The sequence below is a fragment of the Cupriavidus sp. KB_39 genome (genome assembly GCF_052114485.1).
In the GTDB taxonomy this organism is placed as follows: domain Bacteria; phylum Pseudomonadota; class Gammaproteobacteria; order Burkholderiales; family Burkholderiaceae; genus Cupriavidus.
Genome location: NZ_JBFREV010000036.1, coordinates 1 through 57,671 on the forward strand (window position 1 = coordinate 1; position 57,671 = coordinate 57,671).

Consider the following 57,671-nt stretch of genomic DNA (forward strand, 5'->3'; position numbering starts at 1 on the left):
CGCGGCACGCCGGCCCCGCCCATCCGCCTGCTACACTCCCGCCATTCCTAGTCACACACCGCACACCTCCATGGCACAGTACGTTTTCACCATGAATCGCGTGGGCAAGATCGTTCCGCCCAAGCGTCACATTCTCAAGGACATTTCGCTGTCCTTCTTCCCCGGCGCCAAGATTGGCGTGCTGGGCCTGAACGGCTCGGGCAAGTCCACGGTGCTGAAGATCATGGCTGGCCTGGACAAGGAGATCGAGGGCGARGCCACGCCGATGCCGAACCTGAACATCGGCTACCTGCCGCAGGAACCGCAGCTCGACCCYGAGCAGACCGTGCGCGAGTCCGTGGAAGAGGCGCTCGGCGGCGTGTTCGAGGCGCGCAAGAAGCTCGACGAGATCTACGCGGCCTATGCCGAGCCGGACGCCGATTTCGACGCCCTGGCCGYCGATCAGGCGAAATACGAGGCCATCCTGGCCGCCAGCGACGGCAACAACGTCGACCTCCAGCTCGATATCGCCGCCGATGCGCTGCGCCTGCCGCCGTGGGAAGCCAAGGTCGGCCATCTGTCCGGTGGCGAGAAGCGCCGCGTGGCGCTGTGCCGCCTGCTGCTGTCGCGCCCGGACATGCTGCTGCTCGACGAACCGACCAACCACCTGGACGCCGAGTCCGTGGACTGGCTCGAACAGTTCCTCACGCGCTTCCCGGGCACCGTGGTGGCCGTGACCCACGATCGCTACTTCCTCGACAACGCCGCCGAATGGATCCTGGAGCTGGAYCGCGGACACGGCATTCCGTGGAAGGGCAACTACAGCTCGTGGCTGGACCAGAAGGAGCAGCGCCTGAAGCAGGAAGAGTCGACCGAGTCGGCGCGCCAGAAGGCACTGAACAAGGAACTGGAGTGGGTGCGCCAGAACCCGAAGGGCCGGCAGGCCAAGTCGAAGGCGCGTCTGGCGCGGTTCGACGAACTGAACAGCCAGGAATACCAGAAGCGCAACGAAACCCAGGAGATTTTCATCCCCGTGGGCGAGCGCCTCGGCAACGAGGTCATCGAGTTCGACGGCGTGAGCAAGGGCTATGGCGACCGCCTGCTGATCGACAACCTGAGCTTCAAGGTGCCGCCGGGCGCGATCGTCGGCATCATCGGGCCGAACGGCGCCGGCAAGTCCACCTTCTTCCGCATGCTGACCGGCAAGGAGCAGCCGGATAGCGGCGAGATCAAGATCGGGCCGACCGTGAAGATGGCGTTCGTCGACCAGAGCCGCGACGCGCTGGATCCGAACAAGACCGTGTTCGAGGAAATCTCGGGCGGTTCGGACGTGCTGACCGTGGGCCGCTACGAAACGCCGTCGCGCGCCTACATCGGCCGCTTCAACTTCAAGGGCGGCGACCAGCAGAAGCATGTGGGCACGCTCTCCGGCGGCGAGCGCGGCCGGCTGCACATGGCCAAGACGCTGATCGCGGGTGGCAACGTGCTGCTGCTCGATGAACCGTCGAACGATCTCGACGTGGAAACGCTGCGCGCGCTGGAAGATGCGCTGCTGGAATTCGCGGGCTGCGTGATGGTGATCTCGCATGATCGCTGGTTCCTGGACCGCATCGCCACGCACATCCTGGCGTTCGAGGGCGATTCCCACGTGGAATTCTTCCCCGGCAACTACCAGGAATACGAGGCGGACAAGAAGCGCCGTCTCGGCGAGGAAGGCGCCAAGCCGAAGCGCATCCGCTACAAGCCGATCGTACGTTGATCGTGGGATTCCCCTCTCCCGCGCGGGGGAGGGGAATCCGCAGGCATCACCCCCGCATCACCCCCGCACCAGCCTCACCTTCGTGATCTCCGAAGGCGCCCCGAAGCGTTTCGGTGGCCCCCAGTAGCCCGTTCCGCGGCTCACATACACCCACAGGTTTTCATGCCGGTTCAGCCCATGCACGTAGGGCTGCTGCATCGGCACGAACAGGTTCCACGGCCAGAACTGCCCGCCATGGGTATGTCCGGACAATTGCAGATGGAAGCCGGCCGCCGCTGCCGCCGGTGCGGTACGTGGCTGGTGGGCCAGCAGCACCCGCACCGCCGCGTGCGCCGGCGCGCCGGCCAGCGCCTGCACCGGGTCGCTGCGATGGCTATCGATGAAGTGGCCTGCCGAATAGTCGGTCACGCCGCCCAGCACCAGCGCTGCGCCGTCCCGCTCCACCACCACATGCTCGTTCATCAGCACGCGCAGGCCCAATCGGCGTAGTTCAACGATCCACGCTTCGGCGCCCGAGTAGTACTCATGGTTGCCGGTCACGACGAAGGCCCCGTGTTTGGCCGATAGCCGGCCCAGCGGTGCGGTGTGGTCGGCCAGCTCGCGCACGGTGCCGTCCACGAGGTCGCCGGTCACGGCCACCGCATCGGCCTGCAGCTGGTTCACGCGGTCCACGATGCGGTCCAGGTAGGGCTTCTTGATCGTCGGGCCGACGTGGATGTCGCTGATCTGGGCGATCGTGAAGCCGTGCAGCGCCTCGGGCAGGTTGGGAATCGGCACATCCACCTCGACCACCCGGGCCAGCCCGCGCGCATTGAAATAGCCGATCACGCTGACCAGCAGCGCCAGCCCCACCACGGCGGCCGCGCTGTCGGGCAGCAGGGCGGGCGGATGCCAGCCCACGGCCAGCGTCCCGAGCAGGAACAGGTCGCGCGCCGCGGTCAGGATCAGCAGCGTTGAGAAAAATCCCATCGCCAGCATGCCGAGCCAGGAAACCCGGTCCGCCCAGGGCGGCGTCAGGCGCCGTGCCAGCAGCGCGGTGGGCAGCAGCAGGGCCGAGATGACGAGCCAGAGCGCGCCCAGGCAGGCCACGGCCATCGGCACGGGCAGGTCCGGCAACAGCCGCACGCCGATATAGCCATGCAGCAGCGCCGTGATGGAGGCGGCAAAGAGAATCGAACGGCGGGGCGGCAGGGCGCTCATCGGATGGCCTTAGGCATCGTAGTTATCCGAGGAAGGTGAGGCTGGCATAACGCGGCTTCAAGGGCAGGGTGCCAGATTCAGAGGATTCTCAAGCGAAGCAAGATGCACACCTGGCCTCAGGCCGGGCGGTCCAAACCGTACCCAGTGCTGCGGTGATCTGCGCGGATTCAACGTACGAAATGAATGTTTTCGACAGGGATTGTCCCGTCTGAGCGCCTCCATTAGATTCCTCTCAGCAGCCCGCTTGTGCCGGATGCTGCGCAATTCGACGGAGTCGCCATGTCGTTCCGCTTCATGCGTGGGTTGTCCTGCCGGGCGATGGTCGCCCTGGCCTTGCTGGGCGCYACCGCGCCAATCCTGGCTGCACAGCCGCCGGCGCGCTCGCCGCTCACGCCACTCACGTGGCCGCGCAACTTTGATACCGCCGGCGACCACATCGAGCTCTATCAGCCAGAAATCGAGAAATGGGATGGCACCCGCATGTCGGGCCGCGCCGCCGTGGCGGTGGGCCCGCGCGACGGCACGCCGACCTACGGCGTGGTGCATTTCTCCGCGACGGCCGACATCGACAAGCCCTCGGCGCTGGTCCAGCTCTCCCAGATCGAGATCGAAAGCGTGGAGGTCCCCACCCGCCCCGACGCGGCCGACACGGTGCGCCAGGCGGTCATCGCGCGGCTGCCGGCCAAGGGGCTGACGGTGCCGCTGGATCAACTGCAGGCCAGCTACGCGGTGTCCCAGCAACTGGGCCGCGCGGTGCGCGTGCCGGTGAAGAACGACGTGCCGCAGATCCTGTTCGCCACCACGCCGACCTTGCTGGTGCATGTCGATGGTGAACCCGCGTGGCGCGCCGTGGGCGGCACGTCGCTGGAGCGGGCGATCAACAGCCGCGCCCTGCTGTTGCGCGAAGCGGGCGGGGAGCTTTGGCTCAACGCCGCCGGTTACTGGTACAAGTCCGAGTCGGCGGGCGGCGCGTGGGCCGTGGTGCCGTCGCCGCCGGCGGCCCTGCTCGGCGCGGCCAGCAAGATCCAGGCAAACAAGGCCGAGCCGAAGCCCGATCCGATGTTGCCGGCCAGCGGCAAGCCGCCCGCGCAGGCGCCGGCCGTGCTGCTGGCCACGCAGCCGGCCGAACTGATCGTCACCAGCGGCGAGCCGAAGATGACCCCGGTGGGCGGCACCAGCCTGCTCACGGTGTCCAACGCCGATCACGCGGTCTTCGTCGATCCATCCACCAACCAGTCTTACGTGCTGCTCTCGGGCCGCTGGTTCCGCGCGCCAATGCTGACCGGGCCGTGGACGCACGTGGCTGGCAATCAGCTACCGGCCGACTTCGCCAAGATCTCCCCGCAGGATCCCAAGGCCAACGTGCTGGTCTCGGTGCCGGGCACGCCGMAGGCGCGCGAGGCCGAGATCGCCGCCACGATTCCGCAGACGGCATCGGTGGCGCGGGCCAAGGCCACGGTGGCCGTGGTCTATGACGGCACGCCGAAGTTCGTGCCGATCACCGGCACCTCGCTGCAATACGCGGTGAACACGGGCACGCCGGTGATCGAGGTGGATAGCAACCATTACTACGCCGTGGCCAACGGCGTCTGGTTCACGGCGAGCGTGCCGGGCGGACCGTGGCATGTGGCCACCGAGGTGCCGTCCGCCATCTACACCATCCCGCCGAGTTCGCCGATCTACTACGTCACCTACGTGCGGGTCTACTCGGTCACGCCTGAGGCGGTGGTGGTCGGCTACACCCCGGGCTACATGGGCGTGGTGGTCAACCCSGACGGCACCGTGGTCTACGGCACCGGCTATGTCTATCCGCCCTATGTGGGCGCCTACTACTACGGTTACCCCGCCACCTACGGCTATGGCGCCGGGTTTGCCGTGGGCGTGACCGAGGGCTTCGCGTTCGGCTTCGCGGCCGGCGCCATCTGGGGCGCGGCGTCGCCGTACTGGGGCCCGTACTGGTGGGGCGGCGGCTACGGCTGGAACTACGTCAACGTGAATCAGGCGAATTTCTATGGCCGATGGGGCCAGGGCACGGTCACGCACGCCCAGGGCTGGAACGCGTGGACCGGCACCCAGTGGCGCGGCACGGCGGGGTCCGGCTACAACCCGGCCACCGGCGCGCGCTACCAGGGCAGCCGGGGCGCCGCATTCAATCCGTATTCGGGCGACTACGCCGCCGGGCGGCAGGGCTCGTTCTCGAATCCATCCACCGGGCGCGAAGGCGCCGGGCGCGGCGGCGTGGTCGGCAACGAGTACACGGGCAACTACGCGGGCGGCCGGCAGGTGGCGGGCTACAACGCGCAAACCGGCCGGGCTGGCGCCGCCGAGTTCGGCGTGGCCGGCAACACCCAGACCGGCGACCACACCGCCGGCAGCCGCGGTGTGGTGGTCAATCCGAACAAGAACAACGCCGTGGCGTGGAACAACGGCAACGTCTACGCCGGCCACGACGGCAACGTCTACCAGCGCACCGACGATGGCTGGCAGCAGCACACCCCCAACGGCTGGCAGCCGGTGCAGCCAAACAGCGACGTGCAGAACCGGCTCGACCAGCAGCGCCAGGCGCGCGATGTCGGCCAGCAACGCTTCGGCAATTCCGCGCAGCAGTGGCAGGGCCGCGGGGGCGGCTTCCAGGGCGGGGGCGGGCGCTTCGGTGGCGGCGGATTCGGCGGCGGAGGCGGTCGCTTCCACGGCTTCCGGCGCTGATCGCGCGCAGTCTCGAACCCGCCTGTCCGCAGAGACTGCATCGAACGATTTTGTTGAAGGCGGCGACGAAAAGWTTGAATGGTGGCGCCGCCGACRCCGCTTTAACCTGCCCACACGCACGTTGTGCGGCACGCCGCCGCGCAGCGAGACCCAACCGCAGCGGAGCGGCACATGAAACTGGTTTTCCCCATCGTCCTGGCCGTTGCCGCGCTCGGCCTGGGTGCCTGCAAGAAATCCGAACCCCCGCCGGCAGCCCAGCAGGCCGTGCCGGTGCAGGTGGTCAAGACGGCGGCGCAGGACCTGCCCGTGACCTTCGATTTCGTCGGCCAGACCGAGAGCGACCAGGCCGTCGATATCCGCGCCCGCGTGGCCGGCTTCCTGATCAAGCGCAACTACACCGAAGGCGCGGTGGTCAAGGAAAACCAGCTGCTGTTCGAGATCGACCACAAGCCGTTCCAGGTCCAGCTSGACGCCGCCCGGGCGCAGCTGGCCCAGCAGAAGGCCCGGTTCGAGGTGGCCCGCGCCAACCTCGCCCGYGTGAAGCCGCTGGCGGCGCGCAACGCGCTCTCGCAGAAGGATCTCGACGAYGCCAACGGCAACTTCCACGAGGCCGCCGCCGGCGTGGAGCAGGCCCAGGCCGAGGTGAAGACCCAGGAACTGAACCTGTCCTACACCTACGTGCGCTCGCCCGTGGATGGCGTGTCCAGCTTCGCCGTGCTGCCGGTGGGTGCCTATGTCAGCACGTCCAACAGCCTGCTGACCACGGTCTCCACGCTCCAGCCGATGCGGATCAACTTCAGCATCTCCGAGCCCCAGACGCTCGAGTTCCGCGCCCAGCGCGAGGCGAAGTCGCTGGTGGTGCCGCACGACGATCAATACACGGTGACCGTGATCATGGCCGATGGCAGCGAGTACCCACAAAAGGGCCGCATCACCTTCGCCGATGCCACGTACAACCAGAACACTGGCACCTACCTCGTGCGCGCGCTGATGCCGAACCCGGGCGGCCAGCTGCGGCCCGGCCAGTTCGTGCGCGTGCTGGTCAGYGGCGCGAGCCGGCCCGGCGCCATCGTCGTGCCGCAGCGCGCGGTCATGCATGGCCCCAAGGGCGATCTGGTCTACGTGGTGGACAAGGACAACAAGGCCCAGCCGCGGCCGGTGATGGTGGGCGAGCTGTCCGGCTCGATGTGGCGCATCGCCAAGGGGCTCGAGCCGAACGAGACCGTGGTGGTGGACGGCGCCGGCAAGCTGGCGGCCGGCGCACCGGTGCGCGTGACCGGCGAGGCCCCGCCGGCGGCGGTCGGCGAGGGCAGCCGCCCCGTCAGTGCCCCGGCCAGTGCCCCCCCGGCCCCGGCCAAGACCTGAACCGGAGCGCCCCATGATTTCCGCCTTCTGCGTCAAGCGGCCGATCTTCGCGGTGGTGATGTCGATGATCATCGTCATCGGCGGCGGCGTGGCGATGTTCGCGCTGCCGATCGCCCAGTACCCGGACATCACCCCGCCCCAGGTCACGGTCAGCGCCACCTATGCGGGCGCCGACTCGGACACCGTCGCCCAGACCGTGGCCGCGCCCATCGAGACCCAGGTGAACGGTGCGGACAACATGATCTACATGCAGTCCACGTCATCGCCCACCGGCTCGATGACGCTCAACGTCTACTTCGACATCGGCACCGACCCGGACACCGCCCAGGTGCAGGTGCAGAACCGRGTGAACCTGGCGCTGCCGCAGCTGCCCGAGGCGGTGCAGAAGACCGGCATCAACGTGGAGAAGCGCTCCACCAGCTTCCTGCTGCTGATCGGGATCTATTCGCCGGATGGCCGCTTCGACCAGCAGTACATCAACAACTACGCGAACCTGTACGTGCTGGACGCCATCAAGCGCGTCAACGGCGCCAACCAGGCGCAGATCATGGGCTCGGCGGACCTCGCCATGCGCATCTGGCTGCGGCCGGACCGCATGGCGGCGCTCGGCATCACCAGCAAGGACGTGCAGAACGCGGTGCAGAGCCAGAACGAGCAGTTCGGCGCCGGCAGCGTCGGCCAGTCGCCGAACGCCAACCCGGTGGAGCTGTCGTTCCCGCTGGTGACACCGGGCCGGCTGACCACGCCCGAGCAGTTCGAGAACATCATCCTGCGCGCCGATGCCACGGGCGCCGCCATCGTGCGGCTGCGGGACGTGGGCCGCGCCGAGATCGGCCAGCAGCAGTACATGCTGCGCTCGGCCCTGAACGGCAAGCCGGCGACGATCATCGCGGTCTACCAGCAGCCCGGCTCCAACGCGCTCCAGGTGGCCAACGACGTGCGCAAGACGCTCGACGAGATGGCCAAGACCTTCCCGGCCGGCGTGGCGTACAAGGTCTCGCTGGACACCACCGAGTTCGTCAGCGCCTCCATCGAGGAAGTGGTCCATACGCTGGTCGAGGCCGTGATCCTGGTCGTGCTGGTGGTCTTCATCTTCCTGCAGAACATCCGGGCGACGGTGATCCCGGTGCTGGCCGTGTTCGTGTCGATCATCGGCACCTTTGCCGGCCTGCTGGCGCTGGGCTTCTCGATCAACCTGCTGACGCTGTTCGCGCTGGTGCTGGCCATCGGCATCGTGGTGGATGACGCCATCGTGGTGGTRGAGAACGTCGAGCGGAACATGGCCGAGTTCAAGCTCTCCCCGCGCGAGGCCACCCTGCGGGCGATGGAGGAGGTCACCGGGCCGGTCATCGCCATCGTGCTGGTGCTCTCGGCGGTGTTCATCCCGGTGGCCTTCGTCTCGGGCACGACCGGCCAGCTCTACCGGCAGTTCGCGCTGACCATCGTCATCTCGGTGGTCATCTCGGGCTTCTGCGCGCTCACGCTCTCGCCGGCGCTGGCGGCGCTGATCCTGAAGCCAGGGCACCACACGCCGTGGCGCGGCTTCGTCTGGTTCAACGAGCGGTTCGACCGCCTGGTGCACCACTACGGCGGCTGGGTGCGCACGATCATGCGGCGCGCGGTGGTCGCGCTGGCGATCTTCGGGGCGATGCTGCTGGCTACGTGGCAGCTGTTCGCGCACATCCCCACGGCCTTCGTGCCGTCCGAGGACCAGGGCTACATCCTCGTGGCGGTGATCATGCCGGACTCCGCGAGCCTGGACCGCAGCGAAAAGGTCACCTCGCAGGTGGCCGAGATGTTCCGCAAGCACCCGGCCGTGGAGGATGCCTCCGCGCTGACCGGCTACAGCTTCATCGACAGCCAGTACAAGACCAACGCCGGCACGGTGTTCGTCGGCATGAAGAGCTTCAAGGAYCGCGGTTCCGCCGATCTGGGCGTGCCGGCGATGCTGGCCGAGATGACGCCCAAGCTGCGCGCGATTCCCGAGGCGGTGATCATTCCGGTCAATCCGCCGTCGATTCCCGGGCTGGGCTCGCAGGGCGGCTTCGAGTTCTGGATCCAGAACCGGGGCACCGGCAACACGGCCGAGCTGGAAGGCGTGACGCGCCGCTTCATCCAGGCAGCGGCCGCGCACAAGGAACTGGGCCGGTTGACCAGCACGATCCAGTCGGCCTCGCGCCAGATGCGGGTGGAGGTGGACAAGGAAAAGGCCGAGACCATGGGCGTGCCGATTGCCGATGTCTACGGCACGCTGCAGACGCAATTCGGCTCGCTCTACGTCAGCCAGTTCACGCAGTACAGCCGCGTCTGGCAGGTGATCCTGCAGGCCGAGCCGCAGTACCGGGCCACGCCGACGAATCTCGAATACCTGTACGTGCGCGGGCGGGACGGCAAGATGGCGCCAGTCTCCGGGCTGCTGAAGACCTACTACTCCAGCGGGCCGGACCTGCTCTCGCGCTTCAACAACTTCCCGGCGGCCAAGATCACCGGCGATGCCGCGCCCGGCCACAGTTCGGGCCAGGCGCTGGCGGCCATGGAGGCGGTGGCGCGGGAGGTGCTGCCCGCCGGCTACAGCTTCGCCTGGAGCGGCGAGGCCTTCGAGCAGAAGAAATCCGGCAATACCACCACCATCGTCTTCGTGTTCGGCATCGTCATGGTGTTCCTGATCCTGGCGGCACAGTACGAGTCGTGGTCCTTGCCGCTGTCGATCCTGACCGCCGTGCCGTTCGGCATCTTCGGCGCCCTGATGGCGATCCTGTTGCGGGGCTTGTCGAACGACGTGTACTTCCAGATCGGCATGGTGACGCTGATCGGGCTGGCGGCGAAGAACGCCATCCTGATCGTGGAATTCGCGGTGATGAAGCACAAGGAAGGGCTTTCCCACGCCGATGCCGCCGTGGAGGCCGCCAAGCTGCGGCTGCGGCCGATCGTGATGACCTCGCTCGCCTTCATTCTTGGCGCGGTGCCGCTGTTCATCGCCTCGGGGGCGGGGTCGAATTCGCGGCATTCCATCGGCACCGGCATCATCGGCGGGATGATCGCGGCCACTTCGCTCGCGCTGCTGTTCGTGCCGCTGTTCTCGTGGCTGGTGGGCACGGCCGCCGACAAGTGGGCGGCGCGCCGCCCGCGCAAGGTCGCGGCGCCATCCACTTCGCATCCTTCACCGAGCGCCGGGGAGCCATCATGAATGCCGTACTGCGTAGCACTGCGATGTCGGCCGCCTGTCTGGCGATCCTGGGCGGCTGCGCCATCGGCCCGGACTACGCGCGGCCGGAGGCGGCCGAGCCGCCCAACTACCGGATCGACAGCGGCGTGCTGACCGTGGCCGCCGACAGCGACTGGTGGAACAGCTTCAACGACCCGGTGCTGACCGCGATGGTCGAGGCGGCGCTGCGCAGCAACTACGACGCGCGCATCGCGGCGGCCCGCATCGACGAATTCCGGGGCCAGCTGATGGTGGCGCGCTCGGGCTTCTATCCGCAGCTGAACGCCACCGCCTCGGCGGCGCGGCAGAAAAGCGGCTCGTTCAACGGCACGCCGTTCGCGGCGCTGGGCGGCCCGCGCAACAGCTACGAGGCGCTGCTGAACGCCAGCTGGGAGATCGACCTCTGGGGCCGYATCCGCCGGCAGGCCGAGTCGGCCGAAGCCAGCCTGTGGAATGCCGAGTACACCCGGCGCGGCGTGGTGCTGGCGCTGGCGGCCTCGGTGGTGCAGGGCTACGCCACGCTGCGCGGGCTCGATGCGCAGCTCGAGGTGGCGCGCGCCACGCTCGACGCACGCGGCCGCGCACTCGACATCTTCCAGCAACGCTATCAGGGCGGCGTGATCTCGCAGGTGGAGTTGTCCCAGGCCGAGAACGACTTCTATTCGACCGAGGCGACCATCCCGCCGCTGCGCACGTCGATCGCCCAGACCGAGAACGCGTTGTCCGTGCTGCTGGGCCGCGAGCCGGGGCCGGTGGAGCGCGGCAAGCCGGTGAACGAGCTGACGGCGCCGGCCATCGGCGCCGACCTGCCTGCCGCGCTGCTGGCGCGCCGGCCGGACGTCCTGCAGGCCGAGCAAACCGCCGTGGCCGCCAACGCGCAGGTGGGCGCCGCGCTGGCGCTGTTCCTGCCGTCGGTCAATTTGTCGGGGTTCTTCGGCGCGCTGGCCACCTCGCCGGCGGGCCTGTGGCAGAGCGCCTCGCAGATCTGGGGCTTTGGCGCCAACCTCGCCCAGCCGGTGTTTCAGGGCGGGGCGATCCGGGGGCAGGTGAATACGGCCGAAGCGGTGCGCGACCAGGCCATGCTCGGCTATCAGTTCAGCGTGCTCAATGCGCTGGCCGATGTGAACAACCAGCTGTCCAACGGCATCGAGACCCGTAACCGGCTCGGCAGCCTGCGCCGGCAGGAGCAGAGCCTGCTGATCTACGCGGACCAGTCCAGCGCGCGCTACGAGGGCGGCTATTCCAGCTATCTCGAAGTGACGGACGCCCAGGAGAAGCTGTTCACGGTGCAGTTGGCGGCGATCCAGGGGCAGGTCGATGTCCTGACCGGCACCGCCTCGCTGTACAAGGCGCTTGGTGGCGGCTGGCCCGCCATCCCGAGCGATGTGCGGGACGCCGGCCTGACCGGCGACGCCCGCGCTACTGTGCCGCCTCCGCCCCCTCCCGCTAAATAGAAGTCCCTTCCCTCAGCGCGGCGACCACTCGCCGCGCCGCACGCCCAGTGCCGTCACCAGCCCGTAGGCCGTGATGCCGAGCGCCACGCCGAGGAAATGGCCGTCGATGCCCATCCCCGCCACATTGGCGAGCAGCCAGCCGCCACCGGCCGCCAGCGCGATGCGGCACAGCCCGGCGGCGATGGGGCCGCGCATCCGCCCGGCGCCCAGCGAGGCGAAGTAGAGCGCCATGCCCAGCCCGAAGCCGCCGAAGGCCGGCCCCACCCAGGACAGCGCCCGCGCGGCAATCTCGCGGACTTCGACATCGTCGGTGAACAGCGACGCGAACGACATCGGCGCCAGTCCCACGGCGGCGCCCACGGCCCCCGCGATGACCAGTGCGATCAGCGCGCCCACCCACGCCGTGCGGCGCGCGGTATGCCAGTCCCCGGCGCCTACGGCACGGCCGACCAGCGCGGTCAGCGCCGAGCCCACGCCGAACGCGAGCGGAATCATCAGGAATTCCAGGCGCGCCGAAATGCCATACGCGGCCACCACCGAGGTGCCGTAGTGGCGCAGCTGCGCGGTGACGAGGATGGTCGTCAGGTTGGCCACCGAGGCCAGCGCGCACGCCACCAGCCCGACCGACAGGATGCGATGGAACAGCGCGCCCGAGGGCCGCACGCGCAGCGTCGGCACAAAGCCGGCGCCCCCGCGCATCACCACCCAGGCCATGGCGAGCGAGGCCGCCCAGGACACCGCCGCCAGCGCCGCGCCGATGCCGGCGAGACCCATGCCCATACGCTCGGCGAAATACCACGACAGCACCGGGAACACGATCCACATCACGCACAGCACGCGCGCGGCCAGCGCGTGGCGCCCGCCGCCGCGCAGCACCGAGGCCAGCGTGTTGGTCAGCCAGGCGGGAATCGCCCCCACGCCGAACAGCCAGATCGCGTAGGTCGCGGCGGCCTCGGCGGCGGTGGGGCCGGCCACGGCGCCGAACACGGCATGCGGGAAGCCGGCCAGCGCCACGGCGAAGGCCAGGCCGGCCACCACGGCGATGATCACCGCGTGCATGACCAGCGACGAGGCGTCCTCGCGCTTGCCGGCCCCGAGCGCGCGGGCGATGGCGGACACCACGCCGCCGCCCATCGCGCCGGCGGACATCTGCTGGAGCAGCAGCGCAAAGGGCAGTACCACGGCCCAGCCGGCCAGCGAGGCGGTGCCCTGGCGCGCGGCCAGCCAGGTTTCGATCAACTGCGCGCCGGCCTGGAGGAAGGCCACCAGGCTGGTCGGCGCGGCCAGCACGGCGATGCGGCGGGCGAGTTCGGAGGCGGGAACGGGGTCGGCAGGGGCCTGGGCGCTCGCGCCGAGGGTGAGGGCATCGGGCTTATTCATGGTCGATGGCCTCGGTGCCGGCGCCGGCTTCGACGCTGGCTTCCCCTTCGCCGAAGCGCGCGCGGATGTAGCGGCCCGCGCCGGGGCCGGGCCGCACGCGCAGGTCGTCCGCGGTGATCGTGCTGCCATCGGGCCGGGTCAGGCCGCCGGCGACGATCTCGCCGCCGTCGCGCTTGTCCTCGAAGATCGTCGGCGGCCCTTTCTCATCGGCCAGCCAGCGCTCCGCCCACTGCTTGAGCGACACGTACACGGGGAAGAAGTCGCGGCCCATCTGGGTCAGCGTATAGATATGGCGCGCGCCGCCGCCCGGCGCCGGTGACTTCTCCAGCAGGCCATGGCTGACCAGCGTCTTGAGCCGCGCGCTGAGAATGTTCGGCGCAATGCCGAGGTGCCGTTCGAATTCGTCGAAGCGCGTGCTGCCGTAGTAGGCCTCGCGCATCAGCAGGATCGCCCAGCGCTCGCCGAGCATCGCCATCGAGCGCGCCACGGGGCAGGSCATGTTGGAAAAATCGGTGGGGGCCATGTCTCCTCTTTTACTTTTGATCTGCAAGTTGAGGAGAGAATAGCTTGCAAATTGAAAGTTCGCCAGCCCGTTTTCTAGGAGGTGCGGAAGACGTCGAGCCCGGCCACCGCCTCCCGCAGGAACGAAATCAGCGCCCGCGTGGCCATCGACGGATGCGGATTCGGCGTGGTGATGATGTAGAGCCGATTGCCCAGCCCTTCGGGCTTCCAGTCTGGCAGCACCGGCACCAGTGAGCCGCGCCGCACATCCTCCCAGCCGGCGTAGACCGGCAGCAGGCTGATGCCATGGCCCTCGCGCACGGCCCGGATCAGGAAAGGAAAGTGTTCCGATTGCAGGTAGGGGGTGATCTCGACGCTACATCGTTCCGGCCCATTGCAGCTATCGCGGCCCAAGGTCAATGAGAATCGTCTGGTTGTGTAGGGCGGACAGAGAAATCGGCATGCGGCGAGATCGGCCGGCTCCCGCACGGGCGGCACCTGGGCGAGGTAGCCCGGCGAGGCGCACAACTGCCAGCGGATGGCGCAGACCTCGCGCGCCACGGTGTCCAGCGGCGGCTCGGACGTGACGCGCAGTGCCACGTCGATCTCGGCGGCAATCAGGTCCGTCACGCGGTTGGCGAAGAACACGCGCAGCGAGATGCCCGGGTGCCGCTCGGCAAACTGCAGCAGCAGCGGGGCGATAAAGGCGTCCCCCAGCCCGGTGGGCACGCTGACCCGCACATGGCCGCGCAGGGTCTTGCCCAGGCTGTCGATCTCGGCCTGCGCCGCCGCCACCTCCTGCAGGATGCGCAGGCCGTGCTCGTAGAGGGACTGGCCCGAGTCCGTCATCTCCAGCCGCCGCGTGGTTCGCCGCAGCAGTTGCGTGCCGGCCTGATCCTCGAGCTGCCCGAGCTGCCGGCTGATCTGCGAGCGCGTGACGCCGCGCCGCCGGCCCGCCTCGGCGAGGTTGCCGGCTTCCACGATATCGACGAAGGCCTGAATCAGGTTGAGGTCCATGCGAGGTGTCTGAAAGATTGTAAAGTCTGGCGCAACATTGTGATTCCGAACTACCGGATTGTCGATCTCAGGGATGGGCTTTACGATGGACCGCTTGTCGAATGTTGAGATGGAGACCGCATGCCCGCAGACCTTTGGTTCGAATCGCTGCACCGACCCGGCACGGAGGTACTGGCACGCGGCACGCACCTCGCGGGCGGCTTGCGACGGCTGGGTTTGCAGGAGGGCGACGTGGTGGCCGTGCTGCTGCGCAACGACCCGGTCTTCGCCGATGTGATCTTTGCGTGTCGTACCGCCGGCACCTATTACTGCCCGATCAACTGGCACTTCACGGCCGAGGAAGTGCGCTTCCTGCTCGAAGACAGCGGCGCGCGCGTGCTGATCGCCCATGCGGACCTGCTGCCTGCCCTCAACGCGGTGATCCCCGCCGGGGTGGCCGTGCTGGCGGTGGGTGGCACGCATCCCGGCACCTCCGCTGATGCCATCGAATACGAACCCTGGCTTGCCAGCCAGACCCCGTACGACGGCCCACGTGTGGCCCCGCGCGGCCATCTGGCCTACACCTCCGGCACCACCGGCCGCCCCAAGGGCGTGTTGCGCGAAGCCGTGCCGCTGGACCAACTCGACGACCAGCTCACCCGCATGCGCTCGGTGGTGGCCAAGGCCATCGGCGTGGTGCCCGGCTGCCGCGCGCTGATGTCCGCGCCGCTCTATCACAGCGCGCCGGGCGTGTTCATCCAGAACGCCCTGCAGATGGCCGAGCGGCTGGTGCTGACGCCGCGCTTCGACGCCGAGCAGGTGCTGGCGCTGGTGGAGGAACACCGCATCGACGTGCTCTACCTCGTGCCGATCATGTACGTGCGGCTGCTGAAGCTGCCGGCCGAGGTGCGCGCGCGCTACGACCTGTCGTCGATCCGCTTCGTGGCGTCCACCGGCTCGCCGTGCTCGCCCGAGGTCAAGCGGGCGATGATCGAATGGTTCGGGCCGGTGATCCACGAGACCTATGCGTCGAGCGAGGCCGGCATGATTACCGTCGCCACGCCCGAGGACGCCGCGCAGCGCCCCGGCACGGCGGGCCGGCCTGTCGATGCCGCCAGCGTGCGCATCCTCGACGAAGCCGGCCAGCCGTGCGCGCCCGGCGAAACCGGCCTGGTCTACGTGCGCCAGCCGGCCTACCCGGACTTCACCTACCTGAACAACGACGCCGCGCGCCGGGCCATCGACCGAGAAGGCCGGGTCACGCTGGGCGACCTCGGCTACCTCGATGCCGATGGCTACCTGTTCATCTGCGACCGCGCSTCGGACATGGTSATCTCGGGCGGCGTGAACATCTACCCGGCCGAGATCGAGCATGAACTGGTGCGCTATCCGGGCGTGGCCGACTGCGTGGTGTTCGGCGTGCCGGACGACGAATACGGCGAGCGGCTCCACGGCGTGATCGAGCCGATGCCGGGCGCGGAGATCGTGCCGGCGGCCGTGATCGACTGGCTCAAGGCGCGGCTGTCGGGCTTCAAGGTGCCCCGGACGATCGAGATCACCGCGCGCCTGCCGCGCGACGAGACCGGCAAGCTGGCCAAGCGCCGGCTGCGCGACCAGCACTGGGCGGGGCGCCAGCGGCGGGTCTGAACCCCGGCCCGGCGCACCCGCCCTCTATATAAATACAAACAGGAGACAACCATGCATCGCACATTCGCCCAACTGGCGGCGGGGGCGTTCGGCCTTGCGCTGGCCATCGGCCACGCACCGGCGACCTTGGCGGCCTGGCCCGAGCGGCCGGTCAAGCTGGTGGTGCCCTACACCCCGGGCGGCTCCACGGACCAGTTCGGCCGGGCGCTGGCCGAAGGCATGGCGCGCGACCTGAAGCAGCCCGTGGTGGTGGAGAACCGCCCCGGCGCCAACACCATGGTSGGCACGCAAAGCGTGGCGCGCGCGCAGCCGGACGGCTACACCATGCTGATGGGGACCAGCGCGAGCATGGTGCTCAATCCCATGCTGTACAAGAAGACCGGCTATGACCCGAAGGACTTCAAGGTMATCGCCATCGGCATCGAGGTGCCGCTGGTAGTCGTCACCAACACGCAGGTGCCGGCGGCCAATATCCGGGACTTCGCGGCCTACGCCAAGGCGGCCGGCGGCAAGCTCAACTACTCGTCCGTGGGGCTCGGCAACCCGCTGCAGCTGGCCACCGAGATGCTGAAGTCCGAGCTGGGCATCGACATGACCCACGTGCCTTACAACGGCAGCGCGCCGGCGTTGTCGGCGCTGCTGGCCAATGACACCCAGTTGATGGTCGATGTGGTCAGCACCTCGCTGCCCCATATCAAGGCTGGCAAGCTCAAGGCGCTGGCCGTGACCAGCAACGCGCGACTGGACGTGCTGCCCAACGTGCCGACGGTGGCCGAAAGCGGCTATCCGGGCTTCCACGCCGCCACGTGGTTCGGGCTCGCCGTGCCGGCGCAGACCCCGCCCGAGGCCGTGGCCCGGCTCCAGGCCGCCGCCGCGCGCGTGCTGGTCGATCCGCAGTTCCGCAGCACCTTCGGCGCGCTGGGGCTGGTCGTGCAGGCGCCGCGCACGCAGGCCGAGATCGACCGCTACGTGGCCGCCGACCGCGACAACTGGGGCAAGGTCATCCGGGCCAACCACATCAGCCTGGACTGAGCCAACGGGGCGATCGGGGGCAGCTTGGGGGAGGGTGGGGGCGTATAGTACGGGGACGTTTCGATCCTCACCGCCCCCGCCATGACCGATTCCGCCGAGCCGCCAGATCCGTCCGCTTCGTCCGATTCGCCTGCATCGCCGCCTTCGTCCGCTTCGCCTCCCTCGTCAGATTCCCCGACGTCCCCCCCGYCCGCCGATTCCCGCGCCGCCGCCGAGACCGGCCGCCTGCGCGCGCTGCACCTGCAGGCCCGCCACGCGGCCCGGCGCAAGACCCGCCAGGTCAGCCGCATCTCGCGCACGTCGCTGCGCTACGGCGTGTTYATGTGCGGCGCCGGCTGCGTCGCGCTGTTCTCCATCGTCTTCGCCTATATCGCCGAACTGGCGTTGCGCTGGAACGCGCAGGTGACCACGGCCACGCCGTGGCTGGCGTTCGTGCTGCTGCCGTTCGGGCTGGCCGCGCTGCGCTGGCTGACCATCCGCCTCGCCCCGCAGGCGCGCGGCAGCGGCATTCCGCAGGTGATTGCCGCCGTCACGCTGCCGCCCGATGGGGTGGCGCAGGGCGTGCTGGTGTCGTTCCGCCAGTCGATGTGGAAGGTGCTGCTGACCACTGGCGCGCTGATGGCCGGCGCCTCGGTGGGCCGCGAGGGGCCCTCGGTGCAGGTCGGCGCGGCGGCGATGCTGGCCTGGGGCCGCTGGTGCCAGGACAAGTTCCGCTTCCGGATCGGCTTTCATCCCAATGCGCTGATCGCCGCCGGCGCGGCGGGCGGGCTGGCCGCCGCGTTCAATACSCCGCTGGCCGGTGTGGTGTTCGCCATCGAGGAACTCGGACGCGGTACCGCCGTGCGCTGGGACCGCCTGGTGCTGTCCGGCGTGCTGACGGCCGGGTTCCTGTCGCTGGCCGTGCTCGGCAACAACCCGTATTTCAACGTGAAGGTGCCGATGCTGGTGCTCCACGACGCCTGGGGCCCGGTGCTGCTCTGCGCCGTGGTCAACGGCGTGTTCGGCGGGCTGTTCGCCAAGGTGTTGATTGCGGGCGTGCCGGGGCTCACGCCGTCGCGCTGGCGCGCGTGGGTGGTCGACCATCCCATCTGGGTGGCATTCGGCTGCGGGCTGGTGGTGGCGGCGCTAGGCTGGGCCACGGCCGGCGCTACTTTCGGCACTGGCTACGAGCAGGCGTCCGCGCTGATCAATGGCGAATCCCACCACACGCTGTGGTTCGGGCTGGCCAAGCTGGGGGCCACGGTGGTGTCGTACTTCGCCGGCATTCCGGGCGGGATCTTCACGCCGGCGCTGGCCATCGGGGCGGGCATCGGGGAGACCGTGTCGCACTTCCTCTCGGGCATGACCGAGCCGCGCGTGCTGGCGCTGGTGTCGATGGCCGCCTTCCTGGCCGCCGCCACGCAGGCGCCGATCACCGCCAGCGTGATCGTCATGGAGATGACGCGGACGCAGGACCTGACGCTGTTCCTGCTGGCGTCGTCGCTGCTGGCGTCGTTCCTGTCGCGCCAGTTCAACCCGCATCCGTTCTATCACCACATGGGTCACGCGTTCCGGCGCGAGGCCATGGCGATCGGCCGCAAGGCCGCCCCGGGCTGACCTCCTGGCGGGCGCGTTTCCGCGGGGGTGTCTCAGTTTCGCATCGCCCCCCTTGGCCGTTGTGGCGTGGGGGCTGGCGATGGCATACCATGTGCCGCGCGCGGACCGGCAGCAGCAGACTTCCCGGCCGCGCTGTGTACCGGCGGCACACCGCGATGCGTCGGGAATCTTCTGAGGGGGAGCTGGAATGGGATCGCAACGACCGGCCGGCACGCGCCCGGCCACCAAGCCGACGACATCGACCGCCACACATCGTCCGATCGTGCAGGATCTGGGCGCCGACACGGCGATCTGGCACACGCGCGGGCTGCAAACCAATTCCCGCATGCGCACGCCGCTGGTCCAGCGCACGCCGTCGACGCAACTGCCGCCGAGCATCGTGCCGCGCCTGATGCTCTGGGCCGTGGTCATCGGCATCGCCCTGGTCGGCTGCCATTACCTGAAACAAGTGCTCTATTAAGTGCGTTATTAAGCGCTCTTGCGCGCCGTGGTAAGGTCGCGGCTGGAACCCCTGCCACGGGGTGGGCTCCAATGCGGAGCCGATTTCAGGAGTCAGTTTTGAGAGTTTCCCTCGCCGGGCTGGCCGCCGCCGCCCTGCTGGCGGCCACGGCCGCCCATGCCGCACCGAAGGCCGCTGCGTCGCAGCCTGCCGCCACCCCCGCCGCCCCCGCCGCTCCGTCCACATCCGCCACGCCGTCCGCCAATGACTTGCTGGCGCCGATGCTCCACGTGCTGGAGATCGGCAATCCGCTGCCCACACTGCCCGATTGCGCCGACCATCGCACCCCCGATGGCCGCGACGTGACCGCGTTCTGCGTGGAATTGCGCGGCGACGGCGTGATGCGCCAGGTGGGCGTGCCGCGCGACAAGCGTCCCGCGTTCATGGATGGTGCGCGCCTGGTGGCGTTCGTCGATGGCAACGCGCTGGTCGGCGTAATCGTGCCGACCGACGGCATCCGCTCGCAGGACGCCGCGGTCCAGTCGCTGACCGCGCGCTATGGCAAGCCGTTCCGGCAGGAACAGGAAGACATGAAGGACAAGGCCGGCAAGCCCGTGAAGGCGATCCACGCCGGCTGGATGCGTCGCCCGCTCACCGTGGAGCTGTACGCGATTCCCGAGAATCCGAACGAGGGCACCATCGAGCTGATGCTGCCGCAGGCGCGTGCGTTGATGGCGAACCGCGATGCCGAGGTGGACAAGGCGCTCGCCCCGCCGGCTTCGGCGCCGGSYGCCAAGAAGSCGGAAAAGTCCGAGAAGTCCGACAAGTCGAAGAAGGAACCGGCCAAGCCGGTGAAYCCGGGTTCCTGGTGATTGGGGKGTRRTMGGGTAGCGGGCGCCGGCCCTCTCCCCCGACCCCTCTCCCAAAGGGAGAGGGGAGGAACACCGCCGGTTTGCTCCCCTCGCCCGCTTGCGGGAGAGGGGCCGGGGGARAGGGGCGGCGCATCCAATTCGCGCCGGCCTCCCCGGTGCCTACAGCCCYTCCATCACCTTATCCAGCCCCCGCACCAGCCCGCGCAGGCCGCGCACCTTGCGGATGGCCAGCAGCGCGCCGGACACATACGGCTTCGAGCCATCGCCCGCCTCGTGCTTGAGGTGCAGGCGCTGGCCGTCCGCACCGAAGATCACTTCGACCCCCAACTGGTACCCGGGCAGCCGCACSGCATGGACCTGCGAGCCGGACATCGTCGCGCCGCGCGTTTCCTTCGGCCCGTTGACCTGATCCACCGGCACSACCTGCGTGGCGGCCTTGATCTCGCCGAGCCGGAAGGCCAGTTCGCGCACCGTGCCGGACGGCACATCGACCTTGCCCGCCTTGGCGTAGTCGATGATTTCCCAGTGGTCGAGGTGGCGCGCCGCCATCTCGGCGAACTTCTGCAACAGCACCACCGTGATCGCGAAATTGCCGCAGGCGAGCACGCCRCGSTCGGCCTGSCGCGCGGCGGCGTCGATCTCGGCGTAGTCGTCGTCGGTCAGCCCGGACGTGCCCACCACCACGTGCGCGCCATGCGCCAGCGCCTGCAGGATGTTGTGCTTGGCGATGTTYGGCTTGGTGTACTCGACGTAGACATCGTAGGGCGTGGCGCCCAGCGCCTCGATGCTGGCGGCGGCCACGCCGGGGGTGTCCGCATGGCCGGTCACCTGCGCCAGCGGCTGCCCGGCGGCGCCGCGCGAGAGGCCGGCCACCAGCGTCATGTCCGGCGCGTGCGCCACGCCGCGCGCCAGTTCRCCGCCSGCCCAGCCGGTGACGCCGCCCACGGCAACGCGAATCCGATCGCTCATCGTCATCTCCTTAGTGTTGGCCAAAGCGCCTGACCAAAGCGCCCAAGCATAGCGCGCTATCCGGCCGCGCGCCGGCGGTCGATCTTGCGCGCCAGCACGATCGACGTGGTGGTGTGATTCACCCCATCGAGCATGCCGATCTCGTCTAGCAGTTTGTCGAGGCGGGCGTGGGTATCGCAGCGGATCACGGCCATGTAGTCCACCGGGCCGCTGACCGAGTTCAGTTCCTCGATCTCCGGAAAGCGCTGCAGCGCCCGGACCACCGTGGGCGCGGCCTTCGGCTGCACGGACAGGCCGCAGAAGGCCAGGATCGCGTTGTCCTCCATCCGCCCGCCCAGCCGCACGCCAAAGCCGGCGATCACGCCGGACTTTTCAAGCCGGGCGATGCGCGCCACCACTGTGGTCCGGGCGATGCCCAGCACGCGGGCGAGATTGGCTGCGCTCTCGCGCGCGTTGCCCTGCAGCAGGGACAGCAGGTGCCGGTCGGTCTGGTCGAGGTCTGCCATGGTGTTCGCTCGGGGTGACGTTTCGTCAGGATGGATCGTCGATACGTCCGATTATGGGGCGTTTTCGTCGATCTTGCAGCTACAAAACGTGCGCGCCGCTGCCCATACTTCCCTCACGGATTCACGCATTTTTGACGGGGGAGCCATCATGCAACCATCCAACCTCGGTCCCGGCGCAGCACGGGACCTGACCCAGTCGCCCCGGCCGCTGTCGGTCGTCGTGCTCGGCGCCGGCAAGATCGGCCGTGTGATCGCGACGATGCTCGCCGACACCGGCGACTACCGCGTCTGTCTGGTCGACCATGACCCSCACCGGCTGGACGGCCTGCCGCGCCAGATCGCCGTGCGCGCCGGGGACCCGACCGAGCCCGGCACTTGCGCCGCCTTGCTGGCTGGCGCCGATGCCGTGCTCAACGCGCTGCCGTTCCACGCGGCCATCCACGTGGCCACCGTGGCCGCGCGGCTCGGCGTGCATTACTTCGATCTGACCGAGGACGTGGCGGCCACCCACGCCATCCGCCAACTGGCCCAAGGCGCGCGCTCGGTGCTGATGCCGCAGTGCGGCCTGGCGCCGGGATTTATCGGCGTGGTGGGCAATGATCTGGCGCGGCGCTTCCTGCGGGACGGCGGCGACCTGCTCGACCTGCGCATGCGCGTGGGCGCGCTGCCGCGCTACCCGAGCAACGCGCTCAAGTACAACCTCACCTGGAGCACGGAAGGGCTGATCAACGAGTACTGCAACCCGTGCGAAGCCATTGTCGATGGCCGCCGCGTGGAGTTGGCGGCGCTGGAGGGCCATGAATCCTTCGCGCTGGACGGCATCGAGTACGAAGCCTTTAATACCTCAGGGGGCCTGGGCACGCTGCCGGATACCCTGGCGGGCCGCGCGCGCCATGTCGATTACAAGTCGATCCGCTACCCGGGGCACTGCGCCCAGATGAAGCTGCTGCTGAACGACCTGCGGCTGCGCGAGCGCCGGAGCTGGCTGCGCGAGATCTTCGAGCACGCCATTCCGGTGACCGARCAGGATGTGGTGATCGTGTTCGCGAGCGCCACGGGGCATCCCGGCGCCAAAGCCGGGCAGGGTGGCCATGGCGGACAGGGTGGGCGGGGGCCGCTGACGCAGGCGTCCTTCTCGGCGCGGATCGGCGGGATGGAGGATTTTGGCGGCATCGGGCACGTCAACGCCATCCAGCTCACCACGGCCGCTGGCATCTGCACCGCGCTGGACCTCGTGGCGACGGGCGTGCTGCCCCAGTCCGGCTTCGTGCCGCAGGAAGCCATGCCGCTCGATCGCTTCCTGGCCAACCGGTTCGGCCAGCATTACAGCCACCACCCGCTACAGGAGACGCTCGCATGAAAGCGCAGGACATAGCCGCATGCTGGCAGGCCATGGGCCTGCGCCAGCCTTGGGACGATTCGCATGGCGCGGGCGAGGCCCTTGCGCTGCGCTCGCCCGTCGATGGGGAAATCTTCGGCCACCTGCCGGCCTGCMCCGTGGCCGACGCCGATGCCCGCATCGCCCGCGCGCACGCGGCGCAGACCACCTGGGCGCTGACCCCGGCCCCGGCGCGTGGCGAGGTGGTGCGGCGCTTCGGCGAGGCGCTGCGCATGCACAAGGCCGCGCTGGGGCGGCTGGTGGCGCTGGAGTCCGGCAAGATCCTCCAGGAAGGACTCGGCGAAGTGCAGGAGATGATCGATATCTGCGACTTTGCCGTCGGACTCTCACGCCAGCTTCACGGCCTGACGATTGCYTCGGAGCGCCCCGCGCACGCGATGCGCGAGACCTGGCATCCGTTCGGGCTGTGCGGGGTGATTTCGGCGTTCAACTTCCCGGTGGCGGTGTGGGCGTGGAACGCGGCGCTGGCGCTGGTCTGCGGCAACGGCGTGGTCTGGAAGCCGTCGGAGAAGACGCCGCTGTGCGCGCTGGCCGCGCAGGCGCTGCTCGATCGGGTATTCGATGAGGCGGCGCCCCAGCACGCCGGCCTCTGCGTAGTGCTGCCGGGCGGGCGCACGCTCGGCGCGCAGCTCGTGCAGCATCCGGCCGTGCGGCTGATCAGCGCCACCGGTTCCACGCGCATGGGCCGCGAGGTGGGCATGGCCTGCGCCGGGCGGTTCAAGCGCACCATCCTCGAGTTGGGCGGCAACAACGCGGCCATCGTCGCGCCATCGGCCAACCTGGAACTGACCATCCGCGCGATGACCTTTTCGGCAGCCGGCACCGCCGGCCAGCGCTGCACCACGCTGCGACGCGCCTTTGTCCACGTCGACCTGATCGAGACCGTGACCAACCGGCTGCGCCAGGTCTACGCGCGGCTGCCGGTGGGTGATCCGCTGCAGGCGGGCACGCTGGTCGGCCCGCTGATCGACATGGCCGCCGGCGACACCATGGCCAACGCGCTGGCCGCCTGCCGCGCGCAGGGCAACGTCGTGCACGGCGGCGAACGGCTGCTGGCGGACCGCTATCCGCACGCCTGCTACGTGCGGCCCGCACTGGTGCTGACCGACACCCAGCACGACACCATGCTGACGGAGACCTTCGCGCCCATCCTCTACCTGATGCCGTACACCTCGCTCGACGAGGCCATCGCGCTGAACAACGCGGCGTCGCACGGGCTGTCGTCCTGCCTTTTCACCGAGTCCCTGCGTGAGGCCGAACTGTTCGTCTCGGCGGCGGGCAGCGACTGCGGCATCGCCAACGTGAACATCGGCACCAGCGGCGCCGAGATCGGCGGYGCCTTCGGCGGGGAGAAGGCCACCGGCGGCGGGCGCGAGTCCGGCTCCGATGCGTGGAAGGGCTACATGCGCCGGGCGACCAATACCATCAACTACGGCGATGCATTGCCGCTGGCACAGGGCATTCGCTTCGATCTGTAATACATCGTAATAATGCGAAGGATGAACCCGTAGCGACTCGTAACAATAGTTACGGGGTCTTGACGCTGTATTACCAAACCGCCCCGTATAACGTTCATGAGGGCAGGCACTGCCTGACACACTCAAGGACAACAACATGCGAGCGAAAGCGATAGGTGCGATGGGTTTGGTGGCGATTGGCGCGGCGATGCTGGGCGGCTGCGCTGTCTATCCGACGCCGTACGGCCCCGCCGTGGCCCCGGCTCCGGTGGCCGTGGCGCCTGCGCCGGTCTATGTCGGACCGCCCGCCGTGGTGGTGCGGCCCGCGCCGTATTACTACGGTGGTCGTGGCTACTACGGCGGCCGCCGTTACTATCGCGGCGGCTGGTAAATCGACGAGAGCYACGCAGCAGGTGACAACAAGCAGAAGCGGGCAGAGCCCTAGTTGCCGGCGTCGGCCGCAGCCGGGTTCAGCCCGCCCCAACTTGGCGTGAGCGACTGACCGATCTCTGGCAGATCGACGAGATCGAGCACGCGCCCGACCGTATGGTCGACCAGTTCCGCAATCGTCTGCGGCTTCTGGTAGAAGCCSGGCACCGGYGGGAACACGATCCCGCCCATCTCCGTGACCGCCGTCATATTGCGCAGGTGCGCCAGGTTCAGCGGCGTTTCACGCACCATCAGTACCAGCTTGCGCCGTTCCTTGAGCGTGACGTCCGCCGCGCGGGTGATCAGGTTGTCGGAGAGGCCATGGGCGATGGCGGCCAGCGTGCGCATCGAGCAGGGCGCCACGACCATCGCATGGGCGCGGAACGATCCGCTGGCGATGGTCGCGCCGATGTCGCGCACGTTGTGCACCACGCCTGCCAGCGACTCCACCTGGGCACGGCTGATATCGAGTTCGTGCTGGAGGTTCATCACGCCGGCGGGCGAGATCAGCAGATGGGTTTCCACCCCCGCCACGCCTTGCAGCACCTGCAGCAGCCGGACGCCATAGATGGCGCCCGTTGCGCCCGTGATGGCGACGATCAGCCGTTGCGGCACGGCGCCATCCGGTACGGGCATGATTACGACTTCAGCAGCGATTGCAGTTCGCCGTTCTGGTACATCTCCATCATGATGTCCGAGCCGCCGACGAACTCGCCGTTCACGTAGAGCTGCGGAATCGTGGGCCAGCTCGCATATTCCTTGATGCCCTGGCGGATGCCTTCGTCCTCGAGCACGTTGACCGTGGTCGGGGTGTCCACGCCGCAGGCCTTCAGGATCTGGATGGCACGGCCGGAGAAGCCGCACATCGGGAACTGCGCCGTGCCCTTCATGAACAGGACCACGGGGCTGCCCTTCACGATCTGGTCGATCTTCTGTTGTACGTCACTCATGGTGTGTAGCTTCCGGTTGCGCGCGGCGCCGTGTGGCGTCGCCAGTGTCTGGGGATGGGGATTTCCGCCGAAGCGGATGTCAGGTCGGAATTTTACCGGATTCGCCCGACCATCGCCCGCCGCTGCACCGCTCCTGCCCGGCGAGGTCGCGGGCGGTGGCCACCTCGGTGAATCCACCCGCCTCAAGCAGCGCCCGCGTGGCCGCGCCCTGGTCGTAGCCGTGCTCCATCAGCAGCCAGCCGCCGGGCAGCAGGCGATCCGCYGCGCCGGCCACGATGGTGGCCAGGTCGGACAGGCCGTCCTCGTGGTCGGTGAGGGCGTCGATCGGCTCGAAACGCAGGTCGCCCTCCACCAGATGCGGGTCGCCGGAGGCGATGTAGGGYGGATTGCTGACGATCAGGTGGAAGCGCAGGGTGTCCGGCACGGCTTCGTACCAGTCCGACACCAGGAAGTGGATGCCATGCGCCTCGAGCGCGCGGGCGTTGTCCTGGGCCACCATCAGCGCACCCGGCGAGATATCGGTCGCCCAGACCTCGGCGTCGGAGCGCTCGCGGGCAATCGTCACAGCCAGGATGCCGGAGCCGGTGCCGAGGTCCAGCACACGCGGCGCGTGCACATGGGCCACGCGCGCCAGCGACATTTCCACGGCTATCTCGGTATCAGGACGCGGAATCAGCACATCGGGCGTCACGCGGAAAGTGCGGCCGAAGAATTCGCGCTCGCCCAGCAGGTAGGCCATCGGCTCACCGGCCAGCCGCCGCGCCATCAACGTGGAGAATGCATCACGTTGTGCTGCATTGAGATGGTCGGTATCACGCGTGATGAGTTGCGTACGCGTGAGGCCGGTCACGTGGGACAGCAGCATGCGGGCTTCGAGCGCCGGCAGGCCGGTCATCGCAGCCAGCGTCTGGGCTTCGCGCAGCGTGGGGGCGGGCGGCAGGGCGCCCGACGGTGTGGAAGACATCGGAAATAGATGGCTGAAACTGGGAGAGCGGGTGCAAAAAACCCCGTCGGGACCTGGCGCGACGGGGTTCTTTGCTGGCGCCACAAGGGCGCCCGGTATTAGCCGCTCAGTGTAAGCCGATTTGGCAACGCGCGGGCGCGCGAGCGGCGTGATTCCATATGGACCAATTACTTATTGACGGTTTCCTTGGCCTTGTCTGCCGTGGTGTTCACGGCATCGCGTGCGGCTTCCTTGGCGTTGGCCATGGCGTGGCCGGCATCGGTCTTGGCCTGTTCGGCGGCGGCCGAGACATCGGCGGCGGCACCGCTCGCGGCGGCCTTGGCGGCGTCCGCGGCGTTTGCTGCGGCGGCGGCGGCATCGCTGGCGGCGGCCTTGGCCGATTCGGCAGCGCTCTGCATGGCGGCGTCGGCGTTGGCGGCCGGGGCGTCTTCCTTCTTGCTGCAAGCCGCCATGGCGGCGGTRATCATCAACAGGGCGAGCAGTTTCTTCATGATTTCATCCTTGGTGTCTGTTTTGAGGAGTCGACTTCAGCCCAGACTTCGTATGCCACCAGGTGCGGAAAGTGACGCATGGGGGCGGTCTGGTCGAATCGATTATAGACACCGCCTTTTGGCGGGCCAGTGCTGTTTCAAGCATTTACCTCCGTTACAAACACTTGCCCACGGGTGATGAAATCATCACTGCGTGATGAAAATCAGCCCTCGTCGCCCAGCGCCGCAAGCTGGTCGGCCTGGTGTTCGGCGGAGAGCGAGGCGAGCAATTCGTCCAGGTCGCCGTCCATGATCATGTCGATCTTGTAGAGCGTGAGGTTGATGCGGTGGTCGGTCACGCGGCCCTGCGGGAAGTTGTAGGTGCGGATGCGGTCGCTGCGGTCGCCCGTGCCGATCAGGTTGCGCCGCGTGCTGGCTTCCTTGGCCTGCGCCGCGCGCAGCTGCATGTCCTTGATGCGCGCCGCCAGCACCTTCATCGCCTTGTCCTTGTTGCGATGCTGGCTGCGGTCGTCCTGGCACTCCACCACGATGCCGGTGGGCAGGTGGGTCAGCCGCACCGCCGAATCGGTCTTGTTCACGTGCTGGCCGCCCGCGCCGGACGCGCGGAAGGTATCGACGCGCAGGTCGGACGGGTTGATCTCCACCTCGCCCACCTCGTCCGCCTCCGGCATTACCGCCACGGTGCAGGCCGAGGTGTGGATGCGGCCCTGCGCCTCGGTGGCCGGCACGCGYTGCACGCGGTGCCCGCCCGACTCGAACTTCAGCTTCGAGAACGCCGCGTCGCCGGCAATCCGCACGATCACTTCCTTGTAGCCGCCCAGGTCCGACTCGGACTCGCTCATCACCTCCACCTGCCAGCGCTGCCGTTCCGCATAGCGCGTGTACATGCGGAGCAGGTCGGCGGCGAACAGCGCGCTTTCCTCGCCGCCGGCGCCGGCGCGGATTTCCAGCAGCAGGTTGCGGTCGTCGTTGGGATCCTTCGGCAGCAGCAGGGTCTGAAGGCTGGCGGCGAGGTCTTCCAGCCGCTGGCGCGCCGCGCCGATCTCGTCGGCGGCGAACTCCTTCATCTCGGGSTCGTCSAGCAACGCCTGCGCCGTGGCCAGATCCTCCTGCGCCTGCCGGTACTGGCCGTATTGCTCGGCCACCGGCGACAGCTCGGCATGCTCCCGCGAGAGCTTGCGGTACTGGTCGATGTTGGCCGTGGCGTCCTCGCGGGCAAGCAGGGCGTTGACTTCATCGAGTCGCTCGGCCAATTGGTCGAGCTTGTTGAGCATGCTGGCTTTCATGGGCATCCGAAAGGAAACTGGGGCGCGATGGGCGGGAGGYCTGCGCGGCGCCGTGGAGGGCGAACCGAGGGGCGCTGGCAGGGACGCCAGCGGGCCGGCGCGGCCGGCCGGGGACGAGCGCGGCTAGCGCTCGGAGTGGCTGCTGTGGCGGAACAGGCCCGGTACCAGGCGCAGCAGCGCCTCGCGGTCTTCGCCCTGGGTGTGGTTCAGCGCGTGGGTGGGGCCGTGCAGGAACTTGCGGGTCAGCGCGCCGGAGAGGGCTTCCAGCACGGCTTCGGGGTCGTCGCCACGCGCCAGCATGCGGCGCGCGCGTTCGAGTTCGGCCTGGCGCATGGCCTCGCCGTTGGACTGGATCTCGCGGATCACSGGCACCACGCTGCGCGTCTCCAGCCAGTGCATGAAGTTCTGCACGCGGCTTTCGATGATCGCCTCGGCCTGCGCCACGGCGGCCTGGCGCAGCGCGCTGCCCTCGCGCACCACGGCGCCGAGGTCATCCACGGTGTACAGGAACACGTCGTTCAGGCGCGCTACCTCGGGTTCCACGTCGCGCGGCACGGCCAGGTCGACCATCATGATCGGGCGATGCTTGCGGCGCTTGACCGCGCGCTCCACGGCGCCCAGGCCGATGATCGGCAGCGAACTCGCGGTGCAGGACACCACGATGTCGAACTCATGCAGCCGCTCGCCCAGATCCTGCAGGCGGATGGCCTGCGTGGTCAGGCCCTGTTCGGCCAGTTGCTCGGCCAGCCGCTCGCCACGCTCGACGGTGCGGTTGGCCACCACGATCTGGCGCGGCATCTGCGCGGCGAAGTGCGTGGCGCACAGCTCGATCATCTCGCCCGCGCCGATGAACAGCACGCGCTGGGTCGAAACACTTTCGAAAATCCGCTGGGCGAGCCGCACGGCGGCGGCAGCCATCGACACCGAATGGGCGCCGATCTCGGTCTGGCCGCGCACTTCCTTCGCCACGGCGAAGGTGCGCTGGAACAGCTGGTTCAGGTAGGTGCCAAGCGCGCCGGCCTCGCCAGCGGTGCGCACCGCGTCCTTGAGCTGGCCCAGGATCTGCGTTTCGCCGAGCACCATCGAGTCGAGTCCGCTGGCCACGCGGAACGCGTGACGCACGGCTTCGGACTGGGGCAGGGCATACAGATGGGGGGCCAGTTCGCCGGCCGGCACGTTGTGGTGCTGGGCCAGCCAGCGCAGCGTGTGCTCGAAGCCGTCCGCACCGGGCTGCAGCACATCGGTGGCGCAGTAGATCTCGGTACGGTTGCAGGTGGAGAGGATGGCGGCCTCGGTGCCGCTGCGGCCGGCCAGGTGGGTGCGCAGGGCGCCCAGAGCCGGTTTGATCTGCTCAAGCGGAAACGCCACACGCTCGCGGAGCGAGACGGGTGCCGTAGTGTGATTGATGCCGATCGCGAGCAGTTGCATTTGTGGGGTTCGTTGCMATCCGGATCGTAGCCGGAAGCGATGGCCATTATACCGCCGGGCCGCGATTTTGCAGGGCGAGGGGGCGTTTTGTTCCAAGTGCGCCAAAACGCCAGTATTGTTACGGCGCGGTCACGCGGTGCTGGCCGAATCCGGATCAAATAGGGGGTGCCGATGCTCGGCTTGGTGGTGGTGGGGGCGATCGTGGGCCTGGCGGGACGCCAGATGCACCCGGCCGGGCGRGTCGTGAGCCTGCCGGCCGCGCTGGTGCTGGGTGTGCTCGGCGCGCTGGGCGCCTTCTACGGCGGGCGCGCGGCCCACTTGTTTACCGACGGCCAGCTCTCGGGCTGGACCGCCGCGATCGTCGGCGCGGCGCTGCTGGTCGGCGTCTGGGGTGTGGCGCGCCCGCGACGGTAGGGCTGTCCGCCCCGCCGGCTGCCTAGGCTTGACCCCGCGCGGACAGGAAGCGCCGCAGGATCGCGCTCGAATAGTGGCTCGCCACGTCGCGCAAAAATGCCGAAAAGTCCACATGCGCGACATCGTCGGCCCGGTCCGATACGGTACGCATGACTGCATAGGGCACGCCGTACTCGTAGCAGATCTGGGCCAGCGCGGCGCCTTCCATCTCCACGGCCTGCAGGCCCGGCAGTCTTTCCCGCAGGTCGGCCACGGCCGCCGGGGCGTTGATGAACTGGTCGCCGCTGGCCACCATGCCCACGTGCAGGCGCGGCGCGGCCACGCCGAAGCGGGCCAGCACGCCGTCCGGCACTTCGGTGGCGAGGTCGAGGCGCAGGAAGTCGTCGGCCGCCGTCCGCAGCGCCGCCGTCAGCGCTGCATCGGCCGGAAAATCGGCGCGCGCCAGCAGCGGCACCTCGTGGCGCGGGAACAGCGGGCGGGCGTCCAGGTCGTGCTGGAGGGTGCGGTCCGCCACGACGATATCGCCCACGCGCACCTCGGGCCCCACGCCGCCCGCCAGCCCCGTGAACACGATCTCGTCGACGCCGAACTCGCGGATCAACGTGACCGTGGTGGCCGCCGCCGCCACCTTGCCCACGCGCGCGAGCACCAGCACCACGGACTGCCCGTGGAGCGTGCCGGCGTAGTAGTCCCGCATGCCGATGGTGCGCACGGTGGCGCGCGCGTCTTCGTGCCGCATGGCGGCGATCAGTCCATCGACTTCGTCGTGGAGCGCGGCAAGGATGCCGAGGGTCATGGCTGCCCGGATTGGATGAGAAAGGCGCCAGCATACCGGCGCCGGGAGCGCGGCGAAAGCGGGGCGCCGCGTTTTCAGAACCCTCTCATAGGCACGGGCAGGCCGCTTTGCTACAGTGCGCTTGCGTTCGCATTCCATCGTTTTCCATCGCATTCCAGCCCGGGAGAATTCCGTTGGAACCCCTTTCAGATCGACGCATGGCCCAGCAGGCGCTGGCCGACTGGCGCGCCCAGGATCGCCTTGGCGCGGAAAGCCTTGCGCCCGCGTGGGCCCGCACCTTGCCGGCGCGGGCCGACTGGCACCGCTGGCTCGAGCGGGCGCTGCTGGCGCTCGGCACCGCGCTGCTCTGCGCCGGCGTCATCGTCTTCTTCGCGTTCAACTGGGAGGCGCTGCACAAGTTCGCCAAGTTCGGGCTGCTGGCGGGCCTGCTGACCGGGCTTGCGGCGCTGGCGGCATGGCGGCCGGCCGGGGACGGCATCGGGCAGGCCGCGCTGGCCGGCGCGCAGGTGGTGTCGGGGGTCTGGATGGCCGTGATCGGCCAGACTTACCAGACCGGCGCCGATGCCTGGCAACTGTTCGCCCTGTGGACGCTGCTGGCCGTGCCATGGGCGCTGGCCGCGCGGGCGGCGCCGCACTGGTGGCTGGTGATCATGGTCGGCAACGTGGCGCTGCTCCGTTATGGCAGTGTGCGGCTGGGCGTGGGCAGCATGTTCGACCTGCTGTTTTCGGGGCGCCATGCGCGCGAGACCACGMTGTTCCTGCTGCTGGCGTGTTGCATCCAACTGGTGATCTGGTACGTGCTGGCGGCCCGCGCGGCCCGCTGGGGTTTTCGGGGCGATGCCGGCCCGCGCCTGATCGCCGTGCTCGCCTGTGGATATGCGGCCTGGCTGGGCCTGACGAGCGTGCTGGTCCATCGCGTGGAGGCGGTGGGGCTAGTGGCCGGCGCGGTGGCGCTGGCCGGGCTCGGCGCCTGGTTCCGGCGGCGCGCGTCGTTCGACATCGTCGTGCTGAGCCTCGCGTGTCTCGCCGGCATCGGGCTGGTGGTGTCGGCGCTGGGGCGCCTGCTCGCCGAGGGCCATGGCGACTTCGGCATCTTCCTGCTGCTCGGGCTGGTCACGGTAGGGCTGGCTGCKGYGGCGGCGGCATGGTTGCTGCGGGCATGGCGTGACGCCAGCGGGAGGCCGGCATGAGCGCGCAAGCGGTGGAGCGAAAGCTCTGGGACGACCTCACAGCACAGGGCGTGGTCGAGGGAGAGTACGTGGCCACGCAGCGCACGCCGTGGCCCATTCGCCTGCTGATGGGCGCGGCGGGCTGGCTCGGCGCGCTGTTCTTCCAGGTATTCCTGCTCGGCTCGGTGTTCGCGGCAACGAGCGGCAACGGCCCGGCCATGCTGGTGACCGGGCTGCTGATGCTGGGCGGGGCCGTGCTGCTGTACCGGATGGCCGGCGAGGGCAGCGGGCGCATCGCGCTCGGCCAGTTCGCGTTGGCCCTGAGCCTGGGCGGGCAGGGCATGGCGATCTTCGGCACGGCCCAGATGCTCGGCGGCGAGTGGCTGGTGGACCGCGCGGCGTTCTGGCTCGCGGTGGCCGTGTTCGAGGTGGCGCTGTACGCCATCGTGCCGAACCGGCTCCATCGTTTCGTGGTGGCGCTCGGCGCGTGGACGGCGCTGGCGTTCGCGCTGAATATCGCGCTGGCCGGCGCCCGGCACTACGGCTGGGTCGTGCTGCCGTGGTCGCTCGGMTGGCTGATGCCGCTGGCCTGCGCGGTGGTCACCGTCTTCGTGCTGAAAGAGCATTGGCTGGCGGCGCGCGGCGACCATGGGCGATGGGAGCCCGGCGCGGACGCCACGCTGGTCTTCGCGCTGGCGGCGGCGCTGCTGGTCACCGGGGCAAACCATCCGCTGGCTGGGGTTTTCGATGAACGTGGCGCACCGCGCCTGCTCGCGCCGTGGCTGGCCGGGGCGCTGATCGAGGCGGTGCTGCTGATGTTCGCGTTGTTCGAATGCCGGCGCCTGCATGTCGAGCCGCGCATCGGTGCGGCGGTGCTGGGTGTGACGCTGGCCTTCGCCACGCTGATGGTGATGGCGCCGGCAGTCGGTGCCGGCGTGCTGGCACTGGCGCTGGCCCTGCGGCGCGGGTCGCTGGCATGGCTCGGGCTCGGCATCGCGGCGGTCATCGCGGGCTTTGTCTGGTACTACGGCTCGCTCCAGTGGACGCTGCTGGCCAAGTCCGCCACGCTGGTGGCGGCCGGCGTGCTGCTGCTGGCGGTTCGGATCGTGATGCGACGGATGGAGGCGCGACCATGAAACGATGGATCGTGGTGGCATGGCTGCTGGTGATCGGCGTGGCCGGGGCGGTCATCGTCGGCAAGGAACGGGTGCTGTCGCATGGGGAGGTCGTCTACCTTCGGCTGGCACCCGTGGACCCGAGGTCCCTCATGCAGGGCGACTACATGGCGCTGAATTTCGCCCTCGGGCTGGAAATCGCCGCCGCCCAGGCCCGCGCCCAGTCCCCGCGCGAGCGGGAGACCGAAGTGGTGATCCGCCGCGACGCCGCCGGGGTCGGGCAACTGGTCCGGCTGCAGAACGGCCAGCCGCTGGCCGAGGGCGAGCGGCGCCTGCGCGTCCAGAACGTCCCCTCGCGCTGGGGCGGCCCGATCGTGCAGGTCTCCACCGACGCGTGGTTCTTTCAGGAAGGACAGGCGGAGCGGTTCGCCAAGGCCCGCTACGGCGAATTCCGGCTGGATAGCAGCGGTCAGGCGCTGCTGGTGGGCATGCGGGATGAACAGTTGAAGCCGTTGTAGCCGCGAGCGAGGGCTCGCGCTGCGCCCTAAAGCAAAAAACCCGGCATCTGCCGGGTTTTCTCGGGTTTGTTACGCCTGCCTCAGACGTTGAACAGGAAGTTCATCACGTCCCCGTCCTTCACCACATATTCCTTGCCTTCGGCGCGCATCTTGCCGGCTTCCTTCGCGCCCTGTTCGCCCTTGAACTGGATGAAGTCATCGTAGGCGATGGTTTGCGCGCGGATGAAGCCGCGTTCGAAGTCGGTGTGGATCACGCCGGCGGCCTTGGGGGCGGTGTCGCCCACGTGGATCGTCCAGGCGCGGACTTCCTTCACGCCTGCCGTGAAGTAAGTCTGCAGGCCCAGCAGCGTGAAGCCGGCGCGGATTACGCGGTCCAGGCCGGGTTCTTCCATGCCCAGGTCGGCAAGGAATTCGGCCTTGTCGGCGTCTTCCAGGTCGGCAATCTCGGCTTCGATGGCTGCGCAGACGGCCACGACCGGCGAATTGGTCAGCTTGGCGTGCTCGCGCACTGCGTCGAGGTGCGGATTGTTCTCAAAGCCGTCTTCGCGCACGTTKGCCACGTACATCGTCGGCTTGGCGGTGATCAGGCAGAACGGGCGGATGGCTTCCCATTCCTCGGGCGACAGGTCCAGCGTGCGCACGGCCTTGGCCTGATCGAGCACGGTTTGTGCCTTCTCCAGCACTGCCACGAGGCGCAGCGCTTCCTTGTCACCGGCGCGGGCGGGCTTGATATAGCGCGCGTGGGCCTTTTCCACCGTGGCCAGGTCGGCCAGCGCCAGTTCGGTGTTGATGACTTCGATGTCCGACAGCGGATCGACCTTGCCCGCCACGTGGATCACGTTCGGATCCTCGAAGCAGCGCACGACGTGCGTGATGGCGTCGGTTTCGCGGATATTGGCCAGGAACTGGTTGCCCAGGCCTTCGCCCTTGGACGCGCCCGCCACCAGGCCGGCGATATCGACGAATTCCACCGTCGCCGGCAGGATGCGCTCTGGCTTGACGATGTSAGCCAGCTTCGTAAGCCTCGGATCCGGCACTTCCACGACGCCCACATTGGGTTCGATGGTGCAGAACGGATAGTTTTCGGCGGCGATGCCGGCCTTGGTCAGGGCATTGAACAGCGTGGACTTGCCGACGTTGGGCAGGCCGACGATGCCGCATTTGAGGCTCATGGTGTCTGGCTGGAAATAGCAAAGGCTGTATTCTAGCGGATGGCCACCCTTGGCCAGCCTTTATCCCTCGGCGGGCGGCCCGCCACGGCTTGTGAGATGTCTCCGATGGCGCGCACGTCACGTCGCTATAATCGAGGCATGACCGGATCAGCCGCACCGGCGCGTCGCGCCGCCTCCCATTCCATGCCCTCGACTCCATCCTCCCGCTTTCAGATTGCCGTGGTCGGCGGCGGTATCGTCGGCAAGGCCTGCGCACTGCTGCTGGCCCAGCAGGGCATGCAGGTGGCCCTCGTCGCGCCGCGCCCCGTGGGCGAGACCGCGCGCACCGGGGARGACGACTGGGACAGCCGCATCTAYGCGTTCTCGTCCAGCTCGCAGCAGTTGCTGGAGCGGCTGCGCGTCTGGGAGGCCCTCGACCCGGCCCGTGTGCAGCCCGTGCGYGACATGCGCGTCTTCGGCGACGTCAGCGCCGCSGAGGCCAGCCCCTCGCCCCATGGCGATCTCCATTTCTCGGCTTACGCCGCCGCCGTGCCGCAACTGGCCTGGATCATCGAGTCGAGCCATGTGGAGCGCGTGCTGGACACCGCGCTACGCTTCCAGCACCAGGTGCAATGGTTCGATGAGGCGGCCGAAGGGCTCGATCGTGACGTTGACGGCGTGACCCTGACCCTCGCCAGCGGCGCCCGCGTGCGCGCCAACTGCGTGGTCGGCGCCGACGGCGCGCGCTCCTGGGTGCGCCAGCAATGCCATATCGGCACCAGCCAGCGGCGCTACCGCCAGCTTGGCGTGGTGGCGAACTTCGCCTGCGAACTGCCGCATCAGGAAACCGCATGGCAATGGTTCCTGGGCGCGCCCGAGAAGCTCATGGCCGACGAGGAACTCGCCAATGGCGAGATCGTCGCCATGCTGCCGCTGCCCGGCAACCGCGTGTCGATGGTCTGGTCCGCCGATGAAGCCCACGCGCAGGACCTCGTCGCGCTGTCCCCCGAGGCCCTCGCCGCCACCGTGGCCCAGGTGGCCAACGGGGCGGTCGGCGCCCGGTTCGGCRCRCTGCGCTGCCTGACGCCGGCCAAGGGCTTCCCGCTGGTGCTGCAGCGCGCCGAGCAGTTCGTCCAGCCGCACGTGGCGCTGGTCGGCGATGCCGCGCATGTGGTCCATCCGCTGGCCGGGCAGGGCATGAATCTTGGTTTACGCGATGTGACGGAACTTGGGCGCGTGATGGCCGACAAAGAACCGTTCCGATCGGAAGGCGACTTGCGCCTGTTGCGCCGCTACGAGCGTGCACGCGCCACGGACCTGCTCTCCCTGACTGCCGCCACCGATGGCTTGCACCGGCTGTTTTCGCTGCCGGGCGCGCCCGCGCGGCTGATACGCAACGCCGGCATGCGCGCCGTGGGCGGCCAGGGGCTGCTCAAGCGCTTCCTGATCGGCCGCGCGCTRGGCTGAGCCGGCCAACCACTATTTAAAGATTCTGCCGACAAGGCACCCGAACCCTGGAGTCACCATGTTGCAACTGTTCCGCCGCCGTTCCGCCCGCATGGGCGCCCTTGYTGCCCTGGCCGGTGGCCTGGCCCTGGGCGGCTACGCCCTGCACGCGCTGGCCGCGGACGAGCCGGGCACGGACCGCATCAAGGCCTCCATCCAGAAGATGCTGGGCGGCCGCGCCGAGGTGAAGAGCGTGACCAAGGCGCCGGTACCGGGTTTGTATGAAGTCAACGTGGCTGGCCAGATCGTGTACACCGACCCCACCGGGCGCTACATCATCAATGGCGAGGTCATCGACACCAAGACCAACACCAACCTGACCGAGGAGCGTCTGGCCGAGCTGAACAAGATAAAGTGGTCCGATCTGCCGCTGGCGCGCGCCATCAAATGGACGAAGGGCGATGGCAGCCGCACCGTGGCGGTGTTCTCGGACCCGAACTGCGGCTACTGCAAGAAGATCGAACAGACCTTCCAGCAGATGGACAACATCACGGTCTACACCTTCCTCTACCCGGTGCTGTCGCCCGATTCGACGACCAAGGCCAAGCAGGTCTGGTGTGCAACAGACCGTACCAAGGTGTGGCGCGACTGGATGCTGAACCACGTGGCCATCACCGGCAACGGTAGCTGCAAGACGCCGGTGGACGAGAACCTGGCGCTGGGCCAGAGCCTGAATATCTCGGGCACGCCGGCAGTGTTCTTCACCGACGGCACGCGCATCCCGGGCGCGGCGGACATCGCCACGCTGGAGCGCAAGCTCGCCAGTCTCAAGAAGTAACGCGCGGCGCCGGACCCTCCCGGCTGTTTGAAGCGGCCGGCACTGTCCGGCCGCTTTGCTTTCCGGCGCCTGCGCTGCGTTACCAAATTCCCTGAAAAATCAAAGAGATCGAGGAGACACCATGACGTTCCAGGCTTTGCTGCTGACCCAGGCCGATGGCAAGACGGCCGCCGCCGTCACCCAACTCGATGAATCCGCGCTGCCGGCGGACGGCAACGTGCTGGTGGCCGTCGACTATTCGACGATCAATTTCAAGGACGGCCTGGCAATCACGGGCCGCGCGCCGGTGGTGCGCAAGTGGCCGATGGTGGCGGGGATCGACGGCGCCGGCACGGTGCTCGATTCGAGCGACCCGCGCTGGCGCACCGGCGACCGCGTGGTGCTGAACGGCTTCGGCGTGGGCGAGACGCACTGGGGCTGCCTGGCGCAGCGCGCGCGGCTGCAGGGCGACTGGCTGGTGCGGCTGCCCGATGCGTTCACGTCGCGGCAGGCCATGGCGATCGGCACGGCCGGCTACACGGCCATGCTGTCGGTGCTGGCGCTGGAGCGCGGCGGCGCGCTTGGGCCCGTGAAGCCCGGCGATGGCGAGGTGCTGGTCACGGGCGCCTCGGGCGGCGTGGGCTCGGTGGCCATCGCCATCCTGTCGAAGCTCGGCTATCGCGTGGTGGCTTCCACCGGCAAGACCGCCGAGGCGGATTTCCTGCGTGCGCTGGGCGCCGCCGACGTGATCGACCGGGCCGAACTGGGCGCGCCGGGCAAGCCGCTCCAGAAGGAGCGCTGGGCGGGCGTGGTGGATTCGGTCGGCTCGCACACGCTGGTCAACGCCTGCGCCCAGGTGCGCTACGGCGGCGTGGTCACGGCGTGCGGGCTGGCGCAGGGCATGGATTTCCCGGCYTCGGTGGCGCCGTTCATCCTGCGCGGYGTGACGCTGGCCGGCATCGATAGCGTGATGGCGCCGATGTCGCTGCGCGAAACCGCGTGGAAGCGGCTGGCGCGGGATCTGGCCCCGGACCGGCTCCAGGCCATCACGCGTGAGATCCGGCTGGGCGAGGCCATCGMCGCCGCCAGCCAGATCATGGCGGGCGGCATGCGCGGCCGCGTGGTGGTCGATGTGAACGCCTGAGGGAACGTCCGAGGGAACGCCCACAAGACAAGTCCACGTTCGRAGGGTGACGGGGCGTGGCGCTACAATCACAACCATGACGCCGATCCGCTACGCCATCGCCCCGCTTCAGCCCGAAGCCCATCTGTTCGCCGTGACCGTGACGGTGGACGTCCCCGACCCCGCCGGCCAGGTCTTCACGCTGCCCGCGTGGATTCCCGGCAGCTACATGATCCGCGACTTCGCGCGCAACATCGTCCGCATTCGGGCCGATGCGGGCGGGGTGGCGGTGCCACTGACCAAGCTCGACAAGCAGAGCTGGCAAGCCGCACCGGTGGCTGCCGATGCCGGGCCGCTGGTCCTGCAATACGAGGTCTATGCCTGGGACCTGTCGGTGCGCAGCGCGCACCTCGACACCACCCACGGCTTCTTCAACGGCAGCTCCGTGTTCCTGCGCGTGGTGGGGCAGGACGACCAGCCGTGCACCGTCGATCTCCATGCGCCCGCCGGCGAGGCCTATGCCGACTGGCGCGTCGCCACGGCGCTGCCCGAGGCGCGCGGCCCCGGCGGCGCGCGCCGCTACGGCTTTGGGCGCTATCAGGCAGCCAACTACGACGAACTGATCGACCATCCGGTGGAGATGGGCACGTTCGCCATGGCCAGTTTCCGTGCCTGCGGCGCCCAGCACGACGTGGTGTTCACGGGCAAGGTGCCGAACCTGGACCTGCAACGCGTCTGCCGCGACCTGAAACAGATCTGCGAGGCCCAGATCCGGCTGTTCGAGCCGCGCTCGGCCCGCGCGCCGTTCCTGGACAGCAATCGCCGCTACGTCTTCATGACGATGGTGACCACTGACGGCTACGGCGGCTTGGAGCACCGCGCCAGCACGGCGCTGATGTGCGCGCGCGGCGACCTGCCGGTGCGCGGCAACGCCGAGACCAGCGAGGGCTATCGCACCTTCCTGGGGCTGTGCAGCCACGAGTACTTCCACACCTGGAACGTCAAGCGGATCAAGCCGGCGGCGTTCGTGCCGTACCAGCTCGCGCAGGAAACCTATACGCCGCTGCTGTGGCTGTTCGAAGGATTTACGAGCTACTACGACGATCTGATCCTGGCCCGGACGGGGCTGGTTTCGACCACCCAGTACGTCGAGATGCTGGCCAAGACCTGGAACGGCGTCTTGCGTGGCAACGGCCGCACCAAGCAGAGCGTGGCCGACAGCGCCTTCGATGCCTGGACGAAATACTATCGGCAGGACGAGAACGCGCCGAACGCCATCGTCAGCTATTACACCAAGGGTTCGCTGGTAGGGCTGGCGCTGGACCTGACCATCCGCGAGAAGACCGGCGGGCGGAAATCGCTCGATGACATCATGCGCGCGCTCTGGCAGCGCTACGGTCGCGACTTCTACGCGCCGGGCGCCACCCAGCGCGGCGTGACGGAAGCCGAGGTCCACGCGCTGTTCGATCAGGTGACCGGGCTGCGGCTCGGCACGCTGCTGCGGGCACTGACCGAGGGCACGGGCGAGATCAACCTGCCGCCGCTGTTCCGCGCCTTCGGCATCAAGGCCGAGAAGGTCGAGCCGGGTAAGCCGTCCGCCGGCGCGGCGCTGGGYATCAAGACCCGCAACGAGGAAGGCTGGGTGCGCGTGAGCCAGGTGCTCGACGGCGGGGCGGGACAGGCCGCCGGCGTCTCGGCGGGTGACCTGCTCGTGGCGCTGGACGGCCTGCGGCTGGCGCCCGGCCAGCTCGACAAGCAACTGGCGCGCTACCGGCCCGGCGACGCCGTGCAGCTCCACCTGTTCCGGCGCGATGAACTCCAGGTGCTGCCCGTCACCCTGGCGCGCGAGCCGGCCATGCAGTACAAAGTGAACGTGGAGCCCGGCAAGCATGCGGCCCGCACGCGCTGGCTGGGGCAGTAACCGGCCGATGACGGCGCCCGGGTCCTGACACCGGGCGCCAGTCGACAGTCGACAATCGCCCCCCGCTGCCCCAACGTCGCCATCGTCCGCCAGCCCAACATCGCCCCATGGAATACGCGCACGATCCTCGTACGTTTCTGTTCTCTCACTATATCTACCGTGGCCTGCGCTCGGCCACGGGGGTCATCGGCGCCACGCTGCTGGCCATGCAGGTCATGGACCTGCCCAGCGCCATGGTCGTGTCGATGGGCGCGCTCTGCACCAGCCTGATGGACCTGCCCAGCCCGCTGAACCACAAGTTCAACGAGATGCTGGCCAGCGTGCTGCTGTGTACCGCCGTGACCGCCGTGGTGGCGCTGGCCACGCCGTTCCCGCGCGTGCTGCCGTGGGTGCTGGTGCTGGTGACCTTCCTCGCCGGCATGATGACGGTCTATGGCAACAAGACCATGCCGTTGCAGTTTTCGGCATTGTTCGTCATGACGCTCACCGTCAACGAGGACTTCGTGCTCCAGAAGGCGTTCGTCCATGCCGGGCTGTTCGGGGCCGGGGCGGTGGCCTACATGGCCTATGCGATGGCGGTCAGCTGGGTCATGGAGCGGCGCACGCGCCAGCAGATACTGGCCGAGTCGCTGTACGAAATGTCTCACTACCTCGAGATCAAGGCAGGTTTCTACGATGCCGGCACCGACTACGAGGAACAGTTCAACCAGCTGGTGCGCCAGCAGATCGTGGTGGCCGAGCGCCAGCAGGCGGCGCGCGATCTGGTGCTGCGTGGMAACCGCACCAAGCGTGACGGCCTGCTGGTACGCGTGCACCTGCGGATGCTCGATCTCTACGAGTACATCCTTTCCACCAACACCGACTATCCCTTGCTGCGCCAGACCTTCGGTGGYACGCCGGCGCTGGACGCGATACGGCGGCTGGTACGTGGGCTGGGCAAGGATCTCGAGGAAATCGCCTACGACGTCACACGCGGCAAGCCTTCGTACAGCGCCCATGACTACGGCCCCGACCTGCGCGCCGTGACGACGGAAATCGAACAATTACGCCATCACCACGTGTCGGCGGCGGCCATGACGGCGGTCGCGGAGACGATTGAGATGATTCGCGGTGCCATCACGCTGGTCGGCCAGTTGCACGAGGCGTCCCGCACACCGGTGGAGCCGGCCAAGGTGATGCCGGGGTCGGACATGACACCGTTCCTGACCCGCCAGAAGTACGAGCTGGGCGTGATCCTGGACAACCTGCGCTGGCGCTCGCCGGCGTTTCGCTACTCGCTGCGCATCACGATGGCGGTGGCGGTGGGACTCTGGCTGGGCGACCGGCTGCCGTATGCGTCGCACAGCTATTGGATTCTTCTCACGATTGTCGTAATCCTGAAGCCGAATTACAGCCTGACCAAGCAGCGCTACAACGACCGGCTGATCGGCACGCTGATTGGTTGCCTGATCAGCGTGGTGGTGCTGCGCGTGGTGACGGAGCCGCTGGCGCTGCTGGCGGTGCTCTACGTGGCACTGGTGGCCAGTTCGGCGTTTTCCACCATCAAGTACCGCTACACGGCCATCGCCGCCTGCGTGCAGGTGCTGATCCAGATCAACCTGCTGATGCCGGGCAGCCAGACCGTAGTGGGCGAGCGGCTGATCGATACGGTGATCGGCGGCGTGATCGCGTCCATCTTCAGCTTTGTGCTRCCGAGCTGGGAGTACCGGGCGATTCCCAAGCTGGTGGAGAACGTGCTTCAGGCCAACCGGCGCTATATCGCCGCCACGCGCGACCTGCTGCTGCGCCGCGCCCAGGACGACTTTGCCTACCGCGTACAGCGCAAGCAGTTCATGGACAACCTGTCGGCGCTGATCGCCTCGTTCCAGCGCATGCTCGACGAACCGCGCAGCCGGCACCGCGCCGTGGACAACCTGAGCCGCTTCATCAATCAGAACTATCTGGTGGCGGCGCATGTGGCGGCGGCGCGCATCCAGGTGCGCCAGCACTACGAGGAACTGGACGTGCCGGCGGCCGAGGCGGCCATCGAGCAGGCCACGGAAGCCGCCACGCGCAGCCTGACGCTGGCCAGCGAACGGCTGGCGGGCGAGGAGCGGCAYGGGCCGCGCGGCGCTGGCTTTATCCGCACGCCGACGGAAACTGCCGTCGCCGGGGTGGGCCTGCCGCCGCACGAACTGGTCGCAGGGGCCGCCGCCGATGACGACGAAGCCAGCGAGCGCCGCGCACGGATCGCCGATTCGGCGGATCGGCGCAAGGCGGACGTGCTGGTCCAGGCCGCCGCGGCGGGCGAGATCGGCGCGGACGAGCGCGATGCCGCCGCGCAACCTGCCGAGTCGGGCGCGAGTTCGACCGGCCGCGCCGCCAACGCGGTGCTGGAGCGCCGCCTGCGCGCGCTGCGCGAAGACGCCGCCAAGATCGCGCTGCGCACCGGCGCGATTGGCCGGTCGATGGCGGAGAAGGATTGAAAGAACCGTGCGACTGGATGCGCCGACCCTCTCCCCCGGCCCCTCTCCCGCAAGCGGGCGAGGGGAGACCACAGGCAGCGGCTGAAGGGTAATGGTTTGCTCCCCTCTCCCTCCGGGAGAGGGCTGGGGGAGAGGGCAGGCGCCCGCAGCACCTCAAACGGAGAATCACCGATGACAGCCATTCATGAAACCTGGCATCTCATCGCCCATGGCCGCGTGCAGGGCGTGGGCTATCGCGCGGCCTGCGCGGACCGCGCCGTGGCGCTGGGGCTGGTGGGATGGGTGCGCAACCGGACCGATGGCACGGTCGAGGTGATCGCGCAGGGGCCGCGCGACCCGCTTGAGGCGCTGCGGACGTGGATGGCGGCGGGCCCGCCGGCCGCGCAGGTGTCGAAGGTGGAGATGACCCCGGCGGACGACGAAGGGCCCTTCAGCGGGTTCCGCTGGCTGCCGACTGCTTAAATATTAGACAGCGCTTAGTCGGCCTTCAGCCAATCAATCGGCGCCCGGCCATGCCGTTCCAGCCAGTCATTGGCCTGCCGRAAATGCCCGCAACCCAGGAATCCGCGATGCGCGGACAGCGGCGACGGATGCGGCGCCTCCAGGACGCAATGCGTGTGCGCGGTCTGCCCATCGAGCAGTGCCCGCTTGGCCTGCGCATGGCTGCCCCATAGCAGGAACACGAGATTGGGCTGCGACGCCGCCAGCGCGTGGATCAGGCAATCGGTCACCGCYTCCCAGCCGCGCTTGGCGTGGCTGGCCGCCTGGCCTTGCTCCACGGTTAGCACGGTGTTCAGCAGCAGCACGCCCTGACGCGCCCAGCCCTCCAGATTGCCGGAGGCGCGCGTGGGCTCGGCGCCRTACTCGGCACCGATTTCCTTGAAGATATTGCGAAGGCTCGGCGGCACCTTGACGCCCTCGGGCACCGAGAACGCCAGCCCGTGCGCCTGCGGAATCTCCGCGCCASCGACCACGCCGGTGCCGTGATACGGGTCCTGCCCCAGGATCACGACCTTGACGGCATCGGGCGGGGTCAGGTGCAGCGCGTGGAAGACCGCGTGCGGAAACACCGGCTTGCCGGCGGCGCGCTCGCCATCGACAAAGCGCGCCAACTCGTCCCACGCGGCATGGCCGAGGCACGGCGCGAGCAGGGTGCGCCACGCGGCGGGCAGCGCATCGACCTGGGTTTGCAAAGGGGCGATGGCAGGAGGCTCGGCGGCCACGGGTGCAGCAAAGAAGTCGGCTTGCATGCGGGGAGGGGAGAGMGTCAGGAGAGTTCGCCGCCCGTCAGGCGATAGCCGCGCGCGGCCTTGCTCAGATCGGACGGGGTGAGCGGCGCCACATGGGACAGCCGCGCGGCGAACGCACGCAGCGCGGCTTCGGCAAGCTGGCTGTCGTCGGCCCCGCCGTTGTCATCGCCCGGCAGCCATTCGAGTTCGAGTTCCTGGATGGTCTCGACCTGGGCCTGCCCCGGCGCGGTGATCTTGCCRGTATCGAGCGCGGCTTCGATGCGCGCGCCGTCCTGCATGACGATCCATGTGCGGCGGACGAAATCGGTGCGGAATACCGGCGCCAGATGGTCGGCCAGCGGCGCCAGCACGGCGCGCGCCTCGTCGGGGAAGCGGGACAGCTCGATGGCCTCGCCGGCCACGTCGCACTCCCACTCGTTGCGCGAGGCCATCCCGCCCTGGCTGCTGCCGGCGGTCTTCAGCGTCTGGAGCCACTGGCTGCCCTTCTGGTCGCCCTTTTGGCGCAGTCGGAGCGCGGCACGCTGGCGGGCGAGGTCGCGCGCGGGCGTGTCCAGGTAGACGTTGAGCAACGTGGTTTCGCCGCGCGCCTCGCCGTTGGCATCGAGCCACGCGGCCACGGCCGCCAGCGCGGCGTCTGGCACGGCCAGCTTCAGTTCGATTTCACGCGGCATGGCAGCGATCCGTCGTTATGCGAACAGCCGTGCCAGTTCCACGCCCGGATCCGGCGCGCGCATGAACGCCTCGCCCACCAGGAACGCGTTGACGTTGGCGTCGCGCATCCGCTTCACATCGGCCGGGCCGAGGATGCCGGACTCCGTGACCACCAGCCGCTCCGGCGGCATCGACGGCAGCAGGTCCAGCGTGTTGTCCAGCGAGACCTCGAAGGTGCGCAGATTGCGGTTGTTCACGCCGACCAGCGGGGTCTTGAGGCGCAGCGCGTGGTCCAGTTCGTCGGCGCCGTGCACTTCCACAAGCACGTCCATGCCCAGTTCCAGCGCGCAGGCTTCCAGTTCGGCCATCAGGCCCGGGTCCAGCGCGGCCACGATCAGCAGGATGCAGTCGGCGCCCCAGGTACGGGCCTCGTAGACCTGATACAGGTCGACCATGAAGTCCTTGCGCAGCGCCGGCAGCGGGCAGGCCCCGCGCGCGCGCTTCAGGAAATCGGCATGGCCCTGGAAGAAGTTCACATCGGTCAGCACGGASAGGCAGGCCGCGCCGTGGCTGGCGTAGCTCTCGGCAATGGCCTCGGGCACGAAATGCTCGCGCAGCACGCCCTTGGACGGCGATGCCTTCTTGACCTCGGCAATCACGCCCGCGTGGCCCGCCGCGATCTTCTCGCGCAGGGACCGCTCGAAGCCGCGCGGCGCCAGGCCGGGCTCGGTGCGCAGGGCCTCGGCCTCGGCGCGCAGGCTGGGCAGGTCGCGCTTCTTGCGCGCGGCGGCCACTTCGTCGGCCTTCACGGCCAGGATTTTTTGCAGGATGTCGGACATGGCGGATTACTTGAATTGCTGCGTGGCACGCACGAACTGGTCGAGCTTCTCGCGGGCGGCGCCGCTGGCGATGGCCTTGCGGGCGCGTTCGATGCCGTCCTCGATCGAGCTGGCCACGTTGGCTGCGTAGAGCGCGGTGCCGGCGTTCAGCGTGACGATCTCGCGCGGCGTACCCGGCACATCGGTCAGCGCTTCGAGCAGCATCTCCTTCGATTCCACGGCATCGGCCACCTTCAGGCCCCGGTTGGAGATCATCGACAGGCCGAAGTCCTCCGGGTGAATCTCATACTCGCGCACCTCGCCATCCTTGAGTTCGCCSACCAGCGTGGCGGCRCCGAGCGAGACCTCGTCCATGCCGTCCTTGCCGTACACGACGATGGCGTGCTTGGCGCCCAGGCGCTGCATCACGCGCACCTGAATGCCRACGAGGTCCGGGTGGAACACGCCCATCAGGATATTGGGGGCGTCSGCCGGGTTGGTCAGCGGGCCGAGGATGTTGAAGATGGTGCGCACGCCCATCTCCTTGCGGATCGGGGCGACGTTCTTCATGGCCGGATGGTGCGTCGGCGCGAACATGAAGCCGATGCCGGTCTGCTCGATGCACTGGCCGACCTGCTCCGGCGTGAGCATGATGTTCACGCCCAGCGCCTCCAGCACATCGGCGCTGCCCGACTTGGACGACACGCCCCGGTTGCCGTGCTTGGCGATCTTCGCGCCGGCGGCTGCCGCCACGAACATCGACGCCGTGGAGATGTTGAACGTATGCGACCCATCGCCGCCCGTTCCCACGATATCGACGAAATTGTCGCGGTCCGTCACCGGCACCTTGTTGGCGAACTCGCGCATCACCTGCGCCGCCGCCGAGATCTCGCCGATGGTTTCCTTCTTGACGCGCAGCCCGGTCAGGATGGCGGCCGCCATCACGGGCGAGATCTGCGCCTGCATGATCTGCCGCATCAGGTGCAGCATCTCGTCATGGAAGATCTCGCGGTGTTCGATGCAGCGCGTCAGCGCTTCCTGCGGCGTGATGGACATGGCGGATTCTTGAATAGGGTCGGGGGCGGGGGCGAACGTTGCGGGATCGAGCCGCCTCATCGCGGCACCTTCAGGAAGTTGGCCAGCAGCGCATGGCCGTGTTCGGACAGGATCGATTCCGGGTGGAACTGCACGCCTTCCACGGCCAGCGTCTTGTGGCGCACGCCCATGATCTCGCCGTCCGGCGTCCACGCGGTCACTTCCAGGCAATCGGGCAGGGTCTCCCGCTCGATCGCCAGCGAATGATAGCGCGTGATGTCGAAGTGCCGGGGCAGGCCGGCGAACACGCCTTCCTGGGTGGTTTCGATGGTGCTGACCTTGCCATGCATCACCTGCTTGGCGCGAATCACTTTTCCGCCAAATGCCTCGCCGATGGCCTGGTGGCCGAGGCACACGCCCAGCAGCGGGATCTTGCCCGCGAAGTGTTGCAGCACGGCCACCGAGATGCCGGCTTCCTTCGGGCTGCACGGGCCGGGCGACACGCAGATGCGCTCCGGGTTGAGCGCCTCGATCTCCTCGAGGGTGATCTCGTCGTTGCGGTAGGTCCGCACGTCGGCGCCGAGTTCGCCGAAGTACTGCACCAGGTTGTAGGTAAACGAATCGTAGTTGTCGATCATCAGCAGCATGGTCGTTTCTCCAGTTCCTGGGGTCAGAGGTCGGCGTCCAGGCCGTCCTGGACTTGCTCGGCGGCGCGGATCACGGCGCGCGCCTTCGCCTCGGTTTCCCTCCATTCGGCCTCGGGGTCCGAGTCCGCGACAATGCCGGCGGCAGCCTGCACATAGAGATTGCCGTCCTTGATGATGCCGGTGCGGATGGCGATGGCGAGGTCCATTTCGCCGCCGAACGACAGGTAGCCCACCGCGCCGCCATAGATGCCGCGCTTGCGGGGCTCCAGTTCGTCGATGATTTCCATCGCCCGCACCTTGGGCGCGCCGGACAGCGTGCCGGCCGGGAAGGTGGCACGCAAAACGTCCAGATTGCTCATGCCCTCGCGCAGYGTGCCTTCCACCGAGCTGACGATGTGCTGCACGTGCGAGTACTTCTCGATGACCATCTTGTCGGTCACCTTGACCGTGCCGGTTTCGGCAATGCGCCCGATGTCGTTGCGCGCCAGGTCGATCAGCATCACGTGCTCGGCAATCTCCTTCGGATCGTTGAGCAGTTCGGTGGCGAGCTGGGCGTCACGCTCGGGCGTGCTGCCGCGCGGGCGCGTGCCGGCCAGCGGGCGGATCGTCACGATGTGCTTGCTGTCGGCATCGCCGTTCGTGCCCATCTTGCGGGTTTCCTGGCGCACCAGGATCTCCGGCGAGGCGCCCACCACCTGGAAATCGCCGAAATTGTAGAAATACATATAGGGCGACGGGTTCAGCGAGCGCAGCGCGCGGTACAGCGACAGCGGCGAGTCGCGGTACGGCTTGACCAGCCGCTGGCCGATCTGCACCTGCATCATGTCGCCGGCCATGATGTATTCCTTGGCCTTGTGCACGGCGGCGATGTAGTCCGCCTTGGCGAATTCGCGGTAGACCTCGGACTGCACGGACGGGCTGGTCACCGGCACGTCCACCGGCTGGCGCAGCTTCATGCGCAGTTCGCGCAGGCGCTGGCGGGCGCGCGGGTAGGCTTCGGGGGTGGTCGGGTCGGCGTAGACAATCAGGTACAGCTTGCCGGACAGGTTGTCGATGACCGCCAGTTCCTCGCACAGCAGCAGCTGGATGTCGGGCAGGTCGAGATCGTCCGGCTTCTGCCTGTCGGCGAGCTTTTTCTCGATATAGCGCACCGCGTCGTAGCCGAAGTAGCCGGCCAGGCCGCCGCAGAAGCGCGGCAGGCCGGGGCGCATGGCCACCTTGAAGCGGCTCTCGAACGTGGCGATGAAGTCGAGCGGATTGCCCTCATGGGTCTCGACGACCTTGCCGTCGGTGACCACCTCGGCGCGCTGGCCGTAGGCGCGCAGCAGCGTACGGGCATGCAGGCCGATAAACGAATAGCGGCCGAAGCGCTCACCGCCCACCACCGATTCCAGCAGGAAGGTGTTCACGCCGCGCGTTTGCGACTGAGCCAGCTTCAGATAGAGCGAGAGCGGCGTCTCCAGGTCGGCCAGCGCCTCGGCGATGATCGGAATACGGTTGTAGCCCTGGTCGGCCAGCGATTTGAATTCCAGTTCGGTCATGTCGATCCTCTTCTTGCGGCACCCGCGTATCGGATGTGGGGCGCGGCACCGCTTGTGTCGGCAGGGGAGGGCTGGCGCAACGCTGGCAACCCGCCCCGGGGGCGGACCGTGGTGCGAAGGGCTTGCACGAAGGCGCACAAGCGCGCACACGGCCGGGCGTGGCGTGCGGCGCGTTCTTGAGCTAACCGTAGCACATGCGGCTACGGCGCTGGCGGAGGGATCTGGGGATCGGCGCGGAGGCCGGCCTGGTGTGGCGGGGCCGGGTCCGGCGGAACCGGAACTCGTCGGGGGCGGCTGGCCGCGTGAAGCAGCTTGGTCCGGCCCGGCAAGTCCGTCAGGTGACTCGCGAACGCACTTTACGCCTGTTCAGAGGCGCGCCAGCGACGCCAGGGCCAGGCCTGCCGATCACTGCCAGAAAAGATGCGTTTGCGGTTGAGAAACATGGAGTTTTCAGCGTGGTACCCGCTGTGCGCGCTGTGCGGTAACAAGCGCTGCGGCGCGGGCAATGTCGGGGACTATACCATCGGCGTCAACGCCTTGTACAGGGTTCCCATGGTTGTAGCCATATGGCACCAACAGCACACCCATGCCGGCCGCGCGGGCCGCCTGCGCGTCGTTTTCGGAGTCGCCGATGGCCAGCACGGCGGCCGGATCGAGGCGGAATGCCTCGGCCACCCTGAGCAGCGGGAACGGATCGGGCTTGCGCAGCGCGAAGGCGTCGCCGCCGTAGACCAGTTCGAAAAACGGCGCCAGGCCGGTCTTGGCCAGCAGCGGTTCGGTGAAATTCCAGGGCTTGTTGGTCACGCAGGCCAGCCGCAACCCGGCCGCCTTCAGCGCCGCCAGCCCCTCGCGCACATTGGGGTAGAGCGCCGAGAACTGGCCGTTGATGCGCACGTACTCGCGGTCATAGAGCGCGTAGGCCTCGGCGAACAGCCCGTTGGCGTGCAGCGGCGAGAAGCGCGCGTCCAGCACCCGGCGGATCAGGTTTTCCGAGCCCTTGCCGACGAAGCTGACGATCTCCTGGGTGGACATCGGCGCCACCGGCCCCAGGTGCGGATGCAGGTGCGCCAACGCCAGCAGCATCGCGTTGACGGAGGCGTGGAAGTCGCCCGCCGTATCGACCATGGTGCCGTCCAGATCGACGATCACCGCCTCGATGCCGCTCCAGTCCGTGCGGCGCAGGATTTCAAGACCCATCTGTCCGGCCCGCCCGCTCAACGGCCAGCCGTGGCCAGCGCGTCGCGCAGCTGGCCGAGGACGCCGCGGTAGCCGCCATCGGCGTCCGGCTTGCTGAACACGGCGGAGCCGGCCACGAAGGTGTCCGCGCCGGCCGCGGCGATCTCGGCGATGTTGTCCACCTTCACGCCGCCGTCCACTTCCAGCAGGATCTGCCGGCCGGTGCGGGCCGTGTAGGCGTCGATGCGGGCGCGCACGGCGCGCAGCTTGTTCAGTGTCTCGGGAATGAACGACTGGCCGCCGAAGCCCGGGTTGACGGACATCAGCAGGATCACGTCCAGGCGGTCCATCACATGGTCCAGGTGGTGCAGCGGCGTGGCCGGGTTGAATACCAGGCCGGCCTGGCAGCCGTGGTCGCGGATGAGGGCCAGCGAACGGTCGATGTGATCGCTCGCCTCCGGGTGGAAGGTGATGATATTGGCGCCCGCCTTGGCGAAGTCCGGGATGATGCGGTCTACCGGGCGCACCATCAGGTGCACGTCGATCGGGGCGGTCACGTGCGGGCGGATGGCCTCGCAGACCAGCGGGCCCACGGTCAGGTTCGGCACGTAGTGGTTGTCCATCACGTCGAAATGGATCCAGTCGGCGCCGGCTTCGGTGACGCGGCGCACTTCCTCGCCCAGGCGGGCGAAGTCGGCGGACAGGATGGACGGGGCGATGCGGTAGGTGGGCGTGCTCATGGTGTGGGGCGGTGCGGGCGGGGCGGGTGGCCCGGCCGGCATCCGGATCGTCGGCATGGGAATGGCGCGTATTTTACGCCGGACCGGGCCCCTGGCGCCGGCGTCGCCCAGAATCCCGCCCAACCACGCCCAAAATCCGCCCGCTTGCCCCTGCCGGGGCCTTGCCGCACAATGCGGACACCCGACCGTGGCGCCTGGCGCCGCAGGCCGCCCCGATCCTCCATCCGATCCGTCGATCCCGGTCGACGCATGAGCCAGCAATGAGCGAGTACGCTTTTTCCGTGGCGGTACGCACCCAGTACCTGCCCGACCAGTCGGACCCCGATCGCGGACGTTTCGCGTTCGCGTACACCATCACCATCCACAACACCGGCGAAGTGGCCGCGCAGCTGATTTCGCGCCACTGGACCATCACGGACAGCGACAACGCCGCGCAGGAAGTGGCCGGCCTCGGCGTGGTGGGCCATCAGCCGCTGCTCAAGCCGGGCGAGCACTTCGAATACACGAGCTGGGCGACGATTTCCACCCCGGTGGGGTCGATGAAGGGCCTGTACTTCTGCGTGGCCGAGGATGGCCATCGCTTCGAGGTGCCGATTCCCGAGTTCGCGCTGGTGCTGCCGCGCATGCTCCACTAAGACTGGCGGGAACTCAGGCGGCGGGCGGCGGGTCTGCGTCCTTCGGTGCCTCGGCGGTCCGGGATGGATGATCCTTGGGCGCGCGGCTCGGGCGCGGATGCTTGCGCGCCGTGCCCATGGTCCAGACCACGATGAAGATCAGCAGCAACAGCGCCACGCCGGCTTCGGCCGCGAGCAGCAGGGTGGGATGGTCTTCGAAGAACTGGCTCATCGGGATCAGGATCGGGATCGAGGCGTGGATCGGTCAGACAGGTACGAGATTGTAGGACATGCGTGCCGCCGTGCAGCGCGCGCACGGTGCTAACAACGAAGACGATGGCATATCAGGAATCCTTTGGGGCGGTATCTCCGTGCAACCGGCCGGCAACGGGCGGGAAATCGGTGACATCCATGGCTGGATGGCGCACGTGGCTGGCGCTGGCCGGGGCAGCCGTGCTGCTGGCCGGCTGCATGAGCGGCCCGCCGCCGCGCGTGGAAGGCCCGGGCGGCACGCCCGGCACCCYGACGCCGCCGCCCTCCGCCAACGCCGGCCGGCTGCAGCCGGCGAGCTGGGCCGAGATCGGCGGCTGGAGCCAGGACGACGTGCGCGCCGCCTGGCCCGCGCTGCAGGCCAGCTGCCAGGCCCTGAAGAAGCGCGCYGACTGGAACCGCGTCTGCGCGGTCGGCCTGATGGTGGATGCCGGCGACCTCGCCGCCATGCGCGAGTAYTTCGAGACCCATTTCCAGCCGTTCCGCGTGATCAATGGCGACGGCACCGATAGCGGCCTGATCACCGGCTATTACGAGCCRATCCTGCACGGATCGCGCACGCGCCAGGGCACCTTCCAGATTCCGCTGTACCGCCGTCCGCCGCAACTGGGCAAGGGCGCGCTGCCGGCCCGGGCCGARCTGCTGCGCAACCCGGCGCTGCGCGGCAACGAGGTGGTGTGGGTGGACGACGCCGTGGAAGCCGCCTTCCTCCAGATTCAGGGTTCGGGCCGTATCCGGCTGCCCGATGGCTCGGTGATGCGCGTCGGCTTCGGTGGCACCAACGACCAGCCGTTCCGGTCCTTCGGCAAATGGCTGCTCGACCGGGGCGAGATCACGTCCGCGCAGGCCACGATGCAGGGCATCAAGGCGTGGGCGCGCGCCAATCCGGCCCGCGTGGAGGAGATGCTCAACGTGAATCCGCGCTACGTCTTCTTCCGCGAACTCCCCGCGAACAACGACGGTCCGGTCGGCGCGCTGGGCGTGCCGCTGACGGCCGAGCGGTCGATTGCCGTCGATCCGGCCACGATTCCGCTGGGCGTGCCGGTGTTCCTCTCGACCACCCGGCCGCTCTCGACCGAACCGATCCAGCGCCTGATGTTCGCGCAGGACACCGGCTCGGCCATCAAGGGCGGCGTGCGGGCCGACTTCTTCTGGGGTGCCGGCGACGCCGCCGGCGAGACGGCCGGCCGCATGAAGCAGGGCGGCCGGATGTGGGTGCTGATGCCGCGCAGCTAAGCGGCAGCCTTCCACTTCGGGCTAGCGCGGCCGTTGATCCACGATGCGCCGCGCCTTGCCCACCGACCGCTCCACGCCGCCTTCGGGCAGGATCTCGATGGCGGCGGTGACGCCGATATACGCCTTGATATCGTGGACCAGCCCCGACCGGGCGTGCTGCGCCCCCTCGGGCTCGGCGCCGTGGGCGCATTCCACGCGCACCGTCAGCGTATCCATCGGCCCTTCCTTGCCCAGCACGCACTGGTAGTGCGGCGCCAGTTCGGCGTGCTTCAGGATCAATTCCTCGATCTGCGACGGGAACACGTTCACGCCACGCACGATCATCATGTCGTCGGTGCGGCCGGTGATCTTCTCCATCCGGCGGAACGCGGCGCGCGCCGTGCCCGGCAGCAGCCGCGTGAGGTCGCGCGTGCGGTAGCGGACCACCGGCATCGCCTCCTTGGTCAGCGAGGTGAAGACCAGTTCGCCGAACTCGCCATCGGGTAGCACTTCGCCGGTGTCCGGGTCGATGATCTCGGGGTAGAAGTGGTCCTCCCAGATCGTCGGGCCGTCCTTGGTCTCGGCGCATTCGTTGGCCACGCCGGGGCCCATCACCTCGGACAATCCGTAGATATCGACCGCCGAGATGCCCATGCGGCGCTCGATGGCCAGGCGCATCTCGGGCGTCCACGGCTCGGCGCCGAAGATGCCGATGCGCAGCGAGGTGCTGGCCGGGTCGATGCCCTGCCGCTCGAATTCATCGGCAATCGCCAGCATGTAGCTGGGCGTGACCATGATGATTTCGGGCTTGAAGTCCTGGATCAGTTGCACCTGGCGCTCGGTCTGGCCGCCGCCGAACGGGATTGCCGTCAGTCCGGCCTTTTCCACCCCGTAGTGCGCGCCCAGCCCGCCCGTGAACAGGCCGTAGCCGTAGCTGACGTGGACCTTGTCGCCGCGCCGCGCGCCSGAGGCGCGGATCGAGCGCGCCATGACCGTGGCCCAGGTRTCGATATCGCGCAGTGTGTAGCCGACCACCGTGGGCTTGCCCGTAGTGCCGGAGGATGCGTGGATGCGCGCGATCTGGTCCTGCGGCACGGCGAACATGCCGAACGGGTAGTGGTCGCGCAGGTCCTGCTTGGTGGTGAACGGAAAGCGCGCCAGGTCCGCCAGCGACTGGATCTGGTCCGGATGGACCCCGGCGGCGTCGAACTTGCGCCGATAGACCGGCGAATGGTCGTAGGCATGGCGCACGGACCATTTCAGGCGATCGAGCTGCAGGGCCTGGAGGTCTTGCCGGCTGGCGGTCTCGATGGGCTCCAGCGGCAGGTCGGTGAGGCGCGCGCTCATGTCGGCTCCACCACGTGGCCCTTGATCTGGGCGGACTTGCCCCGGAACATCGCCACCGGCTCGCCGGCCTGGTTGGACACGCGGATGTCGTAGACGCCGTGGCGGCCGGACAGCACCTGCTCCTGGGCCTCGGCCGTCAGCACGTCGCCGCCGTGCACCGGGCGCAGGAACTCGATCGAACAGCCGGCGGCCACGGTGTTGATGTTGTGGCTGTTGCAGGCGAACGCGAAGCTGGAATCGGCGAGCGTGAACATCAGCCCGCCATGGCAGATGCCGTGGCCGTTGAGAAATTCGGGCCGCACCGGCATCGAGAGCCGGGCGTACCCGGGGCGCACGGCTTCCACGACGATGCCGAGCCAGCGGCTGCACGCATCGGCCTCATACATGGCGGCGGCGGCCGCTTCGGCSAGGGCCTGGGGGTCTTGGGGCAAGCGGGTCTCCTCGGGCTGTCTATATATATAGGGGGCGATGTTGGGCAGCGGGCTATCGGCCGGTGAAGTGCGGGGCGCGTTTCGCCAGGAAGGCGTTCACGCCTTCCGTGTAGTCGTGCGACTGGCCGAGGTCGCGCTGGAGGTCGCGTTCGAGGTCGAGCTGGGTGTCGAGCGTGTTCGTGGCGCTGGCGTACATCGCCCGCTTGATCGCCGCCAGCGCGCGGGTGGGCTGGGCGGCGAGGTGGGTGGACAGCGCCATCGCCTGTTCGGCCAGCAGGGGGTCGTCCATGACTTCCCAGACCAGGCCCCATTTCTCGGCCTCTTCGGCGCTGAGTCGGTCGCCGGTCATCGCCAGCCCCATCGCGCGGCCCATGCCGAGCCGCTTGGGCAGCAGCCAGGTGCCCCCGGAGTCCGGCACCAGGCCGATCTTCACGAAGGCCTGGATGAAGCAGGCCGAGCGAGCCGCCAGCACCATGTCGCAGGCCAGCGCGAGGTTGGCGCCAGCGCCGGCTGCCGTGCCATTGACGGCCGCCACCACGGGCAGCGGGAGCGCCTGGAGGCGGCGGATGAGCGGGTTGAACCAGGTGTCGATCAGTTCGCCGAGGTCGGTGCTGTGGCCGGGCGTGAAATCGAGATCGGCAAGATCCTGGCCGGCGCAGAAACCGCGTCCGGCACCGGTCAGCAGCAGGGCGCGGGCGCCGCCGGCTTCCACGTGGTCGAGCGCGGCGACCAGCGCCTCGTGCATCTGGTGCGTGAAGCTGTTGAGCTTGTCGGGGCGGTTCAGCGTGACCACGGCCACGTCGCCCTGCCAGCGCAGCAGGATCGGGCCGGCGTCGAGCGTCGCCCGGGCCGTGGCCGACGATGAGGATGGGGGCATGGTTGTCTCCTGCGCCATATTGTTCTCCGGGTCGGTGAGTGGATCTGACGCCACGATGCGCGCCCGGCCATTGTAGACAGCCATCGCGCGCAATTAAATAAACCGACCAGTCGGTCGGCAAATAATAGTAGGCCTGCGGATTGGGCGCAAGATGGGGTTACGCGCAGCCGCCTCGATCAGGCCGACTGCCATCCCCTCGCAGATTTGACAATTCTTGCCCTTCGACTACGGTTAGCGCGTGAGCTAGCGCTTTCATCACCTCTGCGAGGCCCGTATGCGCAAATGGAATCCATGGCTGGCCGTCCTGATGGCGGCGCTGGTATTACCCGTGGTGCCCGCCACGGCCTCGGCCACCGAGCAGGCCCAGCAACGCCGCGAAGGGCGCGACGTGCGCCAGGACACCCGTCAGGGATCGCGGGAGACGAAGCAGGATTGCCGCGCCAACGACCAGAAGAGCAATCCGCAGTGCCGGCAGGACAAGCGCCAGACCAAGCAGCAAGGCCGGGAGACCGCGCGCGACATCAAGTATTAATAGGCGGAGGGATCTAGCGCGCCGGTTTCGCCAGTTCCTCGTCGATATAGCGCAGCAGCGCCTCTGACAGCGCCTCGCGCGGGTAGGCGTTCTGCGTGACGAACAGCGCGGCGACGGTGGTGCGCGTGCGGGCGATTGGCACGGCGAGTGCCCAATGGTCCGCATTGACGTAGGCCAGCAGCGTGCTGCCCGGAATCACCTGATCGTAGAACAGCATCTGGCTGTCATTGCGGGGATCGATCTGCGCCAGCTTCTCATGGCTCGACGTCAGGATCGACGAAATACGCCCCGGCTGGGGAAACGTCACCAGTGAGTAGTAGCGCGGCCCCGCCGGCAACGGATGTGCCGCCAGCCAGGCCTTGCGGACGGCCGGCCGCAGGCTCATCACGCCGCCGCCATCGCCGGGCTGGCAGGTGGAGCCGGGGAAGTGCTGGAGCAGGTCCGCCTGATATTGCTCGGCATCGTTGGCGAGCGGCGAGCCGCCCACCGCGCCCGCCGCGCTGACCACCGCCGCCACGCGGCCGAGGATCTCCGGGTAGTTGACCAGGGCCTCGAGGATGTCCGGCGCGCCCTTCGAATAGCCGATCAGTACGAGTCGCGGCCCAGCGGGGTCGAGCGGSGTGGCCATGACCGCGTCGCGGATCTGGCGCGCGTTGTAGGCSGAACTGGACAGCGCATCGACCGACAGCATCGCCCCGTCATAGCCGAACTCGCGCAGGTGCTTGCCCACGGCATCGGGCGGATTCAGCCACGGCGCGAAGCAATTGAAGCCGATGCCGGGCACGACCATCGCCACCAGTGGCCGGCGCGCAGGGCCGAGGTCGGCCGGCTTGCCGGTGCCGGACGGCTCCGTGCCGACGCGCGTCAGGGCTTCCTCGCACGGGCGATAGTCGGGCACRGTCTGCTGGCGGGTCTGCAGGATCGCGCAGAAGATCTCGCGGAAGCGCGCCCGCCCATCGCCCACGCCGGCGGCGGCGGCGGGCAGCAGGACCAGCGGCGGGGTCTCGGTGGAGTAGGGCACCAGCGGCTTCGAGGCGCAGCCCGCCARGGCCAACGCCAACGCCAGTACCAACGCCAGGCTACTCGCGCGCATGGGACTCCCCTTCGACGATCGGCTCCCAGTCCAGGATGTCGATGTCCGACAGGCTCAGCGGGCGGAGCACGAAGAACATCACCGCCCGCCGCCCGTCGGTGTGGTAGTGGGCGCCGCTGAAGGTGGCCCGCTCCTGCGCCAGCGGCACCGGCGTGGGGCCCCGGACGAAGGCCAGCTTCTCCAGGCCCTCCGAATACATGCAGTCCTGGACCATCAGGTTGCGCGCCTCATCGACATCCCCATGCATCAGCTGCGCGACATCGGCCGCCGCGAAGCGCCCCCCCACCGGGCGGCCAACCTGCAGCAGGTACACCGGCCGCCCCTGATAGCTGATGGGCGCCAGCCAGACGCGGATCCACGTGGCCGGCGCCCCCGCCTGCGCCTGCTTGCGCAGCACCGCGTCCGGAATCCGGCCGAACACGCGCTGGGCGTTGTCGAAGTCCTGCTGGTTGCGCCGATAGTTGCGGCGGATCATGGCCGCGCTGAAAT

General features: G+C 68.6%; 54 protein-coding genes (1 of these 54 running past the window's edge). 26 read left to right on the plus strand and 28 right to left on the minus strand.

What is annotated here, in order from left to right; translation table 11 throughout:
• Positions 1–70: 70 nt before the first annotated feature.
• Positions 71–1,738, plus strand: coding sequence for an energy-dependent translational throttle protein EttA (gene ettA / locus AB4Z27_RS22655; protein WP_441645309.1), 1,668 nt, complete (start codon positions 71–73; stop codon positions 1,736–1,738).
• 57 nt (positions 1,739–1,795) lie between these two features.
• Here the strand turns inward: ettA and AB4Z27_RS22660 are convergent, their stop codons facing one another.
• The gene (locus AB4Z27_RS22660; protein ID WP_441593428.1) at positions 1,796–2,929 is read right to left on the minus strand and encodes a metallophosphoesterase; all 1,134 of its coding nucleotides are present in this window, start codon (positions 2,927–2,929) and stop codon (positions 1,796–1,798) included.
• Positions 2,930–3,217: 288 nt separating this feature from the next.
• On the opposite strand from AB4Z27_RS22660, the gene AB4Z27_RS22665 reads away from it, so the two are divergent.
• The 4 genes from AB4Z27_RS22665 to AB4Z27_RS22680 all read left to right on the plus strand — a co-directional run bounded on the left by AB4Z27_RS22665 (position 3,218) and on the right by AB4Z27_RS22680 (position 11,668).
• Positions 3,218–5,644 carry a carbohydrate-binding family V/XII gene (locus AB4Z27_RS22665; RefSeq protein WP_441645310.1) on the plus strand — a complete coding sequence of 809 codons (2,427 nt, stop codon included), beginning with the start codon at positions 3,218–3,220 and terminating at the stop codon, positions 5,642–5,644.
• A 171-nt stretch (positions 5,645–5,815) separates the two neighbouring features.
• On the plus strand, positions 5,816–7,009 hold the full coding sequence (locus AB4Z27_RS22670) for an efflux RND transporter periplasmic adaptor subunit (protein WP_092299143.1): 1,194 nt from the start codon (positions 5,816–5,818) through the stop codon (positions 7,007–7,009).
• 13 nt (positions 7,010–7,022) lie between these two features.
• On the plus strand, positions 7,023–10,196 hold the full coding sequence (locus AB4Z27_RS22675; RefSeq protein ID WP_092299140.1) for an efflux RND transporter permease subunit: 3,174 nt from the start codon (positions 7,023–7,025) through the stop codon (positions 10,194–10,196).
• A complete protein-coding gene (locus AB4Z27_RS22680) occupies positions 10,193–11,668 on the plus strand; it encodes an efflux transporter outer membrane subunit (RefSeq protein ID WP_092299463.1) in 1,476 nt (491 codons plus the stop codon). The genes AB4Z27_RS22675 and AB4Z27_RS22680 overlap by 4 nt, the downstream gene beginning before the upstream one ends.
• A 12-nt stretch (positions 11,669–11,680) precedes the next feature.
• Here AB4Z27_RS22680 and AB4Z27_RS22685 read toward each other — a convergent pair whose 3' ends face one another.
• From AB4Z27_RS22685 to AB4Z27_RS22695, 3 genes are all read right to left on the minus strand, one after another.
• Positions 11,681–13,048, minus strand: a complete 1,368-nt coding sequence (locus AB4Z27_RS22685; RefSeq protein ID WP_441593378.1) for an MATE family efflux transporter — start codon at positions 13,046–13,048, stop codon at positions 11,681–11,683.
• Positions 13,041–13,571, minus strand: a complete 531-nt coding sequence (locus AB4Z27_RS22690) for a winged helix-turn-helix transcriptional regulator (protein WP_441645311.1) — start codon at positions 13,569–13,571, stop codon at positions 13,041–13,043. The genes AB4Z27_RS22685 and AB4Z27_RS22690 overlap by 8 nt, the downstream gene beginning before the upstream one ends.
• A 74-nt stretch (positions 13,572–13,645) precedes the next feature.
• Positions 13,646–14,566, minus strand: coding sequence for a LysR family transcriptional regulator (locus AB4Z27_RS22695; protein WP_092299131.1), 921 nt, complete (start codon positions 14,564–14,566; stop codon positions 13,646–13,648).
• Positions 14,567–14,686: 120 nt separating this feature from the next.
• Here AB4Z27_RS22695 and AB4Z27_RS22700 point away from each other — a divergent pair, with 120 nt between their 5' ends.
• The 5 genes from AB4Z27_RS22700 to AB4Z27_RS22720 all read left to right on the plus strand — a co-directional run bounded on the left by AB4Z27_RS22700 (position 14,687) and on the right by AB4Z27_RS22720 (position 20,131).
• Positions 14,687–16,192 (plus strand): acyl-CoA synthetase, encoded by a 1,506-nt coding sequence (locus tag AB4Z27_RS22700; protein WP_441593376.1) that lies wholly within the window; start codon positions 14,687–14,689, stop codon positions 16,190–16,192.
• Positions 16,193–16,243: 51 nt separating this feature from the next.
• Positions 16,244–17,224 carry a Bug family tripartite tricarboxylate transporter substrate binding protein gene (locus tag AB4Z27_RS22705; protein WP_441593375.1) on the plus strand — a complete coding sequence of 327 codons (981 nt, stop codon included), beginning with the start codon at positions 16,244–16,246 and terminating at the stop codon, positions 17,222–17,224.
• Positions 17,225–17,305: 81 nt separating this feature from the next.
• Positions 17,306–18,820: a chloride channel protein gene (locus AB4Z27_RS22710; protein ID WP_441645312.1), complete on the plus strand. Its 1,515-nt coding sequence runs from the start codon at positions 17,306–17,308 to the stop codon at positions 18,818–18,820.
• 187 nt (positions 18,821–19,007) lie between these two features.
• Positions 19,008–19,280 (plus strand): hypothetical protein, encoded by a 273-nt coding sequence (locus AB4Z27_RS22715; protein WP_092299119.1) that lies wholly within the window; start codon positions 19,008–19,010, stop codon positions 19,278–19,280.
• 98 nt (positions 19,281–19,378) lie between these two features.
• Complete coding sequence (locus AB4Z27_RS22720; protein WP_441645313.1) at positions 19,379–20,131, plus strand: hypothetical protein; 753 nt, start codon at positions 19,379–19,381, stop codon at positions 20,129–20,131.
• A gap of 159 nt (positions 20,132–20,290) precedes the next feature.
• Here the strand turns inward: AB4Z27_RS22720 and dapB are convergent, their stop codons facing one another.
• Both dapB and AB4Z27_RS22730 read right to left on the minus strand, forming a co-directional pair.
• Entirely contained in the window at positions 20,291–21,100 is an 810-nt protein-coding gene (dapB, locus tag AB4Z27_RS22725) for a 4-hydroxy-tetrahydrodipicolinate reductase (protein ID WP_441645314.1), read from the minus strand.
• 56 nt (positions 21,101–21,156) lie between these two features.
• Positions 21,157–21,606, minus strand: coding sequence for an Lrp/AsnC family transcriptional regulator (locus AB4Z27_RS22730; protein WP_092299110.1), 450 nt, complete (start codon positions 21,604–21,606; stop codon positions 21,157–21,159).
• 148 nt (positions 21,607–21,754) lie between these two features.
• Here AB4Z27_RS22730 and AB4Z27_RS22735 point away from each other — a divergent pair, with 148 nt between their 5' ends.
• From AB4Z27_RS22735 to AB4Z27_RS22745, 3 genes are all read left to right on the plus strand, one after another.
• Positions 21,755–22,966 (plus strand): saccharopine dehydrogenase C-terminal domain-containing protein, encoded by a 1,212-nt coding sequence (locus tag AB4Z27_RS22735; protein WP_441593372.1) that lies wholly within the window; start codon positions 21,755–21,757, stop codon positions 22,964–22,966.
• Positions 22,963–24,483 carry an L-piperidine-6-carboxylate dehydrogenase gene (gene amaB / locus AB4Z27_RS22740; RefSeq protein ID WP_441645315.1) on the plus strand — a complete coding sequence of 507 codons (1,521 nt, stop codon included), beginning with the start codon at positions 22,963–22,965 and terminating at the stop codon, positions 24,481–24,483. Before AB4Z27_RS22735 ends, amaB begins: the two co-directional genes overlap by 4 nt.
• Before the next feature lie 136 nt (positions 24,484–24,619).
• Positions 24,620–24,853 carry a hypothetical protein gene (locus AB4Z27_RS22745; protein ID WP_441593371.1) on the plus strand — a complete coding sequence of 78 codons (234 nt, stop codon included), beginning with the start codon at positions 24,620–24,622 and terminating at the stop codon, positions 24,851–24,853.
• Positions 24,854–24,903: 50 nt separating this feature from the next.
• On the opposite strand, the gene AB4Z27_RS22750 is transcribed toward AB4Z27_RS22745, so the two are convergent.
• The 6 genes from AB4Z27_RS22750 to hemA all read right to left on the minus strand — a co-directional run bounded on the left by AB4Z27_RS22750 (position 24,904) and on the right by hemA (position 30,010).
• Positions 24,904–25,527: a UbiX family flavin prenyltransferase gene (locus AB4Z27_RS22750; RefSeq protein WP_092299097.1), complete on the minus strand. Its 624-nt coding sequence runs from the start codon at positions 25,525–25,527 to the stop codon at positions 24,904–24,906.
• A 2-nt stretch (positions 25,528–25,529) separates the two neighbouring features.
• Positions 25,530–25,841 (minus strand): Grx4 family monothiol glutaredoxin, encoded by a 312-nt coding sequence (grxD, locus tag AB4Z27_RS22755; protein ID WP_092299094.1) that lies wholly within the window; start codon positions 25,839–25,841, stop codon positions 25,530–25,532.
• A 79-nt stretch (positions 25,842–25,920) separates the two neighbouring features.
• Positions 25,921–26,805, minus strand: a complete 885-nt coding sequence (gene prmC / locus AB4Z27_RS22760) for a peptide chain release factor N(5)-glutamine methyltransferase (RefSeq protein WP_441645316.1) — start codon at positions 26,803–26,805, stop codon at positions 25,921–25,923.
• A gap of 167 nt (positions 26,806–26,972) precedes the next feature.
• Positions 26,973–27,296, minus strand: a complete 324-nt coding sequence (locus AB4Z27_RS22765; protein ID WP_092299088.1) for a hypothetical protein — start codon at positions 27,294–27,296, stop codon at positions 26,973–26,975.
• 203 nt (positions 27,297–27,499) lie between these two features.
• A complete protein-coding gene (prfA, locus tag AB4Z27_RS22770) occupies positions 27,500–28,582 on the minus strand; it encodes a peptide chain release factor 1 (RefSeq protein WP_441645317.1) in 1,083 nt (360 codons plus the stop codon).
• 123 nt (positions 28,583–28,705) lie between these two features.
• Positions 28,706–30,010, minus strand: a complete 1,305-nt coding sequence (gene hemA, locus AB4Z27_RS22775) for a glutamyl-tRNA reductase (protein ID WP_092299082.1) — start codon at positions 30,008–30,010, stop codon at positions 28,706–28,708.
• A 171-nt stretch (positions 30,011–30,181) separates the two neighbouring features.
• Here hemA and AB4Z27_RS22780 point away from each other — a divergent pair, with 171 nt between their 5' ends.
• Entirely contained in the window at positions 30,182–30,424 is a 243-nt protein-coding gene (locus AB4Z27_RS22780; protein ID WP_092299079.1) for a GlsB/YeaQ/YmgE family stress response membrane protein, read from the plus strand.
• Positions 30,425–30,446: 22 nt separating this feature from the next.
• Here AB4Z27_RS22780 and AB4Z27_RS22785 read toward each other — a convergent pair whose 3' ends face one another.
• Positions 30,447–31,220, minus strand: a complete 774-nt coding sequence (locus AB4Z27_RS22785) for a 5'-methylthioadenosine/adenosylhomocysteine nucleosidase (protein WP_441645318.1) — start codon at positions 31,218–31,220, stop codon at positions 30,447–30,449.
• Between the two features lie 173 nt (positions 31,221–31,393).
• On the opposite strand from AB4Z27_RS22785, the gene AB4Z27_RS22790 reads away from it, so the two are divergent.
• Genes AB4Z27_RS22790 through AB4Z27_RS22800 form a run of 3 tightly spaced genes read left to right on the plus strand, consistent with a single transcriptional unit; the run spans position 31,394 to position 34,022 of the window.
• Positions 31,394–32,410, plus strand: a complete 1,017-nt coding sequence (locus AB4Z27_RS22790; RefSeq protein WP_441645319.1) for a DUF2157 domain-containing protein — start codon at positions 31,394–31,396, stop codon at positions 32,408–32,410.
• Positions 32,407–33,525 (plus strand): DUF4401 domain-containing protein, encoded by a 1,119-nt coding sequence (locus AB4Z27_RS22795; RefSeq protein ID WP_441593367.1) that lies wholly within the window; start codon positions 32,407–32,409, stop codon positions 33,523–33,525. Before AB4Z27_RS22790 ends, AB4Z27_RS22795 begins: the two co-directional genes overlap by 4 nt.
• Positions 33,522–34,022 (plus strand): GDYXXLXY domain-containing protein, encoded by a 501-nt coding sequence (locus tag AB4Z27_RS22800; protein WP_092299067.1) that lies wholly within the window; start codon positions 33,522–33,524, stop codon positions 34,020–34,022. Before AB4Z27_RS22795 ends, AB4Z27_RS22800 begins: the two co-directional genes overlap by 4 nt.
• 80 nt (positions 34,023–34,102) lie before the next feature.
• Here AB4Z27_RS22800 and ychF read toward each other — a convergent pair whose 3' ends face one another.
• A complete protein-coding gene (ychF, locus tag AB4Z27_RS22805; protein WP_441645320.1) occupies positions 34,103–35,194 on the minus strand; it encodes a redox-regulated ATPase YchF in 1,092 nt (363 codons plus the stop codon).
• Positions 35,195–35,332: 138 nt separating this feature from the next.
• On the opposite strand from ychF, the gene AB4Z27_RS22810 reads away from it, so the two are divergent.
• The 6 genes from AB4Z27_RS22810 to AB4Z27_RS22835 all read left to right on the plus strand — a co-directional run bounded on the left by AB4Z27_RS22810 (position 35,333) and on the right by AB4Z27_RS22835 (position 43,407).
• Positions 35,333–36,640 (plus strand): UbiH/UbiF family hydroxylase, encoded by a 1,308-nt coding sequence (locus AB4Z27_RS22810; protein WP_441645321.1) that lies wholly within the window; start codon positions 35,333–35,335, stop codon positions 36,638–36,640.
• A 58-nt stretch (positions 36,641–36,698) separates the two neighbouring features.
• Positions 36,699–37,457 carry a DsbC family protein gene (locus tag AB4Z27_RS22815; protein WP_441645322.1) on the plus strand — a complete coding sequence of 253 codons (759 nt, stop codon included), beginning with the start codon at positions 36,699–36,701 and terminating at the stop codon, positions 37,455–37,457.
• Between the two features lie 121 nt (positions 37,458–37,578).
• The gene (acuI, locus tag AB4Z27_RS22820; RefSeq protein ID WP_441645323.1) at positions 37,579–38,580 is read left to right on the plus strand and encodes an acrylyl-CoA reductase (NADPH); all 1,002 of its coding nucleotides are present in this window, start codon (positions 37,579–37,581) and stop codon (positions 38,578–38,580) included.
• Positions 38,581–38,656: 76 nt separating this feature from the next.
• Positions 38,657–40,480, plus strand: a complete 1,824-nt coding sequence (locus AB4Z27_RS22825) for a M61 family metallopeptidase (RefSeq protein WP_441645324.1) — start codon at positions 38,657–38,659, stop codon at positions 40,478–40,480.
• 107 nt (positions 40,481–40,587) lie between these two features.
• Entirely contained in the window at positions 40,588–42,945 is a 2,358-nt protein-coding gene (locus AB4Z27_RS22830; protein WP_092299049.1) for an FUSC family protein, read from the plus strand.
• Positions 42,946–43,116: 171 nt separating this feature from the next.
• Positions 43,117–43,407, plus strand: a complete 291-nt coding sequence (locus AB4Z27_RS22835) for an acylphosphatase (RefSeq protein WP_092299047.1) — start codon at positions 43,117–43,119, stop codon at positions 43,405–43,407.
• A gap of 14 nt (positions 43,408–43,421) precedes the next feature.
• Here AB4Z27_RS22835 and AB4Z27_RS22840 read toward each other — a convergent pair whose 3' ends face one another.
• The 8 genes from AB4Z27_RS22840 to rpe form a co-directional block, all read right to left on the minus strand.
• Positions 43,422–44,195: a uracil-DNA glycosylase gene (locus tag AB4Z27_RS22840; RefSeq protein ID WP_441645325.1), complete on the minus strand. Its 774-nt coding sequence runs from the start codon at positions 44,193–44,195 to the stop codon at positions 43,422–43,424.
• Positions 44,196–44,212: 17 nt separating this feature from the next.
• Positions 44,213–44,866 carry a CYTH domain-containing protein gene (locus AB4Z27_RS22845; RefSeq protein ID WP_092299043.1) on the minus strand — a complete coding sequence of 218 codons (654 nt, stop codon included), beginning with the start codon at positions 44,864–44,866 and terminating at the stop codon, positions 44,213–44,215.
• 15 nt (positions 44,867–44,881) lie between these two features.
• Positions 44,882–45,685 carry an indole-3-glycerol phosphate synthase TrpC gene (gene trpC / locus AB4Z27_RS22850; RefSeq protein ID WP_441645326.1) on the minus strand — a complete coding sequence of 268 codons (804 nt, stop codon included), beginning with the start codon at positions 45,683–45,685 and terminating at the stop codon, positions 44,882–44,884.
• A 6-nt stretch (positions 45,686–45,691) separates the two neighbouring features.
• Complete coding sequence (gene trpD, locus AB4Z27_RS22855) at positions 45,692–46,720, minus strand: anthranilate phosphoribosyltransferase (RefSeq protein ID WP_092299037.1); 1,029 nt, start codon at positions 46,718–46,720, stop codon at positions 45,692–45,694.
• A gap of 56 nt (positions 46,721–46,776) precedes the next feature.
• The gene (locus AB4Z27_RS22860) at positions 46,777–47,346 is read right to left on the minus strand and encodes an aminodeoxychorismate/anthranilate synthase component II (RefSeq protein WP_441593356.1); all 570 of its coding nucleotides are present in this window, start codon (positions 47,344–47,346) and stop codon (positions 46,777–46,779) included.
• 23 nt (positions 47,347–47,369) lie between these two features.
• Positions 47,370–48,887: an anthranilate synthase component I gene (trpE, locus tag AB4Z27_RS22865; RefSeq protein WP_092299031.1), complete on the minus strand. Its 1,518-nt coding sequence runs from the start codon at positions 48,885–48,887 to the stop codon at positions 47,370–47,372.
• Positions 48,888–49,337: 450 nt separating this feature from the next.
• A complete protein-coding gene (gph, locus tag AB4Z27_RS22870; protein ID WP_092299029.1) occupies positions 49,338–50,084 on the minus strand; it encodes a phosphoglycolate phosphatase in 747 nt (248 codons plus the stop codon).
• A gap of 17 nt (positions 50,085–50,101) precedes the next feature.
• On the minus strand, positions 50,102–50,803 hold the full coding sequence (gene rpe / locus AB4Z27_RS22875) for a ribulose-phosphate 3-epimerase (RefSeq protein ID WP_092299461.1): 702 nt from the start codon (positions 50,801–50,803) through the stop codon (positions 50,102–50,104).
• A 260-nt stretch (positions 50,804–51,063) separates the two neighbouring features.
• Here rpe and apaG point away from each other — a divergent pair, with 260 nt between their 5' ends.
• Positions 51,064–51,438, plus strand: a complete 375-nt coding sequence (gene apaG, locus AB4Z27_RS22880) for a Co2+/Mg2+ efflux protein ApaG (RefSeq protein ID WP_092299026.1) — start codon at positions 51,064–51,066, stop codon at positions 51,436–51,438.
• 13 nt (positions 51,439–51,451) lie between these two features.
• Here apaG and AB4Z27_RS22885 read toward each other — a convergent pair whose 3' ends face one another.
• Positions 51,452–51,649 carry a hypothetical protein gene (locus AB4Z27_RS22885; protein WP_092299023.1) on the minus strand — a complete coding sequence of 66 codons (198 nt, stop codon included), beginning with the start codon at positions 51,647–51,649 and terminating at the stop codon, positions 51,452–51,454.
• A 179-nt stretch (positions 51,650–51,828) separates the two neighbouring features.
• On the opposite strand from AB4Z27_RS22885, the gene mltA reads away from it, so the two are divergent.
• A complete protein-coding gene (gene mltA, locus AB4Z27_RS22890; RefSeq protein WP_441645327.1) occupies positions 51,829–52,923 on the plus strand; it encodes a murein transglycosylase A in 1,095 nt (364 codons plus the stop codon).
• 21 nt (positions 52,924–52,944) lie between these two features.
• On the opposite strand, the gene paaK is transcribed toward mltA, so the two are convergent.
• Genes paaK through paaG form a run of 3 tightly spaced genes read right to left on the minus strand, consistent with a single transcriptional unit; the run spans position 52,945 to position 55,557 of the window.
• Entirely contained in the window at positions 52,945–54,249 is a 1,305-nt protein-coding gene (gene paaK, locus AB4Z27_RS22895) for a phenylacetate--CoA ligase PaaK (protein WP_092299017.1), read from the minus strand.
• Positions 54,246–54,680 carry a hydroxyphenylacetyl-CoA thioesterase PaaI gene (gene paaI, locus AB4Z27_RS22900; protein ID WP_441593351.1) on the minus strand — a complete coding sequence of 145 codons (435 nt, stop codon included), beginning with the start codon at positions 54,678–54,680 and terminating at the stop codon, positions 54,246–54,248. The genes paaK and paaI overlap by 4 nt, the downstream gene beginning before the upstream one ends.
• A 52-nt stretch (positions 54,681–54,732) precedes the next feature.
• Complete coding sequence (gene paaG, locus AB4Z27_RS22905; protein ID WP_441593349.1) at positions 54,733–55,557, minus strand: 2-(1,2-epoxy-1,2-dihydrophenyl)acetyl-CoA isomerase PaaG; 825 nt, start codon at positions 55,555–55,557, stop codon at positions 54,733–54,735.
• 307 nt (positions 55,558–55,864) lie between these two features.
• Between paaG and AB4Z27_RS22910 the strand changes: the two genes are divergently transcribed.
• Positions 55,865–56,089, plus strand: coding sequence for a hypothetical protein (locus AB4Z27_RS22910; RefSeq protein ID WP_255370941.1), 225 nt, complete (start codon positions 55,865–55,867; stop codon positions 56,087–56,089).
• A gap of 13 nt (positions 56,090–56,102) precedes the next feature.
• Here the strand turns inward: AB4Z27_RS22910 and AB4Z27_RS22915 are convergent, their stop codons facing one another.
• Together AB4Z27_RS22915 and AB4Z27_RS22920 are read right to left on the minus strand one after the other, a co-directional pair.
• Positions 56,103–57,182: a hypothetical protein gene (locus AB4Z27_RS22915; RefSeq protein ID WP_092299009.1), complete on the minus strand. Its 1,080-nt coding sequence runs from the start codon at positions 57,180–57,182 to the stop codon at positions 56,103–56,105.
• Positions 57,169–57,671, minus strand: partial view of an LssY C-terminal domain-containing protein gene (locus tag AB4Z27_RS22920; protein WP_092299006.1) — the end only. It continues 724 nt past the right edge of the window; the window shows 503 of its 1,227 coding nt (coding positions 725–1,227); its start codon lies beyond the right edge, outside the window; it ends in the stop codon at positions 57,169–57,171. Before AB4Z27_RS22920 ends, AB4Z27_RS22915 begins: the two co-directional genes overlap by 14 nt.

Coding starts and splice junctions, on each gene's coding strand:
- AB4Z27_RS22685 (WP_441593378.1), bottom strand. CDS start 13,048: ATGAATAAGCCCGATGCCCTCACCCTCGGCGCGAGCGCCCAGGCCCCT.
- AB4Z27_RS22695 (WP_092299131.1), bottom strand. CDS start 14,566: ATGGACCTCAACCTGATTCAGGCCTTCGTCGATATCGTGGAAGCCGGC.
- AB4Z27_RS22715 (WP_092299119.1), top strand. CDS start 19,008: ATGGGATCGCAACGACCGGCCGGCACGCGCCCGGCCACCAAGCCGACG.
- AB4Z27_RS22730 (WP_092299110.1), bottom strand. CDS start 21,606: ATGGCAGACCTCGACCAGACCGACCGGCACCTGCTGTCCCTGCTGCAG.
- AB4Z27_RS22745 (WP_441593371.1), top strand. CDS start 24,620: ATGCGAGCGAAAGCGATAGGTGCGATGGGTTTGGTGGCGATTGGCGCG.
- grxD (WP_092299094.1), bottom strand. CDS start 25,841: ATGAGTGACGTACAACAGAAGATCGACCAGATCGTGAAGGGCAGCCCC.
- AB4Z27_RS22785 (WP_441645318.1), bottom strand. CDS start 31,220: ATGACCCTCGGCATCCTTGCCGCGCTCCACGACGAAGTCGATGGACTG.
- AB4Z27_RS22800 (WP_092299067.1), top strand. CDS start 33,522: ATGAAACGATGGATCGTGGTGGCATGGCTGCTGGTGATCGGCGTGGCC.
- AB4Z27_RS22835 (WP_092299047.1), top strand. CDS start 43,117: ATGACAGCCATTCATGAAACCTGGCATCTCATCGCCCATGGCCGCGTG.
- AB4Z27_RS22860 (WP_441593356.1), bottom strand. CDS start 47,346: ATGCTGCTGATGATCGACAACTACGATTCGTTTACCTACAACCTGGTG.
- gph (WP_092299029.1), bottom strand. CDS start 50,084: ATGGGTCTTGAAATCCTGCGCCGCACGGACTGGAGCGGCATCGAGGCG.
- rpe (WP_092299461.1), bottom strand. CDS start 50,803: ATGAGCACGCCCACCTACCGCATCGCCCCGTCCATCCTGTCCGCCGAC.
- apaG (WP_092299026.1), top strand. CDS start 51,064: ATGAGCGAGTACGCTTTTTCCGTGGCGGTACGCACCCAGTACCTGCCC.
- AB4Z27_RS22885 (WP_092299023.1), bottom strand. CDS start 51,649: ATGAGCCAGTTCTTCGAAGACCATCCCACCCTGCTGCTCGCGGCCGAA.
- paaG (WP_441593349.1), bottom strand. CDS start 55,557: ATGCCCCCATCCTCATCGTCGGCCACGGCCCGGGCGACGCTCGACGCC.
- AB4Z27_RS22910 (WP_255370941.1), top strand. CDS start 55,865: ATGGCGGCGCTGGTATTACCCGTGGTGCCCGCCACGGCCTCGGCCACC.